This window comes from Trichococcus alkaliphilus, from assembly GCF_003008695.1.
Lineage (GTDB): Bacteria > Bacillota > Bacilli > Lactobacillales > Aerococcaceae > Trichococcus > Trichococcus alkaliphilus.
Window position 1 is genome coordinate 1 of record NZ_PXZT01000012.1, and the last position, 57,671, is coordinate 57,671.

Annotated in this window: 48 protein-coding genes (1 of these 48 running past the window's edge); 36 read left to right on the forward strand and 12 right to left on the reverse strand. The window is 46.9% G+C overall.

Annotated features, from left to right (window positions below):
* Nucleotides 1-9: 9 nt before the first annotated feature.
* From C7R73_RS10000 to C7R73_RS10010, 3 genes are all read right to left on the reverse strand, one after another.
* On the reverse strand, nt 10-702 hold the full coding sequence (locus tag C7R73_RS10000) for a helix-turn-helix domain-containing protein (protein WP_106450386.1): 693 nt from the start codon (nt 700-702) through the stop codon (nt 10-12).
* 82 nt (nt 703-784) lie between these two features.
* Nucleotides 785-2,125, reverse strand: coding sequence for an APC family permease (locus C7R73_RS10005; protein WP_106450387.1), 1,341 nt, complete (start codon nt 2,123-2,125; stop codon nt 785-787).
* Nucleotides 2,126-2,265: 140 nt separating this feature from the next.
* Nucleotides 2,266-3,138, reverse strand: a complete 873-nt coding sequence (locus tag C7R73_RS10010) for a cation diffusion facilitator family transporter (RefSeq protein WP_106450460.1) — start codon at nt 3,136-3,138, stop codon at nt 2,266-2,268.
* 254 nt (nt 3,139-3,392) lie between these two features.
* Between C7R73_RS10010 and C7R73_RS10015 the strand changes: the two genes are divergently transcribed.
* The 6 genes from C7R73_RS10015 to C7R73_RS10040 all read left to right on the forward strand — a co-directional run bounded on the left by C7R73_RS10015 (nt 3,393) and on the right by C7R73_RS10040 (nt 11,073).
* Nucleotides 3,393-4,847: an amidase gene (locus C7R73_RS10015; RefSeq protein WP_106450388.1), complete on the forward strand. Its 1,455-nt coding sequence runs from the start codon at nt 3,393-3,395 to the stop codon at nt 4,845-4,847.
* A gap of 198 nt (nt 4,848-5,045) precedes the next feature.
* Nucleotides 5,046-7,040, forward strand: a complete 1,995-nt coding sequence (locus tag C7R73_RS10020; RefSeq protein ID WP_106450461.1) for a KUP/HAK/KT family potassium transporter — start codon at nt 5,046-5,048, stop codon at nt 7,038-7,040.
* A gap of 416 nt (nt 7,041-7,456) precedes the next feature.
* The gene (locus tag C7R73_RS10025; protein WP_086628750.1) at nt 7,457-7,846 is read left to right on the forward strand and encodes a MerR family transcriptional regulator; all 390 of its coding nucleotides are present in this window, start codon (nt 7,457-7,459) and stop codon (nt 7,844-7,846) included.
* 40 nt (nt 7,847-7,886) lie between these two features.
* Nucleotides 7,887-9,227 carry a type I glutamate--ammonia ligase gene (gene glnA, locus C7R73_RS10030; RefSeq protein ID WP_414718269.1) on the forward strand — a complete coding sequence of 447 codons (1,341 nt, stop codon included), beginning with the start codon at nt 7,887-7,889 and terminating at the stop codon, nt 9,225-9,227.
* 141 nt (nt 9,228-9,368) lie between these two features.
* Nucleotides 9,369-10,259 carry an ABC transporter ATP-binding protein gene (locus C7R73_RS10035; protein WP_106450389.1) on the forward strand — a complete coding sequence of 297 codons (891 nt, stop codon included), beginning with the start codon at nt 9,369-9,371 and terminating at the stop codon, nt 10,257-10,259.
* Nucleotides 10,252-11,073, forward strand: a complete 822-nt coding sequence (locus C7R73_RS10040; RefSeq protein WP_106450390.1) for an ABC transporter permease subunit — start codon at nt 10,252-10,254, stop codon at nt 11,071-11,073. Before C7R73_RS10035 ends, C7R73_RS10040 begins: the two co-directional genes overlap by 8 nt.
* A 72-nt stretch (nt 11,074-11,145) precedes the next feature.
* Here C7R73_RS10040 and C7R73_RS13745 read toward each other — a convergent pair whose 3' ends face one another.
* The 4 genes from C7R73_RS13745 to C7R73_RS10055 all read right to left on the reverse strand — a co-directional run bounded on the left by C7R73_RS13745 (nt 11,146) and on the right by C7R73_RS10055 (nt 14,394).
* Nucleotides 11,146-11,319 (reverse strand): hypothetical protein, encoded by a 174-nt coding sequence (locus tag C7R73_RS13745; RefSeq protein WP_157080403.1) that lies wholly within the window; start codon nt 11,317-11,319, stop codon nt 11,146-11,148.
* A complete protein-coding gene (locus tag C7R73_RS10045; RefSeq protein WP_106450391.1) occupies nt 11,312-11,791 on the reverse strand; it encodes a GNAT family N-acetyltransferase in 480 nt (159 codons plus the stop codon). The genes C7R73_RS13745 and C7R73_RS10045 overlap by 8 nt, the downstream gene beginning before the upstream one ends.
* 169 nt (nt 11,792-11,960) lie before the next feature.
* Nucleotides 11,961-13,634 (reverse strand): ammonium transporter, encoded by a 1,674-nt coding sequence (locus C7R73_RS10050; RefSeq protein WP_106450392.1) that lies wholly within the window; start codon nt 13,632-13,634, stop codon nt 11,961-11,963.
* A gap of 400 nt (nt 13,635-14,034) precedes the next feature.
* Nucleotides 14,035-14,394, reverse strand: coding sequence for a hypothetical protein (locus C7R73_RS10055; protein WP_153060389.1), 360 nt, complete (start codon nt 14,392-14,394; stop codon nt 14,035-14,037).
* A 576-nt stretch (nt 14,395-14,970) separates the two neighbouring features.
* Between C7R73_RS10055 and nrdD the strand changes: the two genes are divergently transcribed.
* The 4 genes from nrdD (at nt 14,971) to C7R73_RS10075 (ending at nt 20,339) form a co-directional block, all read left to right on the forward strand.
* Nucleotides 14,971-17,193 (forward strand): anaerobic ribonucleoside-triphosphate reductase, encoded by a 2,223-nt coding sequence (gene nrdD, locus C7R73_RS10060; protein WP_106450394.1) that lies wholly within the window; start codon nt 14,971-14,973, stop codon nt 17,191-17,193.
* A 23-nt stretch (nt 17,194-17,216) separates the two neighbouring features.
* A complete protein-coding gene (nrdG, locus tag C7R73_RS10065; RefSeq protein WP_106450395.1) occupies nt 17,217-17,777 on the forward strand; it encodes an anaerobic ribonucleoside-triphosphate reductase activating protein in 561 nt (186 codons plus the stop codon).
* 375 nt (nt 17,778-18,152) lie between these two features.
* Nucleotides 18,153-19,085, forward strand: coding sequence for a nuclease-related domain-containing protein (locus C7R73_RS10070; protein WP_161525924.1), 933 nt, complete (start codon nt 18,153-18,155; stop codon nt 19,083-19,085).
* A 330-nt stretch (nt 19,086-19,415) separates the two neighbouring features.
* Complete coding sequence (locus C7R73_RS10075; RefSeq protein ID WP_106450397.1) at nt 19,416-20,339, forward strand: aldo/keto reductase; 924 nt, start codon at nt 19,416-19,418, stop codon at nt 20,337-20,339.
* Nucleotides 20,340-20,462: 123 nt separating this feature from the next.
* Here the strand turns inward: C7R73_RS10075 and C7R73_RS10080 are convergent, their stop codons facing one another.
* Nucleotides 20,463-21,227 carry a DUF6612 family protein gene (locus tag C7R73_RS10080; protein WP_161525925.1) on the reverse strand — a complete coding sequence of 255 codons (765 nt, stop codon included), beginning with the start codon at nt 21,225-21,227 and terminating at the stop codon, nt 20,463-20,465.
* A gap of 229 nt (nt 21,228-21,456) precedes the next feature.
* Here C7R73_RS10080 and C7R73_RS10085 point away from each other — a divergent pair, with 229 nt between their 5' ends.
* From C7R73_RS10085 to C7R73_RS10110, 6 genes are all read left to right on the forward strand, one after another.
* Nucleotides 21,457-22,293, forward strand: coding sequence for an AraC family transcriptional regulator (locus C7R73_RS10085; RefSeq protein WP_161525926.1), 837 nt, complete (start codon nt 21,457-21,459; stop codon nt 22,291-22,293).
* A gap of 326 nt (nt 22,294-22,619) precedes the next feature.
* A complete protein-coding gene (locus C7R73_RS10090; RefSeq protein WP_106450400.1) occupies nt 22,620-23,894 on the forward strand; it encodes an ABC transporter substrate-binding protein in 1,275 nt (424 codons plus the stop codon).
* Between the two features lie 140 nt (nt 23,895-24,034).
* Entirely contained in the window at nt 24,035-24,901 is an 867-nt protein-coding gene (locus tag C7R73_RS10095; RefSeq protein WP_205076511.1) for a carbohydrate ABC transporter permease, read from the forward strand.
* Between the two features lie 12 nt (nt 24,902-24,913).
* Nucleotides 24,914-25,738: a carbohydrate ABC transporter permease gene (locus C7R73_RS10100; protein ID WP_106450402.1), complete on the forward strand. Its 825-nt coding sequence runs from the start codon at nt 24,914-24,916 to the stop codon at nt 25,736-25,738.
* A gap of 56 nt (nt 25,739-25,794) precedes the next feature.
* A complete protein-coding gene (gene gtfA, locus C7R73_RS10105) occupies nt 25,795-27,234 on the forward strand; it encodes a sucrose phosphorylase (RefSeq protein WP_106450403.1) in 1,440 nt (479 codons plus the stop codon).
* Nucleotides 27,235-27,265: 31 nt separating this feature from the next.
* Nucleotides 27,266-29,467, forward strand: a complete 2,202-nt coding sequence (locus C7R73_RS10110; RefSeq protein WP_192875261.1) for an alpha-galactosidase — start codon at nt 27,266-27,268, stop codon at nt 29,465-29,467.
* A gap of 54 nt (nt 29,468-29,521) precedes the next feature.
* Here the strand turns inward: C7R73_RS10110 and C7R73_RS10115 are convergent, their stop codons facing one another.
* The gene (locus C7R73_RS10115; RefSeq protein WP_106450405.1) at nt 29,522-30,511 is read right to left on the reverse strand and encodes a VOC family protein; all 990 of its coding nucleotides are present in this window, start codon (nt 30,509-30,511) and stop codon (nt 29,522-29,524) included.
* A gap of 267 nt (nt 30,512-30,778) precedes the next feature.
* Here C7R73_RS10115 and C7R73_RS10120 point away from each other — a divergent pair, with 267 nt between their 5' ends.
* Nucleotides 30,779-32,278: an alpha-amylase gene (locus C7R73_RS10120; RefSeq protein ID WP_106450406.1), complete on the forward strand. Its 1,500-nt coding sequence runs from the start codon at nt 30,779-30,781 to the stop codon at nt 32,276-32,278.
* Nucleotides 32,279-32,658: 380 nt separating this feature from the next.
* Here C7R73_RS10120 and C7R73_RS10125 read toward each other — a convergent pair whose 3' ends face one another.
* Nucleotides 32,659-33,768 (reverse strand): ABC transporter ATP-binding protein, encoded by a 1,110-nt coding sequence (locus C7R73_RS10125; RefSeq protein WP_106450407.1) that lies wholly within the window; start codon nt 33,766-33,768, stop codon nt 32,659-32,661.
* Nucleotides 33,769-34,117: 349 nt separating this feature from the next.
* Between C7R73_RS10125 and C7R73_RS10135 the strand changes: the two genes are divergently transcribed.
* The 11 genes from C7R73_RS10135 to C7R73_RS10190 all read left to right on the forward strand — a co-directional run bounded on the left by C7R73_RS10135 (nt 34,118) and on the right by C7R73_RS10190 (nt 43,610).
* Nucleotides 34,118-34,663, forward strand: a complete 546-nt coding sequence (locus C7R73_RS10135) for a dCTP deaminase/dUTPase family protein (RefSeq protein WP_106450409.1) — start codon at nt 34,118-34,120, stop codon at nt 34,661-34,663.
* A 103-nt stretch (nt 34,664-34,766) separates the two neighbouring features.
* Nucleotides 34,767-36,149: a DNA repair protein RadA gene (gene radA, locus C7R73_RS10140; RefSeq protein WP_106450410.1), complete on the forward strand. Its 1,383-nt coding sequence runs from the start codon at nt 34,767-34,769 to the stop codon at nt 36,147-36,149.
* Between the two features lie 26 nt (nt 36,150-36,175).
* A complete protein-coding gene (locus C7R73_RS10145; protein WP_106450462.1) occupies nt 36,176-37,270 on the forward strand; it encodes a PIN/TRAM domain-containing protein in 1,095 nt (364 codons plus the stop codon).
* 48 nt (nt 37,271-37,318) lie between these two features.
* A complete protein-coding gene (gene gltX, locus C7R73_RS10150; RefSeq protein ID WP_106450411.1) occupies nt 37,319-38,788 on the forward strand; it encodes a glutamate--tRNA ligase in 1,470 nt (489 codons plus the stop codon).
* Nucleotides 38,789-38,865: 77 nt separating this feature from the next.
* Nucleotides 38,866-39,411 (forward strand): serine O-acetyltransferase EpsC, encoded by a 546-nt coding sequence (gene epsC, locus C7R73_RS10155; RefSeq protein ID WP_106450412.1) that lies wholly within the window; start codon nt 38,866-38,868, stop codon nt 39,409-39,411.
* A gap of 55 nt (nt 39,412-39,466) precedes the next feature.
* On the forward strand, nt 39,467-40,879 hold the full coding sequence (gene cysS / locus C7R73_RS10160; RefSeq protein ID WP_106450413.1) for a cysteine--tRNA ligase: 1,413 nt from the start codon (nt 39,467-39,469) through the stop codon (nt 40,877-40,879).
* On the forward strand, nt 40,864-41,289 hold the full coding sequence (locus C7R73_RS10165) for a Mini-ribonuclease 3 (protein ID WP_106450414.1): 426 nt from the start codon (nt 40,864-40,866) through the stop codon (nt 41,287-41,289). Before cysS ends, C7R73_RS10165 begins: the two co-directional genes overlap by 16 nt.
* Before the next feature lie 109 nt (nt 41,290-41,398).
* Nucleotides 41,399-42,115: a 23S rRNA (guanosine(2251)-2'-O)-methyltransferase RlmB gene (gene rlmB, locus C7R73_RS10170; RefSeq protein ID WP_239992621.1), complete on the forward strand. Its 717-nt coding sequence runs from the start codon at nt 41,399-41,401 to the stop codon at nt 42,113-42,115.
* Between the two features lie 43 nt (nt 42,116-42,158).
* Entirely contained in the window at nt 42,159-42,674 is a 516-nt protein-coding gene (locus tag C7R73_RS10175; RefSeq protein ID WP_106450463.1) for a YacP-like NYN domain-containing protein, read from the forward strand.
* A gap of 410 nt (nt 42,675-43,084) precedes the next feature.
* Complete coding sequence (locus C7R73_RS10185; protein ID WP_153060391.1) at nt 43,085-43,318, forward strand: hypothetical protein; 234 nt, start codon at nt 43,085-43,087, stop codon at nt 43,316-43,318.
* Nucleotides 43,299-43,610, forward strand: a complete 312-nt coding sequence (locus C7R73_RS10190; RefSeq protein WP_106450418.1) for a YbjQ family protein — start codon at nt 43,299-43,301, stop codon at nt 43,608-43,610. Before C7R73_RS10185 ends, C7R73_RS10190 begins: the two co-directional genes overlap by 20 nt.
* A 111-nt stretch (nt 43,611-43,721) precedes the next feature.
* On the opposite strand, the gene C7R73_RS10195 is transcribed toward C7R73_RS10190, so the two are convergent.
* On the reverse strand, nt 43,722-44,936 hold the full coding sequence (locus C7R73_RS10195; RefSeq protein WP_106450419.1) for a helix-turn-helix domain-containing protein: 1,215 nt from the start codon (nt 44,934-44,936) through the stop codon (nt 43,722-43,724).
* Nucleotides 44,937-45,110: 174 nt separating this feature from the next.
* Here C7R73_RS10195 and C7R73_RS10200 point away from each other — a divergent pair, with 174 nt between their 5' ends.
* From C7R73_RS10200 to C7R73_RS10225, 6 genes are all read left to right on the forward strand, one after another.
* A complete protein-coding gene (locus C7R73_RS10200) occupies nt 45,111-46,850 on the forward strand; it encodes a glycoside hydrolase family 3 protein (protein WP_106450420.1) in 1,740 nt (579 codons plus the stop codon).
* 21 nt (nt 46,851-46,871) lie between these two features.
* On the forward strand, nt 46,872-48,374 hold the full coding sequence (locus C7R73_RS10205; protein ID WP_106450421.1) for a sugar ABC transporter ATP-binding protein: 1,503 nt from the start codon (nt 46,872-46,874) through the stop codon (nt 48,372-48,374).
* A gap of 34 nt (nt 48,375-48,408) precedes the next feature.
* On the forward strand, nt 48,409-49,413 hold the full coding sequence (locus C7R73_RS10210; RefSeq protein WP_106450422.1) for an ABC transporter permease: 1,005 nt from the start codon (nt 48,409-48,411) through the stop codon (nt 49,411-49,413).
* A gap of 58 nt (nt 49,414-49,471) precedes the next feature.
* Nucleotides 49,472-50,638 carry a sugar ABC transporter substrate-binding protein gene (locus C7R73_RS10215; RefSeq protein WP_161525927.1) on the forward strand — a complete coding sequence of 389 codons (1,167 nt, stop codon included), beginning with the start codon at nt 49,472-49,474 and terminating at the stop codon, nt 50,636-50,638.
* Between the two features lie 45 nt (nt 50,639-50,683).
* On the forward strand, nt 50,684-51,679 hold the full coding sequence (locus tag C7R73_RS10220; protein WP_153060392.1) for an ABC transporter permease: 996 nt from the start codon (nt 50,684-50,686) through the stop codon (nt 51,677-51,679).
* Between the two features lie 142 nt (nt 51,680-51,821).
* A complete protein-coding gene (locus tag C7R73_RS10225; protein ID WP_106450425.1) occupies nt 51,822-54,035 on the forward strand; it encodes a glycoside hydrolase family 2 protein in 2,214 nt (737 codons plus the stop codon).
* Between the two features lie 116 nt (nt 54,036-54,151).
* Here C7R73_RS10225 and C7R73_RS10230 read toward each other — a convergent pair whose 3' ends face one another.
* The gene (locus C7R73_RS10230) at nt 54,152-55,303 is read right to left on the reverse strand and encodes an MFS transporter (RefSeq protein ID WP_106450426.1); all 1,152 of its coding nucleotides are present in this window, start codon (nt 55,301-55,303) and stop codon (nt 54,152-54,154) included.
* A gap of 411 nt (nt 55,304-55,714) precedes the next feature.
* Between C7R73_RS10230 and C7R73_RS10235 the strand changes: the two genes are divergently transcribed.
* Together C7R73_RS10235 and C7R73_RS10240 are read left to right on the forward strand one after the other, a co-directional pair.
* On the forward strand, nt 55,715-57,061 hold the full coding sequence (locus C7R73_RS10235; protein WP_106450427.1) for a PTS sugar transporter subunit IIC: 1,347 nt from the start codon (nt 55,715-55,717) through the stop codon (nt 57,059-57,061).
* A 45-nt stretch (nt 57,062-57,106) separates the two neighbouring features.
* Nucleotides 57,107-57,671, forward strand: partial view of an alpha/beta hydrolase gene (locus C7R73_RS10240; protein ID WP_106450428.1) — the 5' portion only. The gene runs 170 nt beyond the window's last position; the window shows 565 of its 735 coding nt (coding positions 1-565); the start codon lies at nt 57,107-57,109; its stop codon lies off the right edge, out of view.

Consider the following 57,671-nt stretch of genomic DNA (forward strand, 5'->3'; position numbering starts at 1 on the left):
CTTGTTTTCTTACTTCCGCCAACGATTCCTCCTTTCTAATTCCTGGAATTTTTTTGTTACATCAAGTTCCATTTGTAGCCGTTGGTTTTCGCGTTTTAAACGTGCTAATTCGTCTTGTAGTGATTCCTCGGGAGTCCGGCTGGGCATTGTTCCTTTTCTGCGCCCACGGCGGTCTTCCAACCCAGCTTCTCCTAATTCCTCATATCTCTTTACCCATTGATAGATGTTTTGATAGGACACGTGGTGTTTTATAGCCATAGCACCATAATCTTTCCCATTTTCTAAACAGTCCAACACGATTTTTAAACGCTCATCTGCGGTTGTCATCCGACCTTTGCTCATAGTACTTCCTCCACTGGTTGTTTTGAAGTCTTTATGAGTATTATAATCCTTTAGCCAGTTCTGCAGTGGCGTTTTGCTCCGCAAACCATATTTTTTGGCGATTTCAATCATACTGCCCAGGCCGTTCAGATAGTCCGTGACGGCTGCCAACTTTAACTCCTTGGAGTAATGACTGTTCTTCTTTACCGATAAAAGGGCCGATGGACCGCCGTTTTCATAAAGTCTAATCCAATTGCGAATGGTCTCTTGAGATACTCCAGCGTTCTGTGCTGCCCTTGATATACCGATTTCATTTCTCACATATTGCTCGACAATGTGGACTCTGTTTTCGACAGATAATTTCATAGCTCTTTTAGACATAAAAAAACCCCCATATAAGACTTGAAATAATTCAATGTCCTATATAGAGGTAGCATATCACAAGGAGACAGCCCTTCTTTGATTATGCCGTAATTTTTTTCTCGTAGTATTTATAGCCGATGAAGCAAACCGCGAAGCAGAACAGGATGAAAATCGGCACATAAGTCGGATTGGACACGATGCCGCCGATCAGAATGATGGCAGAGCCCATGATCGCGAATACCGGGGTGATCGAACCGAAGAAAGAGCTGGTGATGACACCTTCTTTTTTCATGTTGATGACTTTCAGATAAAGGATGACATAAGTCATATAACTGAAGACAATCGCGATTTCGCTGACATCTCCGCCACCCAGAATCCCGGATTTTTGGGTCAAATAGTGCAACAACATCCACACAAAGGATACCGCAAAGGCAATTTGTGCGGCTGCGGGGGACAGTTGGCTCTTTGGATCGATCTGTTTTACCTTAGCGCTGTTCGGCAGCATGTTTTTTTCTGCCAGTGCTTGCGGCAAACGCAGGATACCCATGATTACGCCGTTCGTTACGCCCAGGATAGCGATCAATACAAAGGAAAGAATGATGCTGCCGCCACGTTCTCCCAGCAAGGAAATGCCGATGGTTGTGGTGGCCTCATCGCCCACCGCCAAGATGTACTCGGAGCCGGCGATGGAGACCAAGCCGCTGAAATAGGTCAAATAGATGGCCAGCACTACCAATGGTCCGATGGTCAATGCTAAAGGCATCGTCCGTTTGGGATTCTTTACTTCATGCGTGATGTTTGTCGCGATTGTCCAACCATCGTAGGAGAAGGCCATCGGCGCCAGTGCAGCCAGCCAGCCCCAGCCTACGTTTGTGATCGGAACCGCCAATTCAGGAGGAACGATCGGAGCCGGTTGTTTCCAAAAAATCCCGACAATAGCGACGGCAATCAGCGGAATCAGCTTCATGATGGTGGCGAGGTTCTGGAAATAGCCGCCCAATCTGAGCGAAAAATAATTCAATAAGAAGAAGAATGCCATGTAGCCCGTCCCGATCAGTGTCTGTGTTTCCAATGTGTTCGGCAAGCCCAACAGCATGCAGGTGTAGATGCCGGATACCCAACTCACTACGACGATGATCGTCGGCAGGTAAACGAACAATTGGAACCAGCCGAACGCGCTCGCTGCTTTATCGGAGATGAATTCCTCGAAATAAGCGACGACGCCGCCGGTTCTTTCGGTCCGGTTAGCTAGTTGCGTCAAGGTGATGCTTCCGAAAATGATGCTGAATGCGCCGATACAGAAAACCAAAATCCCTAGTGCTACGTTTCCTCCGGTCGCTCCCAAAATGTCATCGGCTTTGAAAAAGATCCCTGATCCGACGCAGATGCCGACGATCATGGATACTGCAGTGAATAAGCCGTAATGTTTCTCTTCTTTCATAAATCCTCCCAATAGATGTATTTTTTCCAAAAAAAAAGACGGACAGATCTTGATGACAGCTACGTCCGCCAAAATAATCTGTATAAATCCGTCTGCTATTATACCATCAAAATGACGTCCGGCCTATAAATCTTATAACATCAGTGCGTCAGAGGTTCTACGTGGACATCTGTTTCGAAAACATTGAATGCCGTACGCAAGCGCTCCTCGACCTCTTCCGTGATTTCGTGGCTGCGCAGCACTGTCAGCTCCGCTTCCAGCAGAATGGTCACATCAACATAGACATTTGCGCCGTAGCTGCGTGCAGCGATGGTCGTCACTTGCTGGACGTCAGGAATGTCGAGGATGGCTTGCCGGTATTCAGCCAAATAATTCGTTTCGAAACCATCGGACAGGGAGAAAGCACTCTCGCGGAAGATATCAATCGCGGTCTTGATGATGACGATACCCACTATGACAGCCATGACACCGTCCAACCAGTACAGCCCGAAAATGGAGCCAAAAATGGCGATCGCTGCGGCAAAGCTGGTCAAGGCATCGCTCAGGTTGTCTTTGGCGGAAGCGGCCAAGCCAATGCTGTTGATCCGGTTTGCAAGGCGGTTGTTGAATATGTAGACTCCTATCATGATGAATCCGGCAATCAAGGCGGTAACGCCGGACAGCACATCAGGGGTGGTGAACTCTCCGCCTGTTAGTTTCGAAAAGCTTGAGAAGAGCACCTGCAGGCCGACCAAAAGCATGATGAAGGAAGTCGAGAGGCTCGCTATCGTTTCCGCTTTCCAGTGGCCATAAGGATGATCTTCGTCAGCTGGACGGCGGGCGATCCGCAAGCCGATCATGACAGCGACGGTGGAAATGACATCCGTGAAATTGTTCAGTCCATCGGCACTCAGCGCGGCCGATCCGAAGGCATTCCCGATGAAGAGTTTTGCGAAAGAGAGAGTGACATAGGCAACCATGCTGAGTCGTGCGCCCTGTTCCGCCAATTTTAAGTCCTTATATCTTTCGTTCATCGTGTCCTGCTCCATTTCCTATGAATTCTCATCTAATCCGTCTGTTTTTGCACATTTCCCAAAATTGGTACAATAGAAGGATTCTACTATATTTCAGTTTGGTTGTCATTAAAAACGATTTAAAAACATTGTCGTCAGCCTGCTGAACAGTGACGGAACTAGGAATGGGAATGCCCGCAACCGGCAAATTGTTGCCTTTTTGGGGCCGGCAACCTACAATTGAAGAAAATGTGAAATTGAGAAGGAGGCTTTTTATGGATCGCCAGAAAGATGCCCTGTACTTCACCGGACTTTTAAAAATGAAAAAGGTATCCCCGGAAGAATTGGTTGCGGATGCCTTCAAAAAGATAGAAGAAGAAAATCCCCGCTGCAATGCTGTTGTGCATACGCGGATGGAAAAAGCGCTGCATGAAGCCAGGGCCAGGGATTTCAGGAACACCTTATTCGGCGGCGTGCCGATACTGATCAAGGATCTGGGTCAGGACCTTGCCGGGGAGCCGTCGACATCAGGGTCGCGGTTGCTGAAGGATTATGTCGCTCCTCGCACCAGTCATTTTGTCGAAGCAATCGAGAAGGCCGGCTTCATCGTCATCGGTCAAACGAGCACACCCGAATTCGGGTTCAAGAACATCACGGATGCCGTTATCCATGGGCCAGCCAGAAACCCTTGCAATCGGGACTATTCTCCAGGAGGTTCCAGCGGTGGTGCGGCAGCGGCTGTCGCGTCGGAGATGGTGGCCATCGCCACCGCCAGCGATGGGGGCGGCTCAATCAGGATCCCGGCCTCCTTCACAGGCTTGGTGGGATTGAAACCGACAAGAGGAAGAACACCGGTAGGTCCGGGATCTTACCGCGGCTGGCAAGGCGCATCAATCAGCTTCGCCTTGACGAAGACGGTTAGGGATACGGCGATGATGCTGGACGCATTACAGACTGTCCAAGCGGCAGCGCCGTTCCAGACACCATTATTTCCCGGTAGCCATTTCCAGGAACATCAATCCGGAAAACGGCGCAAGTTCCGGATCGCCTATTCATTGGAATCGCCGGTGAAATCCATCGTCAGCGCGGACGCAAAGCGGGCTGTACTCCAAACCGTGGCAGCGCTGGAAGAGTTGGGCTACGAGGTGGAAGAAAAAACGCCTAATATCGACGGCATCCGTTTGATGGAGGCCTACTATGCAATGAATGGAGCCGAAACGGATGCCATGCTGAGGGGGTTTGCCACGAAACTGGGGCGCCCATTGACGGCCGATGACATGGAATTGGTTTCGTGGTCCCTCTATCAGTACGGGCGGACGATCTCCGGAGGCGACTACTCCTTGGCGTTGGGACTTTGGGACCAAGCTGCGGCCACGATGGATCAGTTCCATGGAACCTATGATCTGCTGCTACAACCGACCACAGCAGCGTGCGCTCCTCTGATCGATCATTCTTTCCAAAGCGAAGAACTGAAGGAGCGGATGCGCAACGCGAATCTGCTGTCGGCAGCGGACAGGAAAGAGATCGTTTGGACCATGTTTGAAGAGAGTCTGGGTGTGACCCCGTTTACGCAGCAAGCGAATTTGACGGGGCAGCCTGCCATCAGCCTGCCGGTGTACCGAACGGCTGCCGGATTGCCTTTTGGGGTGCAGTTCACGGCCCCAAAAGGGAAAGAAGCATGGCTGTTGGACATCGCCGCGGTGTTGGAAATGGAAGGGCTGTTCATATGATCGGGGACATTTTTTTCATCAATCCCAGACAGTAAGTCTTCAGTCGGATTTCCCGGATGGGAACGCTCTACAGCATGCCGATAAATTCTGCAAATTAATCTTTCTGCGGGCTCTTGACTGGCCCTTAAAAAAGACTATAATTAGGTAGTTTTCAAATAGAAAAGATGTCTAGGATATTGGAGGAGAAATAGATTGGAAATGCAGAAAGAAAAGCATCCGCAGATTCCCCTGAGCATGGCTGCGGTTGTTGTGGCATTGGGCGTCGTTTATGGGGATATCGGGACCTCACCGCTCTATGTCATGAAAGCTATTGTGGCCGGTAACGGCGGGCTTGCATCATTGTCGGATTCATTTATAATTGGTGCGCTGTCCTTGGTGGTGTGGACGGTCACGCTGCTGACCTCGATCAAGTATGTGCTGATCGCGATGCAGGCCGATAACCATGGAGAAGGCGGAATATTTTCGCTTTATACACTTGTGCATAAACGCGCAAAATGGCTGATTGTCCCGGCTATGGTGGGCGGTGCGGCTTTGTTGGCCGACGGTATTTTGACCCCAGCCGTAACGGTCACGACGGCTGTCGAAGGGTTGCGCAGCATCCCGTTCTTCGAGGGGTTCCTAGGTGAGGGGCAAGGGAAAATACTGGCCATCACGATGACGATCATCTCGGCCTTGTTCATGATCCAACGGCTCGGAACGAAAACGATAGGGAAAGCTTTTGGGCCTATCATGGCTTTTTGGTTTGCCTTTATCGGCGGATTGGGGCTATGGCAAGTGCTCAGCAATCCGACTGTACTGCTTGCATTCAATCCTATGCGCGGTATCGAACTGCTCCTGAGCGAACAGAACAATGCCGGATTTATGATTTTGGGCAGCATTTTCTTGGCTACGACCGGTGCGGAAGCCTTGTACTCGGATATGGGGCATGTCGGCAAGAAGAATATCTATGGCAGTTGGCCTTTTGTCAAAGCGGCTTTGTTGCTGAATTATTTCGGACAAGGGGCTTGGTTGATGCAGGCGAAATCGAACACAGCGCTTTACCATATCGAGGACTTCAATCCATTTTTTGAAATGTTGCCGGGCAGTTTGCGATTTTTTGCGGTTCTGTTGAGTACCTTAGCCGCGATCATCGCTTCGCAAGCGCTCATTACCGGGTCCTATACGCTTGTTTCGGAGGCGATCAGCCTGAATCTGTTGCCGCATCTGAAGATCCAATACCCTTCCCAAACTAAGGGCCAAATGTACATCCCTTTGGTGAACAACATCCTTTGGTTGTCATGTATGGGGGTTGTCTTTTACTTCAAGACATCGATCCGGATGGAAGCTGCCTACGGTCTGGCGATCACCATCACCATGCTGATGACGACGATGCTGATGTTTGAATTTCTGCGCATAAAGAATTTCAATATCATCGTTTCTCTGATCATGTTCGTGTTCTTCGGCACATTGGAGGCGACCTTCTTTATCTCCAGCGCAACCAAATTCTTCCATGGCGGCTATGTTGCGATCCTTATGGGCACCATTCTTTTCGCCATCATGTTCGTCTGGCATAAAGGGAGTAAGATTGAATCATTACAGCGATTGGAATACCCGATGACCGATTTCATAGGGCAGTTCAAAAAACTGAAGGAAGATGATTCGTTGCCTGTGTATGCGAATAACCTGGTCTTCCTGACAAGCAATCAAAATGCGGGCTCGGTTGATCGCGACATTCTCTACTCTATATTGGATAAGCGGCCGAAGCGTGCGGACGTGTATTGGTTCATCAACGTAGCCGTCACCGATGAACCGTATACGCAGGAATACAAAGTGGAGGATTACGGCACAGACTTCTGCTTCAAAGTGCAGTTGCGTTTGGGTTTCAAGATTGAGCAACGGATCAATGTATACTTGCGCCAAATCATCCAGGAAATGATGGAAGAGGGAAGAATCAAACCCCAAAAGCAGACGTACACAATCTATCATGATAAAGAAATCGGCGACTTCTGCTTTGTGTTGGTCCGCAAGGCCATTTCGCCAGAAAGCGATCTTTCTGTTTTCAGCCGCTTCATCTTGAGTTTGAAATATAACATCAAGGCGTGGACAGGATCTCCCGCAAGATGGTTTGGGTTGGAAAACACAAACCTGGTCATTGAACAGGTTCCCCTGTTCCTGAAGGCAAGGGAGGCCAGCCGGCTTACCCGAGTGGATTAGGATTATGGCGGGGAACGATAAATAATAACAGGCTGGAGGTCGGGACTTATGTTCCGGCCTCTTTTTATTGGAGTCTCTTGACTCACATTTTTTTTTAATATTTTTTTCATTAAAGGTCCCTTTTTTTATTTCCATGCGAGGAAATTGGCCTATCAAGGGGAGATGAAATGCCTTTCAAATGTTATTCTGACAAGGGTTTATGTATATGTAAGGAAATGTCACAAACGATGTTAAGGTAGCATTGACTTGTATGAGAATTTGGAGTATTCTTGTTGTATTAAATCACTCAATTAATTGCTAGGAAATACGATTAATTGCTGAAAAGAATTACCTTTTTCTCAACAGGCGCTAACTCCTGAAGAAAAAGTATACATCTGTGGTTCACTCAACTCAGAAGCTTCGATGGAGGGGTTGGTATGAAAGAAAAAGAGCTACGACGTTCGATGGCTGTTTTTACCATCGGAACGGTCATGCAGCTGACGGATCTGACAGCAAGACAGATCCGCTATTACGAAGAGCAAGACCTCGTTCATCCTAAGCGGACAGACACCAATCGCCGAATGTTTTCATTGAACGACGTCGATCGTTTGCTGGAAGTCAAAGACTATTTGGCTGAAGGGTTGAACATCACTGCAATCAAACGGATGTACAGTACCGAAAGACTGAAGAAGCAGCAAGAAGAGGAGCTTGAAAACAAGCACAAAAACTTGACAGACGAAGATGTCCGTCGCATCCTCTACAAAGAAATTCTTAACGCAAGTGGATTTAACCCTGGGGATTCAAGTAAACCTTGGGGAAGATTATAAAAAAACAAAAAAATACACAAAGCATAGTCAAGGAGAGGGAATACAAATGCCAAAATTTACTAGAGAAGAAATCATCGCATCAGCAAAGAATGATAACGTCCGTTACCTACGCTTAATGTTCACTGACATCTTAGGAACAATCAAAAACGTGGAAGTTCCTATCAGCCAGTTAGAAAAAGTATTAGACAACAAAATGATGTTCGACGGTTCTTCCATCGAAGGTTTTGTACGTATTGAAGAAAGTGATATGTACTTGTACCCAGATTTGGATACATGGTTAGTATTCCCATGGGGCACTGAACAAGGCAAAGTTGCACGTCTGATCTGTGATATCTACCAACCAAGCGGCGAACCATTTGCTGGAGACCCACGCAGCAACTTGAAGCGCGCTCTTAAAGAAATGAAAGAATTAGGCTTCACTGAATTCAACTTAGGACCTGAACCTGAATTCTTCCTGTTCAAATTGGATGAAAAAGGCAACCCTACCCTTAACTTGAACGACCAAGGTGGATACTTCGACTTGGCTCCTACTGACTTAGGCGAAAACTGCCGTCGTGACATTGTTTTGGAATTAGAAGCTTTAGGTTTCGAAATCGAAGCAAGCCACCACGAAGTTGCACCGGGACAACACGAAATCGACTGGAAATATGCAAATGCTGTTGAAGCTTGCGACAACATCCAAACGTTCAAACTGATCGTTAAGACTGTAGCCCGCAAACATGGCTTGCATGCAACATTCATGCCTAAACCAGTATTCGGAATCAACGGTTCCGGAATGCACTTCAACATGTCTTTATTCAACGAAAACGGCAATGCTTTCTACGACAAAAACGATGATCGTCAATTAAGCGAAACAGCTTACCAATTCATCGCTGGTCTGATCAAACACGCTCGCGGCTTTACAGCTGTCTGCAACCCAATCGTTAACTCTTACAAACGTTTGGTTCCTGGCTATGAAGCGCCTGTATACATCGCATGGAGCGGAAGAAACCGTTCACCGCTGATCCGTATCCCAGAATCACGCGGCATGTCCACTCGTGTTGAATTACGTAGCGTTGATCCAGCTGCTAACCCATACTTGGCTTTAGCTACATTATTGGCTGCAGGTCTTGACGGCGTGAAGAACAAATTGGAAGCTCCAGCTCCAATCGACCGCAACATCTACCAAATGTCAGCTGAAGACCGTTACGAAAACGGAATTTTGGACTTGCCTACAACATTGCAAGAAGCTCTTGAAGAGTTATCTAAAAATCCATTATTGGTTGGCGCATTAGGCGACCACATCAGCAACAACTTCATCGAATCAAAAGAAATCGAAGTAATGTCTTACATCCAACAAGTAACAGAGTGGGAAAGAGAACAATACTTGAACATGTACTAAGAGGACTAACGCAAAAGGCCGAGACAAATTTGTCTCGGTCTTTTGTCTCGTTCAGAGAAGAATAAACGTGCTGTTGCTGTAAACTTCAGCCGAGAAAACGTATAATGGATATATGTAAAGTTTTTCAGAGGAGGGGTTACCTTGGAAGCAATCGAAATGGAAGGTTTGACCAAAATTTACCGCAAGCGTGCAGCTTTGGACAATGTCCGCCTCACAGTGGAACAAGGCGAACGATTCGGGTTCATCGGGCCGAACGGAGCCGGGAAGTCAACAACCATCAAGCTATTGCTTGATTTCATCAAGCCTAGCAAGGGGAGTGCCAGAATTTTCGGACTGGATGCCCAGAAAGACTCCGAGAGCCTGAAACGCATCATCGGGTATGTTCCGAGCGATGTGCATTACTACAGCAACCTGACCGTGGAAGAAATCCTGATGATGACGGGAAAATTCCACCATATCCAGAACATAAAGGAAATGATGGCTTATTACGTGGAACGCTTCGCGTTGGAGCCGAAAAAGAAAATGAAGGACCTGTCGTTGGGGAATCGGAAAAAAGTTGCGATCGTGAACAGCCTGATCTTCAATCCGGAACTTTTGATACTTGACGAACCTACGAATGGGCTGGATCCTTTGATGCAGCATCGTTTGTTTGAAGAGCTGAACTACCACAACAAGGAAGGCGCGACCATATTCATTTCTACGCATAACCTTCCGGAAGTGGAAGCATTCTGCACGCGTACTGCCTTCATCCGTGAGGGGAAAATCATTTCCGTGGAAGATATGGCATCCGGTTATCAACCAGGAAAAGTGGTGACGCTAACCGGTTCAGCCATCGGAACGGAGGATTTCGAATCCAAAGGGTACCGTGTTCTTTCCAGGACAGACCGGGTCGTTTCGTTGTTGTACAAGGACAACGTGAAACAAATCCTGGCCGATATGGCACCTCTGGATTTGGAGGATATCGAAATCCGCAATCAGAATCTGGAGGAAAAATTCATGACCCTATACGGTGGAGGTGAATCCCATGAATAGTATCCGATTGGAGTGGAAACAAGAACGCGGCGGGTTATTCGTATGGCTGTTCTTTATGGTCCTGATTATGGGGATGATGATGGCTATGTTTCCCGTCATGGCTAATCAAGGGATGGAGGATATCTTGACGACCAAGCTCGATGCGATGCCGCCAGAGATGCTGGAGGCCTTTTCGCTCACGAATGGAGCGAGCTTATTGCAGGCTACCGGATTTTTTGCTTATATTTTTCAGTATCTTTTTTTGGCCGCCTGCATTTTTGCAACGATGAAAGGGGCGCAAGCGTTGATCAAGGAAGAGACGAACGGCACGATCGAGTATCTGTATGCACAGCCGATCAGCAGAAAAGCTATCGTCACAAGTAAATACATCGCTAACTTAGTGTTGCTTATGATCTTTTGGGTCGTCCTGTACGGAGCTGCCTTGGTGTTCATCTATCTGTTTAAGGAGGATGGGGCTGATTTTGTGGAAATCATAAAGGATATCACGCTGATTTTTGGCGCGGAGTCGTTGGTATTATTGTTCTTTTATTCGATCGGGTTCCTTTTCTCGACATTCATCGCGAGCAGCCGTTCAACAAGCGGAGTCGCGTTGTTGCTGGTGTTCGGTACGTACATGATTGGCCTTGTGTCGAAGATGGTTGAGGACTATGAATTCCTGCGTGTTTTGTCGCCGATCGAATACGCACATCCAGCGGCCTTGCTGGAAGATGGGATTTCCTGGGAGTACATGGTCATCTGCATCATCGGAAGCTTGCTGGTATTGGGTTTGAGCTATCTGATCTACAGCAGAAAAGATCTGCGGATCCAGGTATAGCGTTATAGGTCGTTTAGAGAGTACCGACTTTGCCAAAATAAAAAAGCCCGCGGTGGGCTTTTTTATTTTGGGTTAACCGAATGTCATGAACATTACTGCGGCGACGATCAGTGCGTAGGATAATTTCTCCAAGTTTTTCTTTGTGATCGGGTTCAGGCCTTTGTCGTAGCGTGTCTGATACATGATCCAGACGTTGATTCCGATGCTGATGATGCCTAGTATGCTGGCTGTAAGATATTTATTCACGGTGTTCCTCCTGTTGGTTTATGTTTTCCGTTGGGCTGTTCTGCGAATCAATGATCATATCGATGTGCGGGATATCATCCTCCAGGTAGATATCCGATACGGGCCGAAATCCGAAAGAGGCATAAAAATCCTGCAGATAGGCTTGCGCTTGCGCGTGGATTGGAAGTCCAGGGAAATGCGTCTTTGCATATTCCAGCACGACCTGCATCAATTCTTGGCCATAGCCATGGGTGCGTTCGCCTTGAGGGACAAGAACGCGTCCGATGCGCACATTATCCAGTTCCGGAATTAGCCTTGCGTAGGCCAGTAGCCGATCTTCCGCCTGCTTCCAGAAGTGGATGCTGACGAGGTCAGTGTCGTCCACCTCTTGATAGGGGCAATTCTGCTCCACAACGAAAACGGCGGTTCGTTCTTTGTAGACTAGGTGCAATTCCCTCGCCGTCATTTCTTCAAAAGGCTTGATGACCCACATGTATATTTTCCTCCTCATCGATTGGTGGAAAACCACCATCATAGTCCTTATTATAGCAAAGCGCAGGCAAACAAAAAACCGGGAAATAGCTTGCTCCAAATAAATAAAGCCCAGGAGCTTTCTCTTATAGAGACGGCTCCTGGGCTTCATTTGTTGTTTGTCGTTTGGTTTAATAATATTTCAGGGCTGCAGGGCCTGAATCGCTGTTGCTGATACGGAAGGCATCGGCAACCGGGGAAACGAAGACTTTACCGTCACCTACATGCCCAGTGTACAATGCTCGGCGGGCAGCACGGATGACTTCTTCGACAGGCACCTCACTGATGATCGTTTCGATGCGGATTTTCGGTAAAAGATTGCCCTCAGCTTTCGCACCACGATAGAAGGTTTGCTGTCCTTTTTGCAGCCCGTAACCATGGACGGATGTGACCGTCATGCCGGTTACGCCGATAGCGTTCAATTCAGCTTTCAGCCGCTCCAGTTTATCAGGATTGGCAATGATTTCCACTTTGTTCATCGTGAAGCCTGAATCAGCCAATTTGAAAGCTCCAACTTTACTCAGATCCACTTCTTGGACGGCAGGGACTGTTTGTTTGGCGTCCGTCACATAATCTTCGAATGCGGTCGTTGCGACAAAATCATGGTAGCTTGAAGTCAAGCCATGCTCAGCGACGTCCATACCGACGATTTCTTCTTCAGCAGTAACACGGAGACCCATCGTCTTTTGGATGACCTTGAAGACTATATACATGGAACCGGCTGTGTAGGCTGCTACAGAAGCTACACCCAAAGTTTGGATTCCCAGTAGGTTGAACCCGCCGCCATACAATAGACCGCCATCTGTTGCGAAAATACCGACTAAGATTGTTCCTAAGGCACCATTCACGCCGTGGACACTGAAAGCGCCGACGGGATCATCGATCTTCACTTTTTGATCGACGAATTCAACAGCGAGAACAATGGCAAACCCAGCGATGGTTCCGATTGCTATAGCGCCGAAAGGTGATACGACCGCACAGCCTGCAGTTACGGCAACAAGCCCAGCCAACGAACCGTTCAGCGTCATGGACACGTCAGGTTTACCATATTTTGCCCAAGTGAATAAAAGAGTGGCGAGGGTAGCGGAAACAGCAGATAGATTTGTATTCAAGAAGATAGTACCGATTAAGGCAAGCGTTTCGTCGCCGGTGGCAGATACGGTTGAAGCACCGTTGAATCCGAACCAAGCGAACCAAAGGATGAATACGCCAAGAGCGCCGATCGTCAGGTTATGTCCAGGAATGACTTGTGCTTTGCCATCTTTATATTTTCCGATACGCGGTCCGACGATAGCAGCACCGACGATAGCAGATATGCCTCCGACCATATGAACGGCAGTGGATCCGGCAAAATCAATGAAGCCCATTTGAGCTAACCATCCGCCGCCCCAGATCCAGTGACCCGAGATCGGATAGATGATTAAGGAGATGATGAAAGAATACACGAGATAAGAGCTGAATTTTGTACGTTCCGCAACAGAACCGGATACGATAGTGGCAGCAGTTGCCGCAAAAACGTTCTGGAACATGAAGTGAACGGATCCGGGAATGGTGGAATCAAGTCCATCCATGAATAGGCCAGGGGTTCCGATGATGCCGGCGATATCATCACCGAACATGATGCTGTATCCGATGAGAAAGAATCCCAACGATCCGAGCACAAAGTCCATAAGGTTTTTCATGATGATGTTCGCCGCGTTCTTGGCGCGAGTGAATCCCGTCTCAACCATCGCGAAACCGGCTTGCATAAAGAATACCAATACCGTTCCCACTAAGGTCCATAATGTATCTACTGATGAAAACATAATAATTCCTCCTTTTGTTTTAGTATAGCCTTAGTTTATAGAAATAATTTTATTGAGGCTATATCCTGCTTACCCTCCATGTTATATAATATGACAAAGCTTTTAAATCAACGTTTGCAAGCTTTAAAATGTGAAATAGATGAGAGTTTTAATGTTGAATCTCATCAAATTGCAGTAATGTTGGATGCGATTGTATTTTTTTGGTCAATATGATTAAAATAAATCTGACATGAGCGAGTAGGGAATATGACGGATGTCAGAATGAGTGACAAAGAGGAGGTGACGCAAGCCGGCCGGGAGAATAATCGGGGGGAATTTGAACATACACAGCAAAAAGCCGTAAGGGAAGCATGCAGAACATGTTTTCCTTACGGCTTTTTGTATTTGTTATCGGTATCTTCTAAAAGTTGATGATCCAGTCCATTTCCGATAATTCAATCAATGGCAACTCGATCGCTTCCTCTTTTAGTGCCTTCTCGAACCCTTCTATGGAAAAAGGGCCTTTTACAGATTCAATTCTTCTATCGACAATAAAATATTCGAATGCTTCATTATGTTCTTTTTCAAGAATGATAAATTCATCGGTCCAATTCAATCGTGTAATGTAGCCCTGGATGCTTCCAGTCGGGTAGCGATAAGATGAAGGCAGATGGAAAAGGTTTTGCCAAGAAGCGCACTGTCTCAAAAATAGGTCTTCTCCGACCGGTATTCTAAATTTAGCAATTTTGGATATTTCAGGCAACATTCTATTTTTCCACACTAGCATTTCCCCCCTTTTTCTCTGCTCATTCTTTTGACATCCCTGCGGCATAAAACCGGATAATGGATCCGAAAAAAAGAATGAATCGCTTACATTTGTGACAAGTCATAGTATAACCGCTTTTTTTTCCAAAGTACAGCAGTTTCTATTGATTTTATGTACTTTATATGTTTTTTAACGTTTTTTTTAATATTAGGGTCATTGTTCGGGAAGCAAAACGGATTAGCTGGGTTTGTTTAGTTATTGTTTCCGTTCTGCCTATGTGAGTGGGAGTCTGATAAGGAAACAGCAAACAATTCATTTTCAGGGCATTTTCTTATTGACCAACAGACCGAAATGTGTCTGCATTCTCTAGATGGAATTTGGTTTGAAACACTATATATTGTGGTGGAAATTTGCGTGTGGATGATATATAGTATATACAGTGAATCGAAACAGAGACTACTTTAAGTGGAGGCATCCAACTTGAGAAGCGCGTCCCGCAAGGAAAGCTTGCTCATTTTGTAACGACCTCTTACTTTATATTAGCTTTTTTTGCATGTTCGGTTAATTTTTAACTAAGGAGTGGGAAAAAATATGGCTTCATTACCAACGGATTTCTTGAATGAAAGCACGAATCTTCAAGTCGATGACGCAGAGGTGAATATCCAAGTGTTGAAGGCGGATGGACGGGTTGTTCCTTTTCATGCCAAGAAAATATACAAAGCGATCAAGAAAGCAGAGCGTTTCTTGTCTGAACAGAACGAAGCGGCTGCAGATTACGATGTGGATGCTGTTGTGGCATTGGTCGTAGACAAACTGATTGCGTCAGAAACGGAAAGTGTTTCGACCGATGATATCCATGATCAAGTTGAAGCGACGCTTGCCGAAATGGGAAATCTGCCGTTAGCGGAAGCCTACAATACCTACAAATTGACGAAAAAAGTCAAAAAGCTGCAACAACAGGACATCGAGTTGCGCATCCAAAGCCTGATGAATGCCGATCAGAGCATCGTCAACGAAAATGCCAACAAGGACAGCCGCGTCTTCAATACGATCCGTGACTTGACGGCCGGGGTGGCTGCGAAAGCGATCGGCCTGAGAATGCTGCCGAAACATGTTTCCAACGCCCATATGAAAGGCGATATCCATTACCACGACCTGGATTACCAACCGTATTCGCCGATGACGAACTGTGTCCTGATTGATTTCCAGAACATGCTCCGTGAAGGCTTCAAAATCGGCAACGCCGAAGTGGACAGCCCGCGTTCGGTCAACACAGCGACTGCCCAAATGGCGCAGATTTTTGCGAATGTCGCCTCCAGCCAATACGGCGGCTGCAGCGCGGACCGGGTCGACGAAGTGCTGGCACCATACGCCCGCCTGAATTATGAGAAGCATCTGGAAACGGCTAAAGTTTGGGTGGATGGCGAAGCGAAACAAATCGCTTATGCTGAAGAAAAAACCCGCAAAGACATCTATGATGCTATGCAAAGCCTAGAGTACGAAATCAACACACTCTACACCTCAAACGGACAAACACCATTCACCACACTCGGATTCGGGTTGGGGACGGATTGGTTTGCTCGCGAAATCCAAAAAGCCGTCCTGCAAGTGCGCATCAAAGGATTGGGCAAAGAAAGACGGACAGCGATCTTCCCGAAATTGATTTTCGCTTTGAAAAAAGGCACGAACTTGGAGACACAGGATCCAAACTATGACATCAAACAATTGGCCATCACTTGCGCCACCAAACGGATGTATCCGGATGTGCTGATGTACGATAAAATCGTTGAATTGACAGGCAGTTTCAAGACACCGATGGGTTGCCGTTCCTTCCTGCAGGGATGGAAAGACGAAAACGGAAACGAAGTCAATTCCGGCAGGATGAATCTTGGGGTCGTGACGTTGAACATCCCGAGAATCGCCTTGGAATCGGAAGGGAATCCGGAAGCTTTCTGGAACATCTTCGAGGAACGCTTGGCCATCTGTAAGGATGCACTCGTTTACCGTGTGGAGCGCACGAAAGAAGCGACGCCTACGAACGCACCGATCCTGTATCAGCACGGGGCCTTCGGGAAACGTCTGGGCGAAACGGATCAGGTCGATGAATTATTCAAGAACAAACGCGCGACCGTCTCTTTGGGCTACATCGGGCTTTATGAAGCGGCGACGGTCTTTTACGGAGGAGATTGGGAAACGAATCCGGAAGCAAAAGCTTTCACTTTGGACATCGTTAAGAAGATGAAGGAAAAAACGGATGCTTGGGGCAACCAATACGGTTATCATTTCAGCGTCTATTCGACTCCGAGCGAAAGTTTGACAGATCGCTTCTGCAGCATGGACACAGAGAAATTCGGCATCATTTCCGATATCACGGATAAGGAATACTACACAAACAGCTTCCATTACGATGTCCGCAAGAATCCGAATCCTTTCGAGAAGATCGCTTTCGAAATGGAATATCCGCAATATTGCTCAGGCGGCTTTATCCATTATTGCGAATACCCGAACCTGCAGCAAAATCCGAAAGCGCTGGAAACAGTCTGGGATTTCGCCTATGACAAAGTCGGCTACTTGGGAACGAACACGCCGATCGACCACTGCTTGGAGTGCGGCTTCGAGGGGGACTTCAATCCGACCGAGCGCGGTTTCCAATGCCCGGAATGCGGCAATACCGATCCGCAGACATGCGACGTCGTAAAACGTACGTGCGGATATCTCGGCAACCCACAGATCCGTCCGATGGTGCGTGGCCGCCATAAAGAAATTTCGGCACGCGTCAAACATCTGCATGCGGATTGCAAGTCAGAACAGTAATCAAAACAGTTAGGTGATGTAAAGTGAAAAATCCGCAACCGCAAGAATGGTTGGCAGAAACATACAGCAAGGACAATGTGGCGGACTACAAAGCGTTCAACTTTGTGGATGGTGAAGGCGTGCGCTGCAGTATCTATCTCAGCGGCTGCCTGTTCGCCTGCGAAGGCTGCTACAACAAGATAGTCCAAAATTTCGACTACGGGATTGCCTACACCGACGAGTTGGAGGAACAGATCATGGCCGATCTGCGTCAGCCTTATGTGCAAGGCTTGACGCTTTTGGGTGGCGAACCGTTCCTCAACACGAAGGTCGCGTTGCGGCTTGCGCAGCGGATCCGGGCAGAGTTCGGCCGGACCAAGGACATCTGGGGCTGGACCGGTTACTACTGGGACGAATTGGCTTCAGAATCCGAGGATAAGCAGAAATTGCTGCGCTTGATGGATGTGCTTGTCGATGGCCGCTTCGAGCTGTCCAAACGCGATCTGACATTGAAATTCCGTGGCAGCTCCAACCAGACCATCATCGATGTGCAAAAATCGCTCGAGGCTGGCGAAAAAGTCCCTTGGGCGAATGGCTACGAATAAAACAGCGTGAAATAATCAAGAATTGGCTAGGACTTATTGCCAGCATTCAAAGACAGTTTTATTACTGAACTTTGGGGCTGGGCAAGTTCTAGCTTTTTTTATTGTGACGGCAGAATGGCGCCTGGCTGGAGGTGGCCAAAACCCGGTGAGGCGACCCTCGCCGGGAATCAGCGCCCGCAGCTGACCGAAAACCCGGTGAGGCGACTCTCGCCGGGAATCAGCGCCTCGCGGCCGATCGAAATCCCGGCGAGACAGCCCTCGCCGGGATTTTTTCTCCCAAAGAATTTTTAAGTCCAGGTATTTTGGCCTATTAATGAACAAAGATTGAAATAAATCTTCTCCTATAGCGCAATTGGCAACAAATTACGTATGTTTATGGTAGTAAATAAATATAATGGAGTGAGCGCTATCGCATACAAGGAACGCACGAAACCAAAGCTTCTCCGCATCTATGAGGTTCTGTCCAATCGCATGATCCTGAGCAGTGATGACCACTATTACCACCTTCATCTAGATAAAGGTTTCGATGGGGAATACGGGTTAGATGGACTTACGGAACCATTATCTTCGCACTGCTTGGTACTGAATGATTTGCAGTTGGAATTCAGAAAATCTTCTTTTCAAGTCGATACACTTTTGATTTGTACTGACAAAATACGACTGTATGAAGTTAAGAATTACGAGGGAGTTCATACATGGGCGGATGATAAATTACTTAAATCAACCGGTGTATATCTGGAAAATCCATGGGTACAATTGCAGCGGACTAAAGTGAAATTGGAATTGCTGCTTCAGTCCCTGTCGTGTCAAATGAAGGTGGAGGCGTATGTTGTCTATATCAATCCCGAATTCACTTTGTTGGAGGCGAAAGGTGATGGGAATTATCTTTTGCCTAGTCAGGTTCCCCTTCATTTTCGAAGTTTGCAAATGAAAGAGGCACCATCTTTTGAACAGCGACGGTTAGCTGAGCGATTGCTGCAGTTGCATAATCCGGATTATCCACCGCACATGAAACCAGTATATTGCTATGAAGACCTGCGTAAAGGGATTGGTTGTCCGGCATGCGGGACTGTTGCGGAAGCTTTCCATGGACACTTCATAAAGTGTCAGACATGTGGTGAAAGAATGAATGTCAAAAAAGCAATCAAAAAAAACATTGAGGATTTTCGTCTCTTGTTCCCTGATGAAAAATTGACTACCAATCGCATGCTGGATTGGTGCGGTTCAGGCGATAAGGACCGCATATATCGGATTCTCAGAGAAAGCTATCAGCCTAAAGGAAATGCGCATGGCCGCTATTATATCTGAAATTCTGGAGTCCTGATCCCAGCTGGTGCTGGCCGGGAACCAGCACACCGCGGACGACCGAAAACCCGGTGAGGTGGTCTTCACCGGGAAATAGCGCCCTGTGGCCGACCGAATACCCTGTGAAGCGGCCCTCGCCGGGAACCAGCACCCCGGAGCCGGCCGGAAACCCGGTGAGGCAGCTCTCACCGGAAAATTAAGCTCACTGGGGTTATCCGGGATATCCGGTAGACTTTTTTGATGCGCTTCAGTTCACGAATGGCCATCAAAAATGCTATACTGAATTTATTGAAACGTTTTCAAGAAAATCCGAAATGAAAGCTGGTATGACAATTGAAAAAAATAAACATCGGCAATTCAGGTCTTTTCGCATCAGAAATTTCGCTCGGCATCATGCGTATGAACGCTTTGACGCATGAAGAAGCGACAGCGGTCATCCGCACGGCAGTGGACAACGGGATCGACTATTTCGATCACGCAGATATTTACGGCAGAGGGACTTCGGAGGAAATTTTCGGAAAAGCCTTCAAGGAACTCGGCATCGCGAGGGACAGCGTGATGCTGCAGACGAAGTGTGGCATTATACCGGGTGTCATGTTCGATTTCTCCAAAGAACATATCATCGCTTCGGTGGAAGGCAGCCTGAAACGCCTGCAGACCGATTATGTGGATGCTTTGCTTTTGCACCGGCCGGATACTTTGATGGAACCGGAGGAAGTTGCGGAAGCCTTTGATGAGTTGCACAAATCAGGGAAAGTGCGCCACTTCGGCGTCAGCAACCAAAATCCGATGCAAGTCGAATTACTGAAGAAAGTCGTCACGCAGCCATTATTGATCAACCAATTGCAGCTCAGCCTGACGCATGCACCGATGATCGATGCAGGCTTCAACGTGAATATGATGAACAGTCCATCGTTCGTGCATGACGGTTCCGTTTTGGAGTATAGCCGCATCACGGACATGACGATCCAACCATGGTCGCCTTTCCAAGTCGGAAACGGGAAAAAGGGGCTGTTCTTCGATCATCCCGATTATGTGGAGTTGAATGAAAAAATCGAAGCGATGGCGGATGACAAGGGCGTATCCCGTGAAGCGATCGCAATCGCTTGGTTGCTGCGTCACCCTGCCAAAATGCAGCCGATTGTCGGCAGCATGAATCCGGAGCGCATCGCGGCCATCTGTAAAGCTTCCGATGTGGAGCTGAGCCGCACCGAGTGGTATGAGCTCTACAAGGCTGCAGGCAAAAAGTTACCTTAAACAAAAAGCACGCTATTTTGTAATGAAAAAAGACCGAGATTCCAAATGGAGTCTTGGTCTTTTTTCTTTAAATGAGCAGTACGAGGAGCAACAGACTGTATCATGGTCGAATGTAATTTTTGATCAAAAAGAAGAATCCGCTGTTTCGGCAGTCGTATCGGCTGGATCGAAGTCGGGAACAGTCTTCAATTTTTGCGCTTGATCGTACAGATCGAACTCGCCCGTCAGTTCCGTTGTAGCAATGGTTTTTTGATCAGTGTGCGTGACCGTGGAAAGATAGGAGAATGCTGTCATATAGAAGGTTTCGGCATCCAGACGGATAGCGATCTCGTAATCGGTCTGCTCGGATGGCAGGGTCTGGAACAGGTAGTTTATTTCTTTGTTCAGCGCATCATCGCTGCCGGAAAAGCTGAGCAAATACTCATCCCCTTCCAGTTCGAGGGTGCCGTATTCTTCAATGATTTGGCTCAGTTCGATAAACGTCTCCAGCGGATAAACCTGCAGACTTGCGAGCGGGACATCGGGCGTGGCATAAGCGGTCCAATCGCCATCGTCGGTCCGGATGTAACCCACTTCAGGCGTCACATAGAACTCGGATTTTGTTGCGGGATAGTCGCTGTTTTTGTCAATCCGCTTTCCATAACCGGTCTTTTCTTCTGGGAACAGCGTCGCATCAGCGGTTGTGTACTGCTCGTTCACCGCTGTAGCTCCATTCAGGTCTTCTTTTGTGGTCGTTGTGGTTAACGAGACGTATTGGTGATAGCTTTCAAGGTCGGCAGAACGGTTGATCAGGTTCTGCATGACTTCTTCCCCAGGTAGCGCAGTCGCGCAGGCGGAAAGCAGGAAGAGCGGAAGGAGCAGTAGCGCAGAAAGGATGATTTTTTTCAAGGGTGGTGCCTCCAAATCTATAGTAAAGGTTATGGGATTAGTCAGTTTGTTGGGGATCTGCCCGATTCGGGCAATCTTTTCTCATTGTACAAGAGAATCTGGGATTACGAAAGGGTTGAATTTCATATGGGAAGTGAGCCACAGAGAAAAACGCGGGTTTGCTATAGCAAGGAGACCATTCTATAATGAGAGCAACAGCTTTAAGAGGAATAAGACCGAGGTGATGAAAATGGATGAGGATTTTTTTAAAGAAGAAATCTATTATAGAGACCTTTATTACACAACCAAAGGAAAAGAGGAGTGTGCTCCCAACCATAGTTTCGGACCAACTGTCCGGGAATATTTTTTGATCCATATCATTATGAAGGGTAAGGGCTACTTCGAGATTGGCAACAGCCGGTTCAACCTGAAAGAAGGCCAATTTTTCATCATTTATCCGAACGTGATAACCTATTATCAAGCGGATGAAGAGGATCCTTGGGAATATTACTGGATCGGCATGCAAGGCGAGCAGTTGGAGGCCTTGCTGGAGGCCATCGGATTCCGGGTTTCGCATCCGGTGGGGAATGTGAAAAATTTCGGCCAAGTAAAAGAGATGATGCAGGAAATCATGGCGGCCAATCCATTCGATATCTTATCGCGGCTGCGGTTGCAAGGGCAATTGTACCTTCTGTTGAGCCTGTTGGGGCACGATCTGAACGGCACCGAAATCAAACAGATCGAGAAAATCAACAAAGGCGTCGAATATACAAAAAGGGCGCTTGAAATCATTAAAGACAGGTATCGGGATGTCGATTTTCAGATCGGTGACATCAGCCGGGAACTGTCTTTGAACGATTCCTACTTGACTTCGATTTTCCATAAAACGACAAACCGGACGCCCCATGAATATTTGATCGAGTTCCGTGTTTTCAAAAGCCGTGAATATCTGGAAACGACGGATCTCAGCATTGCCGAGATCGCTGAGAAGGTCGGCTACAAAAATCCTTTGAGCTTCACGCGTATCTTCAAAAGCAAGATGGAGATGTCTCCGAGGGCTTATGTAAAGAAAGTCAAAACGAAATAGTACAGCAAGGTAAACTGGACGACAAAGGTCGGGCCACTTGGCAACGCTGCAAAGCCGGTTCCGGGCAGGTCCGGCCTTTTTGCTTTAACAGCAATACCTTGAGGGCATACACGCTGATAATATTAAAATCAACAAAAAGGTATGTTTTTGTACGGCTGAATATCTATCGGACGCATCTTATATTTGGTATTATAAGGACATCAAAACAAGTAAACGTTTACAAATCGATTGTTTTTGAACAGTTCAGGTGCAATTTTTCTAGGGTCCAATAGTTTCTTTGTTTTAAACTATACAATTTTATAGATAAACGAAAAGGTGGAGAAGAGATGTTAAAGAATTGGAAGAAAGTATCATTGGCTACAGTATTGTTATCAGGACTTGTTTTAGGTGCGTGCGGAAACGGTTCCGAGGGTGGAAGCGATTCTGGTGAAGTGACGATCACTTACGGCATTTGGGACAAAATCCAACAACCGGGTATGGAAGCGATAGCGGAAGCTTTCGAAGCGGAAAATCCTGACATCCAGGTAAACGTTGAAGTGACACCTTGGGATCAATATTGGACCAAATTGGAAGCAGGCGCACAAGGCGGCAGCATGCCGGATGTATTCTGGATGCACTCCAATGAAATCGCGAAATACACGACTGGCGGCGTCCTGATGGATTTGTCGGAAACTTACGCAAACAGCGAATTGACTTCCTTGGATCATTTCCCGGAGGAATTGGTCGAACTGTATTCCGCTGATGATGCGCTCTACGGCATCCCGAAAGACTACGACACGATTGCGCTATGGTACAACAAAACGCTGTTCGACGCAGCTGGCGTTGCTTATCCGGATGAAACCTGGACTTGGGACACGATGTTGGCAGCCGCTCAAACGTTGAACGATCCCGACAACGGCGTATACGGCATTTTGGCTCCTTTGAACAGACAAGAAGGCTACCACAACTTCATCTTCCAGAACGGCGGCTACGTATTGTCCGATGACAAGACCGAATCCGGTTTCCGTTTGGACGAAACGATCGAAGCCGTGCAATGGTATGCGGATCTGAGCGTGAAACATGGCGTATCACCGACGCAAAGCCAATTTGCTGAAAATACGAACTTGTCCTTCTTCCAATCAGGACGTGGCGCGATGGGCTTCTTCGGCTCTTGGATGACAGGGGAAATGGCCAACAATGAATATACGGCTGCCAATGCTGATGTAGCGCCATTACCGCAAGGCAAACAAGCGGGAACAATATTCAATGGCTTGGCCAACTCCGTTGCGGCTTCAACTGAAAATGAAGAAGCAGCCCTGAAATTCGTCGAATTCCTGGGAACAGAGGAAGCGATGCGTCTGCAAGGCGAGAACGGCGCGGCTATCCCGGCTTATGAAGGAACAGAAGAAACATTCGTAAAAGCATACAGCCAATTCAATATGCAAGTCTATGTAGATCAAATGGAAAATGCCTACATCAAGCCTTACTCAGCAGAGACAGCCCGTTGGGAAGATGTCGAAAACAATGCTTTGATGCCTGTATTTGACGGTGCAACGACTGTTAAAGATGTGGCTGCAGACATCGTCTCCGGTGTTGAAGAAGTCTTGGCGAACGAAAAATAATAAAATAGAAGGCCGCTTATGGGGAACACTCCCATAAGTGGCTTTCAATATATATAGAGGTGAAAGTGATGAAATCGGATATAGCAATCCCTAAAGAAAAAACGCTCCGCACCGTGACCGCAAAGGAACGCAAAAGAAAAATGGCACTGTGGGGCTGGTTTTTTATCGCCCCAACATTTATCGGACTTTTGATCCTGAACGTCATCCCGTTATTCCAGTCGCTTTACATGAGTTTCCAGAATGTGAGTACATTCGGCACTTCAACCTTTGTCGGGATGGACAACTATCTGCAGATGCTGCAAGATCCTGAATTCTGGCAATCATTGAAAAATACCTTCTTCTACGCCGCTATCCAAGTGCCCATCACAATGATCCTGTCGCTGTTCTTTGCAGTACTGATGAACACGAAGATAAAAGCGGTCGGACTGTACCGTACCATCTTCTTCCTGCCGATGATCGCCGCTCCGGCAGCCGTGGCCATGGTTTGGCGCTGGTTGTTCAATTCGGAATACGGCTTGCTTAATGCGGTGCTGGATAAACTTGGCTATTCCGGATCCATTATGTGGATCACCGATCCTGATGTGGCAATCTGGTCCATCATCATCGTCGGAATCTGGACGAATGTCGGCTACAACATGATCCTGCTGTTGGCGGGTCTGAAGGAAATACCCAAAGAATATTATGAAGCAGCTGTTGTGGATGGCGCCGGACCGTTGAAGCAATTCTTCGCGATCACGCTGCCGTTGCTTTCGCCGCAACTGTTCTTCGTTTCCGTAACAAGTGTCATCAGTGCCCTGCAGGTGTTCGATGTCATCTTCATGATGTTCGACCGCACGAACTTGGCGCTGAAGAGCACGCAATCGCTCGTGTACATGTTCTTCAATGAATCATTCGTGCTCAATGACAAAGGCTTCGGTTCGGCTGTCGCCATCTCATTAGTATTGATCATCATGGCGATCACCGGCATCCAGCTGTTGGCGCAGAAAAAATGGGTCACCTACGATTAGGAGTGAATAGATATGCAGACAAAAATGAATAAAACGACGGCACTGATCCACATCGTGCTGATCATCGGATCCTTGCTGATGGTCGTGCCGTTCTTATGGATGGTCCTGACTTCGGGAAAAACAATCAGCGAATCCACGCAGATACCGCCGCAAATTTTCCCGGAAGCATTCCAGATTGAGAACTATAAAGCAGTATGGAATTCCTTGCCGTTCGTAAGCTTCTACCTAAATACAGGGTTGATGATTGCCATCAGGGTATTGACCTCGACAATCTTCAGCGCGATGGCGGCCTTCGCGGTTGCGAAACTGTCGTTCCCAGGAAAAAACCTGTTTTTCGTAATCGTCCTGACGCAGATGATGATCCCTTCGCAGATCTATCTGACGCCGCAATATTTGCTGGTCCAGAATCTGGGGCTGCTGAACACAATCTCAGCCTTGGTCATCCCGGGCATCGTCTCCGCTTTCGGGACCTTCCTGCTTCGCCAATTCTTCATGAAGCTGCCTGATGAATTGATGGAAGCCGCCACGATCGATGGCGCATCGATCTGGCAAGTGTTCTTCCGCATCTACATGCCGCTGGCGCGTTCCGGCTTGGTGGCCTTGGGGATCTTCACGTCGCTCTTTGCCTTCAAGGACTTGATGTGGCCGTTGGTCGTCAACATGTCCCAGGACAAAATGACGCTGTCGGCTGGATTGGCCAGCCTGCAAGGGCAATTCACGACCAATTATCCGCAGCTGATGGCCGGTTCGGTCATCGCGATCATTCCGATGATCATCCTTTACATCATATTCCAAAAACAATTCATCGAAGGCATCGCTACAACCGGTGGGAAATAAATAAAAGCTGAGCGGGTTCGTTCAGCTTAACGATATTTGAGAATGAGGTAACTGTAATGAAGATAAAAAACGAAGCGATGCTGATCACTTATCCGGACAGTCTGGGCAATAACCTGAAGGATCTGGAACACGTGCTGGACACCCATCTGAAAGGGGTCGTCGGCGGCGTACACATCCTGCCGTTCTTCCCATCATCAGGCGACCGCGGCTTTTCGCCGATGGACTACACCAAAGTGGATGAGCAGTTCGGCGATTGGGATGATATCAAACGCATCAGCGAAAAATACTACATGATGTACGAATTCATGCTCAACCACATTTCCGCACAATCACCCTATTATTTGGACTTTCTGGAGAAGAAAGAGGAGTCGCCATACAAGGACTTCTTCATCCGCTACAACGACTATTGGCCGGAGAACAGACCGACTGAAGCGGACATCGACCTGATCTACAAACGCAAACCCAAAGCGCCTTTCGTGGACGCCCATTTCAAGGACGGCACGACGGAAAAAGTTTGGTGCACGTTCTCGGAAGAGCAGATCGATCTGAACGTGAAGACCGAAGCGACGCGCCAATTCATCAAGGATACCTTGAGTTTTCTGGCGGACAAAGGGGCTTCGATCATCCGCTTGGACGCATTCGCCTACGCCATCAAGGAATTGGATACGAATTGCTTCTTTGTGGAACCCGAAATCTGGGAGATGCTGGAATACGCAGTGGAAATCCTGAAACCCTATGATGTGACGGTCCTTCCCGAAATCCATGAGCACTACACAATCCAGCAAAAAATCGCCGAAAAAGGCTTTCCGGTCTATGATTTCGCCTTGCCGATGCTCGTACTGCACGCACTATACAGCGGCAAAGCGGCGAAACTGCTGCATTGGCTGGAGATCTGCCCGCGCGACCAGTTCACGACCTTGGACACGCATGACGGCATCGGTGTCGTCGACGTGAAGGATCTGATGACCCAAGCAGAAGTGGACTTCACAGTGGAATCCCTCTACGAAAAAGGCGCCAACCTGAAGCGGATCTACAGCTCGGAAGCCTACAACAATTTGGACATCTACCAGATCAACTGCACGTACTATTCAGCTTTAGGAAACAACGATGCCGCCTACCTGTTAGCGCGGGCAATCCAGTGCTTCACTCCCGGGATTCCGCAGATCTATTACGTAGGCTTGTTGGCTGGCGAAAACGATCTGGAGCTGCTGGAGAACAGCAAGGAAGGCCGCAACATCAACCGTCACTACTATAGCTTGGACGAAATCGGACAAGAAATCGAGCGGCCGGTCGTAAAAGACCTCTTCCGCTTGCTGTCTTTCCGCAATACGGCCAAAGCTTTTGACGGAAATTTAGAGATAACCAAGATAAACGACGGCGCCTTCACTTTAACGTGGGTCCTTGGCGAAGAGGCGGCCAGCCTGACGGTTAACCTGCCTACAAATACATTCTCGATCCTTCACCGGACTGCATCAGGGGAAGAACAAATATTTTAGCCAAAATGAATAGAGCCAAGGAGTGATGACTGTGACGATAACATTTGATGAAAGAAAAAAATATTTCCATCTGCAGAACGAAACAGTGAGCTATGTGATTGCACTGGAAGAAGAAAAATATGTATCCCATCAGTATTGGGGAAAGAAACTCAACAGTTTTTCCCAAGTGGCTGACTATCCGCGCCAAGACAATGCCTTTGCACCCAATCCGTCCGAGGTCCCTGGCCGTGTGTTTTCGTTGGCGACCTTGCCGCAGGAATTCCCGGGCAACGGCAGCGGCGATTTCCGGGAATCGGCATTCGAATGCCTGTATCCCGATCAAACGACCGTCAGCCTGCTGACTTACAAGAGCCATGAAATAGTGGCGGGCAAGCAGCCGCTGCAAGGCTTACCGCAGACCTATGAAACAACGGAAGAACCGGCGGAAACGTTGTTGCTTACCTTGGAAGACACCGTCACAAAGGTGGAAGTCGTTTTGAGCTACACCCTGTTCCGCGACTATCCGGTGCTGACGCGCTCGGCCAGTTTCCGCAACAACGGGGCTGGAGATATCCATCTGAACAAAGCCCTGAGCATGTCCATCGATTTCCCCGATGATGCTTTCGATATGATCCAATTGCCTGGTGCCTGGGGAAGGGAACGCCAAGTCGTGCGCACGCCGCTTGTCCGCGGCATCCATACGCTCGACAGCAAGCGCGGAACCACGAGCCATGCCTATCAGCCGTTCGTGGCTCTGGCGGAGAAAACGGCGACGGAAGACCAAGGAGCGGTCTACGGTTTCCATTTCGTCTACAGCGGCGAATTCAGGGCCAATGTCGAAGTCGACACCTACGCGCAGACCCGTGTCCAGATGGGAATCAATCCGGCCCACTTCCAATGGCGTTTGCCTGTCGGAGAGACGTTCCAGACGCCGGAAGTCGTGTTGGCTTATAGCGAAAATGGCCTGAATGGCCTGTCGCAGACACTGCATCCCTTCTACCAGAAGCATCTCGTGCGGGGTGAGCATCAATTTGCGGAGCGCCCAGTTCTCATTAACAACTGGGAAGGCACCTACTTCGATTTCACAGCCGAGAAGATCGAGGCCATGGCCGATGAAGCGGCTGCTTTGGGAGTCGAATTGTTCGTACTGGACGATGGCTGGTTCGGCAAGCGGGATGATGATTATTCCTCGCTGGGGGATTGGCATGTCCACACCGCGAAATTGCCGGCTGGATTGAAGCAACTCGCAGAAAACATCAAAGCGAAGGGCTTGCTGTTCGGGCTGTGGTTCGAACCGGAAATGATCTCCGAAGACAGCGACCTCTACCGAGCCCATCCGGATTGGTGCATCCATACGCCAGGACGGGAAAAATCGCTGGGCCGCAGCCAATACGTGGTCGATTTCAGCCGCAAGGAGGTCCGCGACAATATCCTGGCGCAGATGATGCAGATTCTGGATGAAGTGCCGATCGATTACATCAAATGGGACTACAACCGCAACATGACCGAAATCGGGACTGCTGCTCCAGGCGCGTTGCCGGGGGAAGTGTTGCACAAATATATGTTGGGACTTTATGAAGTGATGGAGGCGTTGGTTACGAAATATCCGCACATCCTCTTCGAAAGCTGCTCAGGCGGCGGCGGACGCTACGATCCGGGTATCCTCTACTATATGCCACAGACTTGGACCAGCGACAACACCGATGCGGTGGCGCGTCTGGAAATCCAGTACGGCACCAGCCTCGTCATGCCGATTTCGAGCATGGGTTCGCACGTATCAGCCATTCCGAATCACCAAGTGTACCGTATGACTTCGATGAAGATGCGCGGGGATGTGGCGATGGCCGGCAATCTGGGCTACGAACTGGATGTCACGACGCTTTCCGAAGCAGAGAAACAAGAGATGAAGGAGCAGATCAGCTTCTACAAGGAACACCGCGGACTTGTCCAATATGGTGTCTTCCACCGCATCCTCAGTCCTTTCGAAACGCAAAACGAGGCCGCTTGGATCTTTGTGGGTCCTGATAAAGACGAGGCGCTTTATTTCTACTACCGGGTTCTCGACCGGGCCAACCTGAAGAAGAAAAAAGTGATGTTCAAAGGCTTGGATTCCGCTAAATTCTACACCGTCAGCGGGTATGAAGGGGTTATCGGCGGCGATGAGCTGATGAACCGGGGGCTCTATCTGAAGGATGCCCTGCACGGCGATTACCAAAGCGTTTGTTTGGTGCTGAAGGAAACACAATCAGTTTAAAATGCAAAAAAAGCAGAAGGCTGTCTCGAAAATGAGATAGCCTCTGCTTTTTTGTTAGTCCAAATATTCTTTTTCGAAAGTCTTCGTGCTGCGCACGGTATCGAATTGACGGACCAAGCCTTCTATTTCTTCGCGGGAATCACGGAATTTAGGCGGCAAGGCCAATCGTTCGCCCAACGTCTCGTAAGGCTCTTCATCATCGATGAACCCCGGGCCTTCCGTCGCAAATTCGAAGAGGATGCCCTGCGCGATATTGGCGTAGAGCGATTGGAAGTAGAAACGGTCGACATAGCCGGAGATCGGGAAACGGTAAGCGCTCATATGTTCGATCCATTCTTCCAAATCTTTGCGGTCCTTCACGCGGAAAGCCATGTGGTGGACGCTGCCGAAACCTTGCTGCGCTTGACCCAGCACCTCATTGTGCTCCACGATCATGCGGCCGCCGTTTCCGCCTTCGCCCACTTCGAAGAGATGGATGTCGCCATCGGAAGCGGCATGGCGGAAGCCCAGGACAGACTCCACTACTTGCTTGTAGAAATTGAAATCAGCGATGCGGACGAAAATCGGTCCCAAACCGCGGATGCCGTATTCATTCGGAACAGGGCCTTTTTGCCATGGAATCCCGGGAGCCACGCCGGCATCCGACTCATCCGAAACCAACTGGTAGAGCTGCTCATCGAAATCCTGGAAGTCGAGCACCCGACGGCCGAATTGCTCATAAATGTCGGAATGCGTAACGTTATATTTATCGAAACGTTTCACCCAGTAGGCCAGGGCTTCATCTGAAGGGACGCGCAGGCCGGTCTTGAAGATTTCATTGGTCCCTCTGACGGCTTTCGGAATCCCTGGGAAATCGAAGAAAGTCATGTCGGTGCCGGCGCTGCCGCGATCATCGGCGAAGAAAAGGTGATAAGTCTGGATGTCGTCCTGGTTGACGGTTTTTTTGACCAAGCGCATGCCCAGGATGTTCGTGAAGAAGGCATAGTTCTTTTCGGCGCTGCTTGTGATGGCGGTGACGTGGTGGATTCCTCTTAATGTGTTCATGGATCGTTTCCTCATTTCGTTATGTATTCTGTTTCGTATATTCCTAATTCGAGATATATAGACAAAAAAAGAAATCAGCAATCAGCTAACTTAATGTCAGTATAACGGCGACCGATTCAAGATGCAAGCATTTCGTCCCGCAAGGAAGAAAGCGGCGCTCAGGAGGTGTCACAAAAGGCAAATGTAGGAGAAGCGTGTATAATGAGAAGAGCGAAAAGCATTTTGTAGACTACAACAAATCTAGAATGAACGAGAGGCAGTGAGCGAATGGCAGGAAATGGATTGATAATGCAATATTTTGAATGGTATTTGGATGATGATGGTCAATTATGGAATCGCCTGAAGGAGGATGCAAAACATCTGAAGGAACTGGGCATTACGGCTGTCTGGACTCCTCCGGCCTATAAAGCGACAGGGACGAACGATACAGGCTACGGCGTCTACGATCTCTATGATTTAGGTGAATTCGACCAAAAAGGGGCCGTCCGCACAAAATACGGAACCAAGGAAGAGTACTTGGCTGCGATCGAAGCACTGCATGCGGAAGGAATCGCCGTCTATGCCGACGTTGTCCTGAACCATAAAGCCGGCGCTGATGAAACGGAACGCTTCCTTGCTTATGAAGTGGATCCCGACAACCGTCAGGAAAAGCAGACAAAAGCATACGAAATCGAAGGCTGGACGAAATTCACGTTCCCGGGTCGCGGCGACAAATATTCCGACTTCAAATGGTCCTGGGAGCATTTCACCGGAACGGACTTCAATAACGAGAACGGCAAAGAAGCCATCTACATGATCAAGGGCTTCGAAAAAGGCTGGACGGAAAACGAGAGTGTCGACAGCGAATACGGCAATTATGATTATTTGATGTATGCCGATATCGACTACGGCCATCCCGCGGTCGTCGAAGAAGTCAAAAAATGGGCGGACTGGTACATCAAGGAAACCGGCGTCGATGGCTTCCGCTTGGATGCCATCAAACACATCAATGACCATTTTGTGCAGGAGTTCGTTGAGACGATCCGCGCGCAGCATGGCGATGATTTTTATGTGGTCGGCGAATATTGGAAGTACCGTTATGGAACAATCAAGGAATACTTGGAAGCGACCGACTTCTCTTTGGATCTGTTCGATGTCCCCTTGCACCAGAATTTCCACGTCGCATCCCAGCAAGGCAAGGATTACGATCTGCGTGAATTGTTCAAGGAAACGCTGGTGGCCAAAAACCCGACCCATGCGGTCACGTTTGTCGACAACCACGATTCGCAACCGGGTCAAGCCTTGCAGTCCTTTGTCGAGCCTTGGTTCAAACCGTTGGCTTACGGCGTGACGCTTTTGCGCGAACAAGGATTTCCGTGCCTGTTCTACGGCGATTACTACGGCATAAAAGGTGCGAATCCAATCGACGGCCAACAAACGTTCCTGGATAAACTGCTTTATCTGCGCGCGAACCATGCTTACGGCGAACAGCGTGACTACTTCGACCATAGCAACTGCGTCGGCTGGACCCGTTTGGGCAATGAAGAGCATCCGTACGGTTTGGCGGCAGTCATTTCCAACAGTGAAGAAGGATTCAAGGATATGTACGTGGGCGAACAGTATGCCGGCCAGACATTCGCTGACTACACAGGCAACCGCGAAGACAGAGTCGAAATCGCTGAGGACGGCAATGGGCGTTTCCCTGTCAAAGCCGGTACGATTTCGGTCTGGGTGAAGGACGGCATCTCACCAGCGGAAGCATTCGATGCGGATGCGGTGGAAGAATAACTTTTTACCGAACAACTGCGGGCGAATAGATTGAAGCGAAAACAATAGCCACATAAATGAAGGAGGTGTCTCATGGAGGCACCTCCTTCATTATTGGTCGAGAGCGCTCTTCTCCCGTGAAGGGAGGCTTCGCCGAAGTTCGGCCCACATTCTGCTGGTGTCCTCCGATGAAGGCTGCTTCGTCGTAGTTGAATGCGATCATTGTCGGCGTGCTCCGGTCGGAAGGTCCTTCACCGGAGCTGCGCACTCCTCCAGCCAAAACACGCAAATACATGCATAAGAAAAAGGCTGTCCTCAAAATGAGCGACAGCCTTTTTCTATGGGGGGAGGGTAGGTTAGAACTGGTAAGCGTCATTAAGGTGATGCCGGCCATCCTCTGGTTAAGGGATGGTGATCACATCTTGGGATTGCTTGTCGAAGAAGTGGGACTTGTTCATGTTGAAGGCCAAATCAATGACCTCGCCTGGCGAATGGAAATCGCGCGCGTCCACACGGGAAATGAATTCTGTTGCGCCGACTTTACTATAAAGCATGGTTTCAGCACCCAATAATTCGGATACGACCACTTCCGCTTTGACAGCCCAAGTCGGGTTGGTTTCAAGAACGATCTGCTCACTTTGGATATCTTCCGGACGGATGCCGAAGATCAATTCTTTGCCGTTGTAGCCTTTTTCTTCCAAGACTCTGCGTTTTCCGGCCGGTAAAGCCAATTTAAGCCCTTCGCCGTTCGTGATGACGCCATCCTGCAAAGTTACGTTGAAGAAGTTCATGGCAGGCGATCCGATGAATCCAGCTACGAACACATTTACTGGTGTATCGTAGACTTCTTTCGGGCTGCCGATTTGTTGCACAAAGCCGTCCTTCATGATGACGATGCGATCCGCCATGGTCATCGCTTCGGTTTGGTCATGGGTTACGTAGATGGTTGTCGTGTTCAGGCGACGGTGCAATTTTGCGATTTCAGCACGCATGGCCACACGCAATTTTGCATCCAAGTTTGATAAAGGCTCATCCATCAGGAAGACTTTTGCGTCACGCACGATTGCGCGACCCAAGGCGACACGCTGTCTTTGACCACCGGATAAAGCTGCCGGTTTGCGGTCCAAGTATTCCGTCAACCCCAGGATGTCAGCTGCATTATCAACACGTTTTTTGATTTCATCTTTGCTGTACTTTCTCAGTTTCAGACCGAACGCCATGTTGTCGAATACGGTCATATGCGGGTATAGTGCATAGTTCTGGAACACCATTGCGATATCACGGTCTTTCGGTGCAACGTCGTTCATGACGGTATCGCCGATGACCAATTCGCCTTCCGAAATATCTTCCAGACCGGCGATCATGCGCAGTGTCGTTGACTTTCCGCAACCGGAAGGACCGACAAAGACGATGAATTCGCGATCTTTGATTTGTAAGTTGAAATCTGTCACTGAGTAATTAGGGGAATTGTCATATTTTTTATGGATGCTGTTCAACTGGATCTCTACCATTTTATTTGTACCTGCCTTTTGATTTTTTTTTGGTTTTCTTTTATGTCCTTATCTTATTTGAAAGCGGATTCCATAACCACGGGAAACTGCCCAAAAAAAGTGACAGGTTTTTGTGCACTATGCCGAAGGCGCTTTCTTGGCGCCGGAAGCTTTTAGAAAAACCTCAGGAATTGTTCAAGGAAAAGTCTCAATTCATTGTTATAGTTTACACAGCGCTCGCCCCGAAAGCATTAAGAAAAGGCAAGCACACAAGTAAACCGTGAAAAACCGCCGTTGTTTTGGTAAAATGGTTCTTTGATGCAGGACAGATCGATAAAACGATACTAGAGAGAAAAAGGGGTTTTGATTGATGAGCAAAAGAGGGTTTGAAGTCATCAGCAGTTATGCCGATAAAAACATCCAATTACCCAAGCGTGCAACGAAACACGCAGCAGGATATGATTTTGAAGCAGCCGAAGAAATCGTCTTGCCGGCTATCTGGAAGACGGTCGTGCAAAGCGCGGGATCGCACCTTACGGAACTATTCAACAGCGATAAAGATGAGGCGCTCGAAAAGAAAGAGCAGCTTTTGCGTCCGCTTTTGGTGCCTACTGGGATCAAAGCCTACATGCAGGAAGACGAATACTTGCAATTGACGAACCGTTCCAGCAATCCACTGAAAAATTTCATCGTGCTGCCGAACGGTGTGGGGATTGTCGATGCGGATTATTACAATAACGAGGGCAACGAAGGTCACATCTACTTCCAGTTCCTGAATTTCGGCTTGCGCGACAAAGTGATCAGCAAGGGCGACCGCATCGGCCAGGGCATCTTCCTGAAGTTCCTGAAAGCCGACCAGGATGAAGCAGAAGGAACAGAACGCACAGGCGGTTTCGGCTCGTCAGGACAGGCCTAAAAAGAAAAGCCAAATCGGCGGGTATTTGCGGATTGTTATACGTAGAATAGGCTTTTTGTGATAAAATAAGATAAGTTGGTTCATACTTGAAGGAGAGATTCATTTGGCAAAAAAAAATGCAGTGAAATACGTTTGTCAGGCTTGCGGGTACGAGTCGCCGAAATGGCTGGGACGTTGCCCGAACTGCAACACTTGGAACCAAATGGAGGAAGAACGGGAAGCGACGAAAGCAGTAAAGCAACAGCAGCGTTCCAATTTCAGCGGGAACGTACCTGAAGCGATCGCCATCCAGGACATTAAGACCGAGAATCTGCCGCGCGTCAAAACGCAGATGGAAGAAGTCAACCATGTGCTGGGCGGAGGCATCGTGCCCGGTTCGCTGATTCTGATCGGCGGCGACCCCGGCATCGGTAAGTCCACTTTGCTACTGCAGGTTTCGGCGCAGATCAACCAAGGCGGTCACCGCGTTCTTTACATCTCCGGAGAGGAAAGCGCTAGTCAGATCAAATTGCGGGCGGAACGGCTAGGGGTCAAGGGCACCGACTTCTACATCTACCCGGAAACGGATGTCGACGCGATCCGCAGCACGATTGAGCGGATCAAGCCGGAATTCGTCATCGTAGACTCGATCCAGACGATGATCCATCCAGACATCACGAGCACGGCCGGCAGCGTAACGCAAGTGCGCGAATGCACCGCCGAATTCATGCGGATTGCGAAGAGCAACGACATCGCGATTTTCCTCGTCGGACACGTGACGAAGGAAGGCGCCATCGCCGGACCGCGGATGCTGGAGCATATGGTGGATACAGTGCTGTATTTTGAAGGCGATCGTCATCATGCTTTCCGGATCCTGCGTGCCGTCAAAAACCGTTTTGGATCGACCGACGAAATCGGCGTTTTCGAGATGATCGAGGGCGGCTTGCGCGAGGTGAGGAACCCTTCCGAACTGTTCCTGGAAGAGCGGCTCGCCGGAGCATCCGGATCTGCAGTCGTTGCCTCACTCGAGGGCACGCGCCCGATATTGGCGGAAATCCAGTGTCTGATCACCCCGACAGTCTTCGGGAATGCCCGCCGGACCGCGAGCGGATTGGATTACAACCGGGTTTCCTTGATCATGGCCGTTCTGGAAAAACGGGCGGGCTTGCTGCTGCAGAACCAGGATGCCTACTTCAAATCGACAGGGGGCGTGAAGCTGGATGAGCCTGCCATCGACTTGGCAGTGGCGGTCAGCATCGCTTCAAGTTATTGGGACAGCGAGACTTCCGCGACAGAGTGCTTTATCGGCGAAATCGGCCTGACCGGTGAAATCCGCAGGGTGAGCCGGATTGAGCAACGCGTCAACGAAGCCCAAAAGTTGGGCTTCACGAAGGTGTATCTGCCGAAGAACAATATGGCTGGCTGGAAGCACCCGGAAGGGATCGAGATCATTCCTGTCGCAACGCTTCAAGAAACGCTGCGCAAAGTATTTCCGAATAAAAATTGATGACAGAAGGAAAGAGAGGGAAGCCTTTGAAACGGAAAATCATTACGGCCGTCTTCCTGATGGTGGGCGGCAGCGCTGGTATTACAGCACTGCCTTACCTGTGGGAATTAGCGGGCATACGAAACAATCTTTTCAATAATGTTTTTGTTAATTTTGGGGTTGGAGCACTTATATTTTATTTATTGTCATTTTTATTGATGAAATTGATTTTGGACATCATGCAAAAGATAGAAAATTATTTCAGCACCTTATCGGTAAGCTACATGCTGTTCGGTTCGATCGGAACGATCATCGGGCTTGTGTTGGCTTGGTTGATCGGCATCCCGTTGACATCACTGCGGATTCCGGTCATCAACGATGTGCTGCCGGCGATCCTGTCCTTGATCCTGGCCTACCTGGGATTCCGCGTGGGAACTACCCGGATCGAAGAATTCCGTAAACTGTTCGCAGCAAAACCGAAAAAACAGGAAGAAACACAGATGCTTGACCGCAAAGCGGATGACACTTTCCGCAAATACAAGATTTTGGATACGAGCGTCATCATCGACGGGCGCATCTACGATATCGCCAAAACCGGCTTCCTGGAAGGCGTCATCGTCATCCCGAACTTCGTGTTGCGTGAACTGCAGTATATCGCGGATTCCTCCGACAGCCTGAAGCGCGTCAGGGGCAGACGGGGATTGGACATCCTGAACAAACTCCAAAAAGAAGAGGATATCGTCGTGGAAAGTTACGACGGTGAATTCGAAGAGATTCCCGAAGTCGACAGCAAGCTGATCCGTTTGGCGAAACTGATCGACGGCATCGTCATCACGAACGACTACAACCTGAACAAAGTCTGCGAGTTCCAGAATGTTCCGGTATTGAACATCAATGCCTTGGCAAATGCCGTGAAGCCGGTCGTCATACCCGGTGAATACATGGTCGTCACCGTCATCAAAGTCGGAACGGAACGCAATCAAGGGGTGGCCTATCTGGATGACGGCACGATGATCGTCGTCGAAGAGGGACAGCATTACATGAACGAGACAATCGAAGTCGTCGTCACGAGTGCCTTGCAGACAGCTGCCGGCCGCATGATCTTCGCGAAGCCTGCGCATTCACAAAAAGGCATCAAATAGAAAATCCAGCACGACATAACCAGCTCCACAGAAAAGGGGATACTTCATATGACAAAGAAAATCCGCGTACGTTATGCACCAAGCCCAACCGGTAACCTGCATATCGGAAACGCCCGTACCGCATTGTTCAACTATCTGTTTGCCCGCCATAACGACGGTGAATTCATCATCCGCACCGAAGATACGGACCAAAAACGCAACCTTGAACACGGCGAAGAAAGCCAACTGCAAAACTTGGCATGGTTAGGGATGGACTGGGATGAAGGTCCGGACAAACCAGGTAAATACGGCCCGTACCGTCAATCCGAAAGACAGCATATCTACGATCCGTTGGTCGATCAACTGCTTCTTTCCAACCGCGCCTACAAGTGCTACTGCAATGAGGAAGAGTTGGAAACGGAGCGCGAACAGCAAAGAGCACGCGGGGAAATGCCACATTACGGCGGCAAATGCGCAAACTTGACGCCTTCCCAACAAGCTGAAAAAGAAGCACAAGGCATCACACCGGTCATCCGATTCCGTGTGCCAATCGAAAATACCTACACTTTTGACGACATCGTTAAAGGACCGATTACATTCGAAGCCAGCAGCGTCGGCGGAGACTACATCATCCGCAAACGCGACGGCTTCCCGACCTATAATTTTGCGGTTGCCGTGGACGACCACATGATGGCCATCACCCATGTCCTGCGCGGGGATGACCACATCGCCAATACACCGAAACAAATGATGATTTATGAAGCTTTCGATTGGAAAATACCTACTTTCGGACACATGACGTTGATCATCAACAGCGAAACAGGCAAAAAATTGAGCAAACGCGATGAAACGATCCTTCAGTTCATCGAACAATACAAAGACTTGGGCTACCTGCCGGAAGCGATGTTCAACTTCATCACGCTGTTGGGCTGGTCACCTGTCGGAGAAGACGAAATCTTCTCGAAAGACGATCTGATCAAGATGTTCGATCCGGAACGCCTTAGCAAATCGCCTGCCGCCTTCGACCAGAAGAAACTGGAATGGATCAACAACCAGTACATGAAGAGCGCCGACCTGGACACAATCGTAACTTTGGCCGCGCCTCACTTGGTGGCTGCCGGCAAATTGCCGGAAAAACCTACTGAATCGGACAGCGAATATGCGAAAAAGCTGATCAGTCTGTACCACGAGCAAATGAGCTATGCCGCTGAAATCGTTGCCCTATCGGAAATGTTCTTCGCCGATGAACTCAACCTGGACGCAGAAGCGCAAGAAATCCTGGCTGCCGAAACAGCGCCGACCGTACTTGCCGCCTTCAAAGAACAACTGCTTGCCATCGAGCCGTTCGAAGAAGCTGAAATCCTGGGCGCCATCAAAGCAGTCCAAAAAGAAACCAAGATCAAAGGCAAGAACCTTTACATGGCCATCCGTGTCGCCGTCAGCGGCCAAATGCACGGGCCTGAAATCGGCAAGACCATCGAAGTGCTGGGCAGAGAGAAGAGCTTGGCTCACCTGAACAGCGTATTGGATAAAATGTAGGACCGACAAAAAAGTATAGCAAAAGTGAGCTTATTCTATATAATAGATGGATAATCCAAAAAGGAGCATGAAATGACTTGAATAGATTACGCGAAACAATTCAAACCATAAAAGATCATGATCCGGCTGCAAGGAGTACGTTGGAAGTCGTTCTGACGTACCCGGGGTTACATGCCATTCTTATATATGATATTGCTCATTTTTTTTATAAGCGAAAATGGTACACCTTCAGCCGGGTGATTTCGCATCTAGGGCGTTTCTTGACCGGAATCGAAATCCATCCGGGAGCGACAATCGGCCGGCGTCTGTTCATCGACCATGGCATGGGGATTGTCATCGGGGAAACAGCCGAAGTCGGCGACGATGTCATGATCTACCATGGCGTGACCCTGGGAGGCACCGGAAAAGACACCGGCAAGCGCCATCCCACAGTCGGGAATAACGTGCTGTTGTCCGCCCACGTGCAGGTGTTGGGGCCGATCAAGATCGGCGACAATGCCAAAATCGGGGCATCCGCAGTCGTCGTCAGCGAAATTCCGCCTGATGTCACAGCGGTCGGCATACCCGCAAAGATCGTCCGTTACCATAACCATAAGCTGAAAGAAGACAAAACAATCGAATGATTAGCAAACGAAAAAGGGCGTCAGCCCTTTTTTCGAAGCTGGAAAGGAGTGCGCAATGTTAAAAATCTACAACACCCTGACGCGCGAAAAAGAAGAGTTCCAACCGATCCAAAAGAATAAGGTGGGCATGTACGTCTGCGGCCCAACCGTCTACAACTACATCCACATCGGCAACGCGCGCAGCACAGTGGCTTTCGATACCGTCCGCCGCTATCTGGAATACCGCGGCTATGACGTGAATTTCGTCTCGAACTTCACCGACGTGGACGACAAGATCATCCGCGCCGCAAAAGAAATGGGCATTTCCGCGAAGGAAGTCGCCGAAAAGTTCATCGCGGCCTTCTATGAAGACACTGCGGCGCTGCATGTCGAAAAAGCGACGCTGAACCCGCGTGTGATGGAAAACATCCCGGAAATCATCGCCTTCATCGGCGAATTGATCGAAAAAGACTATGCCTATGCGGCTGACGGGGACGTCTATTACCGCACCGGCAAGTTCAAGGACTACGGCAAACTGAGCGATCAATCGATCAAGGATCTGATCGTCGGCGCCAGCGAACGCTTGGATGCGGAAGAGAACATTAAGAAAGAAGATCAGCTCGATTTCGCGCTTTGGAAAGAAGCGAAGCCGGATGAAGTCTCCTGGGAATCGCCTTGGGGTCCGGGACGCCCGGGCTGGCACATCGAATGCTCCGTGATGGCGACCAAATACTTGGGCGACACCATCGATATCCATGGCGGCGGCCATGACCTGACTTTCCCGCATCACGAGAACGAAATCGCGCAAAGCGAAGCCAAAACCGGCAAAACTTTCGCGAACTACTGGATGCACAACGGCTTCGTCACGATCGGCGAAGATGCTGAGAAGATGAGCAAGTCGCTCGGGAACTTCGTGACGGTGCATGATATCCTGAAAGAAGTCGATCCGCAAGTCTTGCGTTTCTTCCTCGGAACAGCGCATTACCGCCGTCCTGTCAAGTACAGCGACAAGGCCATCGAAGAAGCCAAAATCAATCTGGATAAGGTCAAAATTGCCTATCAGAACGCCAACTACCGCCTGAAGGATGCCGTTTCAGCACTGCCTGAAGATGCCGAAAAACTGGTTTTGTTCCAGAATCTGCAGGAACAGTTCGTTACCGAAATGGACGACGATTTTCAGGCGGACAACGCCATGACGATCGTTTACCAGTTCGCGAAGGAATTAAACATCTACGCAGAGGGCGAAGCCGTTTCCGAAGCGGTCATCACCAAAGCACTTGCATTGTATAAAGCGATGGTCGGCGTCTTCGGCGTCGTGCTGGAGGAAGAGGCTTTGTTGGATGATGACATCCAAACGCTGATCGATGAACGGACACAAGCCCGTACAGACAAAAATTTCGCCCGCAGTGATGAAATCCGTGATTACCTGAAGGATCAGGGCATCATCCTGGATGACACTTCGCAGGGTACCAGATGGAGAAGAGTATAGTGACAGAACACAATTGGAGCTTATTGAATGGTCTTGCCTTGGCCTATGTCGGCGATGCCGCTTATGAGACCTATATCAGAACACATTTATTAGAAAAAGGGCACACCAAACCCAACCAGCTCCACCGTCGTGCGACTTTTTTCGTTTCGGCTAAAGCCCAAGCGAAGCTGATGCACGCGATGCTTGCCAAAGATGGCTTCCTGAGCGAAGAAGAAATGGACATGTACCGTCGCGGCCGCAACAGCAAGAGCCATACGATCGCCAAAAATGCGGACGTAACGACATACCGCATCGCGACCGGATTCGAGTCGTTGATGGGTTATCTGCATCTTTCTGGACAAGTGGCGCGACTGGAAGAGTTGATCCTTTGGTGTATCCAAGAAGTCGAGGAAAATAATTATGAAAAATAAACCGAACCGCGCGTTCAAGGACACCCGCAATGCACCGAAAAAGGGCAGACCGGAACCAAAACGACGCGATGATGCAGAAAAAGAAATACCCGAAAACGAAGACTTCGTGATGGGACGCCATCCGGTACTGGAATTGCTGCGCTCCGATCGCGATGTCAACAAACTGTTCATCCAAGACGGATTGGGCGGAGAAAAATTGGGCGACATCATCAAGCTGGCGAAGGACCGCAAGATCCAGATCCAAGCGGTGCCGAAGTCCAAGCTGGATACTTTGTCCGACAATGCCGTCCATCAGGGCATCATCGCCGCTACGGCCGCTTTCCAATATGCCGTGCTCGATGATCTGTTCGAAGCGGCTGCCGCCAAGAACGAAGATCCGTTCTTCATCATCCTCGATGGTGTCGAGGATCCGCATAACCTGGGTTCCGTGCTGCGTACCGCGGATGCCTGCGGTGCCCACGGAGTCATCATTCCGAAGCGCCGCGCAGTCGGCTTGACGGCGACCGTCGCCAAAGCATCGACAGGCGCCATCGAACATGTGCCGGTCGTGCGCGTCACGAACCTGCACCGCACCGTCGAAGAACTGAAGGAACGCGGTGTCTGGATCTACGCCACCGACATGTCGGGGCAGGATTACCGCCAGTGGGATACAACCTTGCCGTTGGCCATGATCATCGGCAACGAAGGCAAAGGCATCTCCCGCCTGTTGAAGGAATCCGCGGATGGTCTGTTGACCATCCCGATGGTCGGCCATGTCCAAAGTCTGAACGCCGGCGTTGCAGCCGGACTGATGATGTACGAAGTTTTCCGCAAACGCCACGTTTGATCTGCAGCGTCTGCGTACCCGAAGAAGCGAGGTGAAGGCCATGTTGAAGAAAGAAATCCTGATAGTGGACGGCTACAATATGATCGGCGCCTGGCCGGAACTGGTGAAGCTGAAGAACCAGGACCTCATCGAAGAGGCCCGGGACCAACTGCTGCAGGCGCTGTCCGATTACCAAAGCTATGAAGGGAATGAAGTCTGGTGCGTCTTCGACGCCCAACTCGTTCCCGGCCTCACGAAAGAATATTCCAAATACCGGGTGAAGGTCATCTTCACCGCACAGGGAGAGACTGCCGACACCTACATCGAAGGCGTCGTCAAAAAACTGCGCAACGTGCTGACCGAAGTCTACGTCGCCACTAGCGACCTGGCCGAACAGCAGCTCGTCTTCTCGAAAGGCGCCCAGCGCATCTCCGCCATCGAACTCTACAAAGACATCAAGCGCTCCAAAAAAGCCTTGGAGGGCGAAAGCCACCGCTTCCGTGACCAACGCCAGCGCGGCACCTGGTCGGATGACCAACTGGAGACCCTGCGGGAGATCTATAAGGATATGCTAGATTGAAGTACCCTGATAATATGAACACAAAGAAGAGGTCGTCTCGTTTTGAGGCGACCTCTTCTTTGTGGAATTGAGTTTACAATAGCGGCCCCGAAATCCGTCCTCAACTCCGGAGAAGGGACCGCCCACCGGAGTCAGTACCCCACAATAAGCCTTAACTTCTTTGAAGGCTATATCATCGGAGTATACAAGCAAAATATGGGCCAAACTCCGGCCACAACGTGGGAAATTCTATTTGGCATAGTCGTATGTCTGGGAAAGGGGAAATGAGAGGTACGCATGCAGAATTACAGGAACTGCTGACGACACACTTTAACAGAAGCGGCATATGTTGGATATGTTCGCTTTGGGTAAGGTATACTGTATAGAGGATTTAAATAATTTTTCGAAGATGCAGAAAGTGGGTAATGCTATTGAAAAAACAAACGAAAAAAATGATTGCCCCAATAGTGATTACAGTTTTAGTTATTTCCTATTTTATGTTCTACATGTGGCTGGGATTTGCTGAGTCTGGGGACATCCCTTTGCTGATGAAAATACTACTGATCGTTGTCCCCAGCGGATTAATTGTGTTGATGGTGTACCTGTTAATTGAAAGAGTGAATGAAATCAAGGAGGATGATGACGATGATCTTAGTAAATACTGATTATATAAGCGGAAAAGAATTTGAAATGTTAGGACTAGTTAAGGGGAGTACGATTCAGTCCAAAAACTTAGGGCGCGATATTTCACAAGGGCTTAAAACGCTAATCGGCGGAGAGCTCAAAGCCTACAACGAAATGATGAATGAGGCCAGGGCCATAGCAACAAAGCGGATGGTTGACGAAGCGACTGCGTTAGAGGCGGATGCAGTTGTAAACATTCGGTATGCTTCCTCTGCAATCATGCAAGGCGCAGCTGAAGTAATCGCATATGGAACCGCTGTTAAATTTAAATAAAACAGCATAAGAACACAAAGAAGAGGTCGTCTCATTTTTTCGAGGCGGCCTCTTCTTTGCGCTTATCGCAGGCTTTTTGGACGGAAAATCCGCCATCCGCTCGAAAACAGGCTACTTGGCAATGTCTTTCCGATAGTCGCTAGGCGTTACGCCCATCTCTTTTTTGAACACCTTCGTGAAGTAATTATAGTCAGGGATGCCTACATATGCGGCAATATCTTGAATGCTCATAGAACTGGAGTCAAGTAATTTTATGGCGTCATTGATGCGTAATTGGTTAATGTATCGGATCACAGTAGTCCCTACTTCTTTTTTGAACTGGCTGGAAATGTAGGGAGCGGATAAGTTGAATTTTTCTGAAATGCTCTTCAGAGTCAAGGGCATATTAAGATTGAATTCAATGTAATCCAATATTTTCCTTACTGATAGAGAGTACATGTTTCTGGATTTATTTTGGACAAGCAAGCAATACTCCCGGATCATTTGTTCATATAATTTATTTAACGCACTTTCTGAGTTGGTAAGTTCAATCATATGGAGAAACTTACTTGATATTTCATGTAAGTACACAGGATGTATTTCATTTCCTTCGACAGCCTTACGAAATAAGGTATTTGCTGAAGTCAAGTGGGATTTTTGATCTCTGAGTGTGTTTTTTAGGCGAGGTTCAATAGGCGAACTCATGAACCGCTCTGCTTCAACTAAGGCTTTTTCCCAATCTCCATTACGAATGTGGCTAAGAAGCTCTTTTTCTATCTTATAGCGATCGAATACAGCATCGAAATAAGCTTCAAAATTATCTTTAGGAGTATAAATATAATGATCTTTACTGGAAGTGGAAAAATCATGATATTTGATGGAGAACGGAGTGATGTCCTCTTTATTAATATAGGAGACGATATTTGAAATGATTGAAATAAGATGTAAGTTATTGTCTATCTGAGGAATCCCGAACAGGAATCCTTTTATATTTTGGATATCTGTTGCAGTCAGGTGATTGTTTTCAGTGATTTCATTCCAATAATCATCATTAATCGGGTTGTTGAAATAAGGACCTATGGCAACGATATCCTGTTTATCCACGAACGGAAAGAAAAAAATATAGCTGATTGAATAATTATCCGTTACAAAATAGAAAGTGTTTTTTTCCAGAGTCAACAGAAGGTCCTGCACTTGTTTGTACAATGTTTCAGAATCTTCAAGACTTTCTCGGAGAGATTGGTCAAAAGCGGATATATTAGGGTATGGAGCTATGAAATAATGAAAATTTAAATGCAGTGTATCCGAGAGAAGCTTTGTAATAAAATCGATCGTTGATGAATTCATTTCATTTCTCCTTAAAATCAAACTGTAACAGTAGTTTACTCCAGAATAGGGAATAAATAAACAAAAAAGGAAAATCACCTTAAAAACGTGCTAATTGAAACCGTTTTATTCTAATTGCATAGAAAATAACGTGCTATAGTATGGGAAATAAATGAATAATAGGTGATTAGATAAATGTTAACGAATCTCAAAGGAATGCCTTATGGATTATCGGATAAAGACATTGAGTGGGTAGAAGAAACAATAAACAATATGTCGATTGAAGAGAAAATTGGACAACTTTTCATTGTTTTAGGGAAAAGCAGTAATGAAGAATACATCAGAAACTTGGTGGAGAAATACCACATAGGGGGAGCTCGATACACTGAAAGGGATCCTCTTAAAGTCTTGCATCAAAATCGAGCGTTCCAGAAGTACAGTAAAACACCTATGTTTATTGCAGCGAATTGCGAGGATGGCGGCAGCAGTCTTTGCCAAAACGGCACGCAAGTTGCGACGCAAGCGCAATGTGGAGCGACTGCTACTCCGGAAGCTGCATACCGAATGGGAAATATCGGTGGAATAGAGGCTACCGCCTTGGGGTGTAACTGGACCTTTTCTCCGATTGTGGATATCCTCTTTAATTGGCGTAACACGATCGTTAATACCAGAGCATTCGGGAATGAAGCGGATCAAGTCTTGGAATTGGCAAAAGCAAACATTAAAGGCTTAAAAAACAGCAATATACTGACAAGTGCTAAACATTTCCCGGGCGATGGCGTTGAAGAAAGAGATCAACACCTGGTGATGGGGATCAACGATCTGACATGTGAAGAATGGGATGCCAGTTTTGGCAAGGTCTATCGGTCACTCATAGAAGATGGACTGGAAACGATTATGATTGGCCACATTGCACTTCCTGCATACAGCAGAAAGTTACGGCCAGGCATCCTGGATGAAGAGATTATGCCAGCTACATTAGCGCCTGAAATCACAACTGATTTATTGAGAAAACAATTAGGTTTCCAAGGGCTTGTAGTAACCGACGCTTCTCATATGGGCGGCTTGCTGAGTGCTAAACCAAGAAATGAACAGCTTCCATATGCGATTGCAGCGGGATGCGACATGTTTTTGTTCATGCACGATGAAGAAGAGGATTTCCAATACATGCTGGATGGATATGAAAAAGGCATCATTTCTGAAGAGAGATTACAGGAAGCCCTTGAACATATCCTAGGGATGAAGGCAAAGCTAGGATTGCACAAAATGAAAGCGGAGTCTCTGGAAGAGGCGACGACGAAATTGACGCAAATCGGCAGTGCAGAGCACTTAGCGGTGGCAAAAGAAATTGCGGATGAAAGCATTACGCTTGTCAAGGATACACAAGGATTGCTGCCGATCGATGTACGTGAGAAAAAAAGAGCTATGCTGTATTTTCTTGAAAGTGCCCCCGTTTCTTATGCTGACGGGACAGACAAAGCCAAGAAAATCGTGATTGAAGAACTGGAAAAAGCTGGATTTCAGGTTGACGTGAATGATTCGTTTTATGATCTTGAGCAAAGAGAACGCTCACCATTCAATAAATTTAAAATTATGGCTATGCCCACAGTCGAATCTTTCAAAAAGCAATACGATGTCGTCTTTGTGTTTGTCCATATGAAAGGCTATGCCCAAGAAAATAATGTACGGGTGAAATATTCAGCGCCACATTCTAATGAATTACCTTGGTGGATCAACGAAGTTCCTACGGTTTGTGTTTCCTTAAGCTATACAAATCATTTGTATGATTTACCCATGATGAAAACATTCATAAATGCTTATGGACCAACCAGAGCATGCATTCGAGCCACAGTCGAGAAGATAACTGGTCAGTCGGAATTTAAGGGCAAATTTAATGAAACCGTGTGGTGCAACAGCTGGGACACCAGATATTGATACAGAAAGGAAGTTGCAGAAATGTCTAAACAAGGAAAAACATTGCTTGAAGTAAAAAATATGTTTAAAAGCTTTGGGCCTACGATTGCCTTAAAAGATGTGAATCTGACTATAAAAAGAGGCCAAATCCATGGTCTGGTCGGCGAAAACGGAAGCGGTAAGAGTACCGTGACCAGTATTGCATCCGGATTGCAGGATTGCGATAGCGGGGAAATGATTTACCTAGGGAAAGCATGGCATCCGGAAAGCATGATCCATGCACGGGAGCAAGGCATGAGCATGATCCTTCAGGAAGCAAATACGATCAGTGATGTAACCGTAGCAGAGAATCTCTTTGCTGGAAAAGAAGCGGAATTCACTAACTTGGGTATGATATCCAAAAAGAAAATGGTTCAAGCAGCTGATGAACTCTTGCAAACATTTGATATCGAGCACATCAAGGGAGGTGACAGCATAAACAGCTACAGCTTTGAAGACCGAAAACTGATTGAAATCTGCCGTGCAGTAACGGATGAAACACAGCTGTTAGTTGTTGATGAAACAACTACAGCCTTAAGCCATATCGGGAGAGCATTGATCTACAAGCTCATCAACAAAATGGCGGCTGAAGGAAAAGCTGTCATATTCATCAGTCACGACATGGATGAAATCATTGAAGTTTGCAATATCTTGACAGTATTGAGGGATGGAAGCATCATAGGGACGCTGGAAAAAGAAGAAATGGATCCAAAGAAGATCCGTTACATGATGGTAGGACGTGAGATTGGAGAAGCTTACTACAGAGAAGATTACGATCCATCCCACTCCGGTGAAGTTGTATTGGAATTTAAGAATGCATCCTTTAATGAAATAAAAAACTTTAATCTAAAATTGCATAAGGGTCAAATCTTAGGCCTGGGCGGATTATCAGGTAGCGGCATGCGGGATGTAGGGAGAGCGGCTTTTGGATTGGAACGACTGAAAGAAGGCGCAATCGAATGTAAAGGAAACCCCATCGAGGGCATTATGTCCGCGATCGACAACAACATGGGCTACATCTCAAAAAATCGCGATCGGGAAGCGCTGATTGGAGAAGGCTCAATTCGAGACAACATCATTATGCCAAGCATTCGAGGACTGTCCGGAAAGATGATGTATTTATCAAAAAAAGCATCCACAAAAGTGGCCCAGCACCAAATTGATGCTTTCAGCATAAAATGCAACAACGAGAACCAATACGTTTCAACGTTATCTGGCGGCAACAAGCAAAAGGTTTCCTTCGCAAAATGGATGGCAAAAGACAGCGACATCTTCATCATGGATTGCCCGACTCGCGGAGTGGATATTGGCGTTAAACAATTTATGTATCAATTGATCAGCCAAATGAAAGCGGATAATAAGGCGATATTGATGATCAGTGAAGAATTGCCGGAACTGATCGGAATGTGCGATCAGATAATTATTATGAAAGACAATGAAGTCAGCGCCAACATTACACGGGACAAGGATCTGAAACAGACCGACATCATTGAATACATCATTTAATGGCGTCTTTTGGGAATTACGAAAGGAGATAATTATGGAAAAACCAGCAAATAAATCGAGTGGAGAAAATCATATCGAATCGGCGGACTTTCTTGGTCTAATGAAAAAAATCAAAAAGTGGGATTGGCTAAGTATTGTTCCTTACTTAGGCTTAGTGTTAATCCTAATCGTTTTTAGCTTTACGTCCAACGGGAACCTATTTGGAGCTTATAATGTCAGCATTGTGGTGCAACAAACGGTCGCTTTGGCTATTGTTTGTTTGGGAGGGGTATTTGTATACTCAATGGGAAATTTGGACATCTCGATTGGAGCCACAATCGGTCTCTGCACACTGATTCAAGCGATAATTTTAAATGCCACAGGAAATCTTTTCCTGGCGTTTATGGCCGCCTTGCTCTTAGCCCTGTTTTTTGGATTAATAAATGGAGCGGTGAGTTCTTGGTTAGGTCTCCCTTCTGTCATCACTAGTTTGTTCCTGATGTTTATCGGAACGGGCGTTCAAACGATCATAACTCTGCAAACCAATACAATCAGGACCAGCTTTGATTTTTCATTCTGGAAGAACATGTATGTTCAAATCGGAGCATTGGCAATCATGTTCGCTGTCGTGTACTACTTATTCAATTACACGCGTCTAGGAAAATACACGAGCAGTATTGGTGCAAATATAGAATTTGCCAAACAAAGTGGTGTGAATGTATTCAGAAACAAAATATATGCGTATCTCATCATGGGAACCTGCGTAGCGATAGCTAGCCTGTTCATTTTAGCACGGTCGGGAAGCTCTTCCCGTGTCACGGGTGCAGGGTATCATATGGATGTTATGGTGGCGTTGATCCTCGGCGGAATGCCTTTGTCAGGAGGGATGAAGAGTAAAGTGAGTGCTGCTCTGATCGGTTCATTTTCCTATATTCTTTTGACAAATGGGCTTACCCTATCCGGTGTTGCTGCAAATAATGTTCCGCTGGTGAAGGCATTGATCTTTGCTGTCATCGTGATCATAACCAGCCGCAAGAAGGGAGTCGTGTTACCTAGATAACTTTCTTCTATTAAAAGTTCGGAACTTTTCAAAAAAATTATATCAGGAGATGATCAGGATGAAAAAAATGATAAAACTACTTATGAGTGCAACAGTGTTATTAGGCTTGGCAGCATGTGGTGGAGCAGAAGAACAACAAGGATCCGACTCGACTTCGGCAGGCAACAGTACAGCTGAGGAAGCTTCATTTGATTATGCGGATGTAAAGATTGGCGTGCTCGGTCATATGCAGAGTGGAGAGACGCTCGATGCACTGACCGTGTATATGGACGCTCTGTCAGAGGAAGTCGGTTTCTCATATGAGTATGTCGTAGGAAGCAGCTACGATGAGCAGACCAACATAACAGCCGTGCAGAATTTGATTGCATCTGGAGTGGACGGGATTGTTTTGGCGATAGACAGCGGAACACCGGCAATTTTGCAGGAGTGTGAGGCTGCAGGTGTATTCCTATCTGCATTCATCACAGACATGGACAGCAGTTTTGATGAGTTAAAGTCAAGTGACTATTATTTGGGAAATGTGAATGATGGCCTGTACGATACTTCCTCAATTGGAGAAAAAGCTGCCGAGTTAGTAATCAAAGATGGTAATACGAACGTAGGCATCGTAACCTTCCCATTACTATACTTCCCACAAAAAAATGCGGCAATCCAAGCGTTTACGAAAACAATTGCAAGCCATAATGACACTGCAACCGAACCTATTGAAATCTATGAGACTCAGGAGTTAAGTTTTAGTGCATTGGAAGATACATATTTTAATAATTATCCTGAATTAGACTCTATTTTTAGTTTAGCGAGTGGTTTTGTGCATCCTACGATGGTAAGCGCGGATAAGACAGATGTTGATTTGTATACCACGGGATTTAAAAAAGATGATTTAGACGCATTTGAAAATGGCGAAATGAGAATGATGACGTTATCGAATGTCGAAGCTGTAGCTCTTCCTGTTGCTATGATCCTTAATGCTGTGGCAGAGAAACCATTTGCTGATCAACCTGAAGAAGCAGAGCGTATCGATACTTCATTGGTTTTTGTAACCAACGATGAAGAGTTAACAGCTCTGGAGGAAAAATGTTTCTACTTCACCGCAGATATAGACCAAGCTTTCATTTCTCCGGAAGATTTCACGCAATATCTTACTGCATATAATCCAGATGCAAGTTATGAGGAGTTCAAAGAAGTACTCATGAACATGTCCATGGAAGACTTGATGGCCAAATGAGAATAGTAAGACTATTAGGCACAAGGAAATACTGGGGTGAAATTTATGAACAGTAAAACAATGGTTAGGAATATATTGATAACAATATGCTTGCCCGTTCTGATGTTCTTGGTTATGTACACCATCACGAAATCGAATGGAATAGACTATTATGGGCAATCGGCCATGTGGAAAGCTATTTTCAGGAATTTGGGGATGGCTGTCACGATGGGCTGCGGGTTAGCCATGCAATTGCGTCATGGTAGATTTGATTTTTCGGGTGGGGCTACTATGGTGTTGGCTGGAATTCTAGGTGTCTATTATACGCAACAGTTTAATGGTGGACCGATGATGCTACTGACACTATGTGTCGTTTTCTCAGTAATGATCAGTATGATTACTGCCACAGTCTATGTCACATCAAAATTGCCAATCATCATTTGTACCATTATGTTAGCGTTAGTTTATGAAGCATTGACCCTTGTTCTTGCAGGAGGCAATGGTGTAAATATTATGGCGAATGTGGGCTTGAATATTTTTGGGAGAGAACCCTACACAATATATATTATGGTGTTCGCCATGATTTTGTATCAAATTATTCTATCGCTTACACCTTTTGGGTATAGAGCAAAACTATTGAGACATGGTCAGCATGTCTCGGTAAACATTGGAATCAACGAGAGAAAAAATGTTATTACAGCCTATGTTTTTTCTGGTATTTTATTTGGGCTCGCGGCAACTATCTTTGTATCTCAAAATAAAGTAGAAACATTATCCAATTTATCCTCTACAGGGATTTTGTTCAGTTACATAGCTTCTGTCTACATAGGGATGTTCCTGGGGAAACTTACACTGGAGATTGTTGGACTTACCATTGGAGCATTAACTATCCAGTTGATGAATTATGGTTTGGGAGCAATGGGTTATGATAGCGGTGGCTGGAATAACATATTCTTCGGTATATTTATGATGACATTCTGGGTAATAACCAGTAAGGCTGGTCAGATTGAGATTTTTCTATCAAACCTATCCAAGAAGAAAGAAATTGGACAGAAGATTTAATTTTTTAGCATAATACCAACCATAGGCCTGAGCATTACTCATTTTGTAGTATGCAAAGGCCTATAAGTATGTATAAACCATGATATTTCTGCGACAATGAAGCGTATTTGAGTTATAAATTAAAAAGGTTGGAGGTTTACAAATGCGGAACACTTATTCATTAAATGAGGGCTGGATATTTAAAAAAAGAGATTTCAGCTTAGAAAAAATAAAACCCAAATCTACATCGGAAGAGCTGATAAATTTACCTCATACATGGAACAATGAGGTAAATAATAACAGAGAAGAGTTTTCTTATCAGAGAACAATCACTATCTCAGAAAATCATAGAGACGATAATCTGTATTTAGAATTTTTAGGTGCGAATAGTGTATGCAAAGTCTATTTGAATGACCTGTTTGTAGGAGAACATCGCGGGGGGTATTCGGCCTTTCGATTTGATATTACGGAATTGTATGATTGGGATAAGGAAAATGTAGTCACTGTGTTTGTGGATAATAGCCAAACAAAGGATGTGTCCCCTCTTAATGGAGATTTTACAATATACGGGGGCCTGTACAGACCTGTAAATCTGATTTGCGTGGATAAAGATCATTTCTCTTTAGATTTTTGGGGAACAGATGGAATCATCATCAGGATTGAAGTCAAAGAGGACAAATCAGGTGTCGTTAATTTAGAAGTACATACAGTTTGCGCATCAGATGCTACAGTAAACATAAAGATACTGGATGAAGGAGATCGTATCCTTTATTCGGAAACGATCCCCTCAGACCAAAAAAATGTTGTCATTGAGCTGGATGAACCGAATCTTTGGGAAGGTCAAGAAAGTCCGTATTTATATACTTTAGAAGCGACCTTGCAGAAGAATGGAACGGCTGTCGATCAAATCAAGAAAACATTCGGCTTCAGAAGTTGCAGCTTAACCCCTGATCGTGGCTTCTTTTTGAATGATAAACACTTGCGGATAAATGGCGTTGCCAAACATCAAGATTTTGAAGATGTCGGGAATGCCGTTAAGAACGAACACATCGAAAAGGATTTTGAGATCATAAGGGAGATTGGCGCCAATGCAATCCGACTTTCTCATTATCAGCATAGTCAATCTGTTTATGATTTTTGTGATAAAGAAGGATATGTTGTTTGGGCTGAGATACCGATGATGTCTCTGCCTGAAAGGGAAGGCGTATTGGAGAATGCGACGGATCAATTAACAGAACTGATCTTGCAAAACTGCCACCATCCATCCATTTGTTTTTGGGGCGTTCAAAATGAAATTGCAATGGATGGTGAATCCATTGCGATGTACCAATCAGTAAATACTTTGAATGATTTGGTGCAGGAATTACTGCCTACTGCCTTGACAGCCAGTGCCAATATGTATGAAGTTAAAAACAACAGCCAATTAAACTTTATCAGTGACATGGTGGGCTATAATTTATATTTTGGTTGGTATTATGACAGCATGCAAGATTTGAATGAGTGGATTGAAAATTTCCACACAGAAAATCCGCATGTTTCGTTGGGTATTTCTGAATATGGTGCCGATTCTAATCTGGGTTTCCATTCTGACACTCCAAAAGTGAAGGATTACAGTGAAGAGTTTCAAGCAATCTATCATGAACAAACCTATCCCATCATCAAGACAAAGTCCTATATGTGGGGAAGTTTTGTTTGGAACATGTTTGATTTTGGAAGTAGCGTCAGAAACGAAGGCGGCACGAAAGGGAAAAACTGTAAGGGATTAGTTACCTTTGATCGTAGTACTAAGAAAGACGCCTTTTACTATTACAAAGCCAACTGGTCTCAGGAACCCTTTATTCATATATGCGAAAAACGTTTTGTTAATAGAGACAAAAATGTCGTTGATATTAAAATATATTCGAATCTAAAACAGGTTTCTTTAAAGATGAATGGATTAGATATTGGAACCGTTGAGGGTGAGACCGTATTTTTATTTGAAAATGTACTTTTACAGCCAGGAGAGAACAAGGTTAGAGCATATTCCGATAGTTACGAAGACACTGCCGTCTTCAGGAAAGTTGACGCTCCAGATCAATCTTATATTTTTGTAGATCCGAATCCTGAGATAAATGTCAAAAACTGGTTTACACAAGAACGCGGCGAAGTTGACCTTTTCCCGAGTAATGCTTATTCGGTTCTGGACACATTAGGGACTTTAATGGAAAATGAGGAAGCATGGAATGTAGTTAAAGAATCAGCACCAGACATCGCAGATCGATCCGTGCCTGGCGCACCTGTTACATTGCTATGGGTTGCGAATAAGATGAAAAATTACTTCTCTGAAGAAGCGGTTAAAGAGATCAATAATAAATTGATAAAAATTACTAAAAGCTGACACCTTTTACGCAAAGGACATCTCCGGATAATCAGTTAACAGCAAAAGGCAGGAACTCACCCGATTGCGGGAAGTTCCTGCCTTTTGCTTGTCCTTACGATATTTTCAAATCAATCTCAAGGATATTTTTTCATCGAAACCATTTGGATCAGGACGAGCATCAGACTGGTCAGGAGGGCAATAAAGGCAATACTTTGGATACCGCTAAGGTTGATGACGATGGCGGCCAAGCTGGCGCCGAACGCACCGCCCAGCTGGATCAAGGAGCTGTTGATGCTGAGCATGAAGCTGGATTTGTTTTCGGTCACCTGGGCGATGCCGGTGTTGAGCTGCAGCCCGGTGAACCAGGCGCTCATCAGCCACACGATAATGAAGAGCACACTCAGCCATTTCGACGGTTGGAAAACAAGGATCAGCAGCATCGCTGCCGTTTGGAGTACCGCCCCGAGCATCAGTGACTTGGCGTATCCGATGGCATCCGATACATGGCCGCCGATCAGATTGCCCGTGAAACTGGCGAGGCCAAGCGCAACCAATATCAGGCTCATCAGCGGTTCGATGGAAGGGAAAAGCAGCAACAAGTACGGCGTAGCATAGGTATAGAACGCATTGTACCCCATGAACATGGCAAACGTATAGGCAAGCAGCAGCAACGTTTTTCCGTCCTTAAAGAACTGCAGCTCGTTCTTCAAATCCAGTTTTGTGGCCTCGTGGTCCGCTTTCGGCAAATATTTCAGGAAATAAGCGAGGGACAACAGCATCATGGCATTCAATATCCAAAAAATGCTGCGCCAATCCAGCATGGAGGATAAGGCGCGCGTCAATGGGATGCCGATAACGAGCGCTAAGGAACTGCCCATGATGTAGAAAGCCAAGGAACGCCCTTGTCTATCTTTGGGAGAGAGCGCCAAAATCGTCGAAATGGCCAGCACACCATAACTGTTGGCGGAAATCCCCATCAGGAGCCGGACAATGAGCAGTTGCACAAAACTTTGGGCATAGATGAGCGCGAATGTCGTCAAAATCGTCGCAAACAGCATCAGCTTCAGCATCCTGCTGCGTTCGACCTTCCGGAACAGGATCAAAGTGATTGGTACCCCGAACGCGGCCCCATAGGAGTACATCGTATTCAACAATCCGGACTCGGCCACCGAGATGCCCAGCGAAACGGCCACCTTGTCCAAGATGCCGCTGAAGACAAACGCCGTCATGGCAAGGACAAAGCTCATCAAACTGAAGACCAGTAACATAATATTTGGTTTTTTCATTTTATTCTCCTTTAGGCAGGGATTTCTATCCCCTGGTTTGATTACGGTTACAAAAGGCCGCGCCCGGATTATCCGTTCAGCTTTTCCGCATATAAAACCAGTATACAGGTTAAACTGAACTTCAAGTCAAGGAGATTCGTGAAAATTTCTTTTACGGCAACAGGAAGGTGGAGGATGCCGGGAAAATTGTAAAATTGAATTTTCAAAAACAAGAAGAGAATGTGCTGATCTTATTCGAAGTAAAAACTGATCCGGATGAACAGATAGTACTATCTATGTTAAAAAAAGAACATAAATTAGCGGAAAATGGTCAATTGATAAGATGAGCTGAGTGCTATACTGAATAAGTGTTAAAGAAAGCGCTTAACAGCCGGCGTAAGCGTGAAAAATAGAAATTTGGAGGTTGTTCAAATGAGTTTCTTTGATAAATTTCAGACAGGTTTAGAAAAAATTGTTGGACCCATTGCGACAAAAGTCGGAGAAAACAAGTTTATCATTGCATTAACTGAAGGTTTCATGCTTACGATGCCAATTACTTTAGGGGTTGCACTGATCGCAGTATTAACAAATTTCCCAATACCAGCTTGGGTAAGTTTTTTACAAAATGCGGGATTGTATGATGTAGGGAACCAAATAATCACATTAACATTATCCTTATTAGCAGTTTACGTAGTAGGAGCTATTGGTTATCGATACACAGTCAATGAAGGCGAGCATGGTATGACCGGGGCGTTATTATCTTTGGCATCATTTATTGCGCTTATGCCAGTTGAAAACCTTACTAAAGCTGATGGATCCCCAATAACTGCAATAGCAACTGAAAAAATGGGAAGCCAAGGGATCCTTGTTGCAATTCTGATTGGCTTGTTCATTCCGTGGTTGTATGTGAGATTAACAAGAAAGAAACTTGTATTAAAATTACCTGAATCCGTACCACCAAATGTAAGTCAATCCATGGCACCAACTTTTGTGGCAATGATCATCTTTTCATTGATATTCTTTATTAAATATGTAACGGGGCTAACACCTTACGGCAATGTTTTTACAATGATCACAACTATTGTTGCTGAACCGATTTCTGCTTTTGGTGCAACCCCAATTGCCTTGATCGTAGTATTTACACTAATGAATCTCTTCTGGTTCTTTGGGGTCCACCCAAATACAATCTTAATGGTTTATATGCCTATCTTAATGATGGCTGGTATTTCGAATCAAGAAGCATTCCTTGCAGGAAAAGAATTGCCATTTTATGCATTTGCCATTGTGGGGTCTGCCGTTCAAATCGGGGGAGCTGGAAATACATTAGGTTTATGTATTGCTACACTGTTTGGTAAATCAGAAAAATATAAAGCAATGAGAAAATTAGTGATTCCAGCCAACATTTTCAATATCAATGAACCGATTATTTTTGGTTTTCCTTTGATGCTGAATCCGCTCTATTTTGTTCCGATGGTGTTGTCTCCTTTAGTTTCAGGTTTGTTTGCAATGTTTTATATGAACCTTCTTGATATTAATGTGAACCCAACCGTTTCAATGCCTTGGGTAACGCCAGGTTTCGTGACGACATTTTTCACAGGAGGATTTTCATTAGCTCTATTGTGGTTCTTATGCCTATTTATCCATTTTGTAATGTATCTGCCTTTCTTCTTGATGGATGACAGAAGAGCAATCCAAGAAGAACGCGAACAAACCCAATCCCAAACCCAATCTCAAGACCAAACCCAAAGCCAAAATCAAACCCAAACCCAAGCAGTCTAAGCTGAAAAGGTTTGAAGACAGAATGATAAATGGAGATGAAGCTTTATGGCAAAAATTCAATGTAATGTGATCTCGTATGTGCTTAAAAGAACAGTGGACGTAACCATAATTTTACCGACTATTTCTATACCAGAAGCTATTCAAAATAAAGGTGAGCTGCATCATGAATATCCATTGAAATATCCAGTTCTCTATCTACTGCATGGTTATGGAAATAATCATGCGCAATGGACAGGATATTCTAATGTTGAATTATATGCAGAGGAAAGAAAAATTGCAGTGGTGATGTTTTCAGGAGAAAATAAAGCCTATCTTTCGAATGAAAACGATGATTTTGAGAAATTTATTGAAGACGAGCTTCCAGAGTTCATCACAAATACGTTCCCTATTTCCAAACGGAAAGAGGACACTTATATTGCAGGCTTATCCATGGGTGGATTTGGTGCCTTATACAATGGACTGAAGCGACCCGATTTATATCAAGCCATCGGTGCATTCTCACCGGCACTGCGCATGCAGGGCGTGGCGGTTGATTTATTTGATATTGTGGAAAATCTGGATGCTGCGCAACCCATTTACCTTGCGTGTGGCGAAAATGACTTTTTATATG

Coding starts and splice junctions, on each gene's coding strand:
- C7R73_RS10000 (WP_106450386.1), bottom strand. CDS start 702: ATGTCTAAAAGAGCTATGAAATTATCTGTCGAAAACAGAGTCCACATT.
- C7R73_RS10005 (WP_106450387.1), bottom strand. CDS start 2,125: ATGAAAGAAGAGAAACATTACGGCTTATTCACTGCAGTATCCATGATC.
- C7R73_RS10010 (WP_106450460.1), bottom strand. CDS start 3,138: ATGAACGAAAGATATAAGGACTTAAAATTGGCGGAACAGGGCGCACGA.
- C7R73_RS10015 (WP_106450388.1), top strand. CDS start 3,393: ATGGATCGCCAGAAAGATGCCCTGTACTTCACCGGACTTTTAAAAATG.
- C7R73_RS10020 (WP_106450461.1), top strand. CDS start 5,046: ATGCAGAAAGAAAAGCATCCGCAGATTCCCCTGAGCATGGCTGCGGTT.
- C7R73_RS10025 (WP_086628750.1), top strand. CDS start 7,457: ATGAAAGAAAAAGAGCTACGACGTTCGATGGCTGTTTTTACCATCGGA.
- C7R73_RS10040 (WP_106450390.1), top strand. CDS start 10,252: ATGAATAGTATCCGATTGGAGTGGAAACAAGAACGCGGCGGGTTATTC.
- C7R73_RS10045 (WP_106450391.1), bottom strand. CDS start 11,791: ATGTGGGTCATCAAGCCTTTTGAAGAAATGACGGCGAGGGAATTGCAC.
- C7R73_RS10050 (WP_106450392.1), bottom strand. CDS start 13,634: ATGTTTTCATCAGTAGATACATTATGGACCTTAGTGGGAACGGTATTG.
- nrdD (WP_106450394.1), top strand. CDS start 14,971: ATGGCTTCATTACCAACGGATTTCTTGAATGAAAGCACGAATCTTCAA.
- C7R73_RS10070 (WP_161525924.1), top strand. CDS start 18,153: ATGGTAGTAAATAAATATAATGGAGTGAGCGCTATCGCATACAAGGAA.
- C7R73_RS10085 (WP_161525926.1), top strand. CDS start 21,457: ATGGATGAGGATTTTTTTAAAGAAGAAATCTATTATAGAGACCTTTAT.
- C7R73_RS10090 (WP_106450400.1), top strand. CDS start 22,620: ATGTTAAAGAATTGGAAGAAAGTATCATTGGCTACAGTATTGTTATCA.
- C7R73_RS10095 (WP_205076511.1), top strand. CDS start 24,035: ATGGCACTGTGGGGCTGGTTTTTTATCGCCCCAACATTTATCGGACTT.
- C7R73_RS10100 (WP_106450402.1), top strand. CDS start 24,914: ATGCAGACAAAAATGAATAAAACGACGGCACTGATCCACATCGTGCTG.
- gtfA (WP_106450403.1), top strand. CDS start 25,795: ATGAAGATAAAAAACGAAGCGATGCTGATCACTTATCCGGACAGTCTG.
- C7R73_RS10115 (WP_106450405.1), bottom strand. CDS start 30,511: ATGAACACATTAAGAGGAATCCACCACGTCACCGCCATCACAAGCAGC.
- C7R73_RS10120 (WP_106450406.1), top strand. CDS start 30,779: ATGGCAGGAAATGGATTGATAATGCAATATTTTGAATGGTATTTGGAT.
- C7R73_RS10125 (WP_106450407.1), bottom strand. CDS start 33,768: ATGGTAGAGATCCAGTTGAACAGCATCCATAAAAAATATGACAATTCC.
- C7R73_RS10135 (WP_106450409.1), top strand. CDS start 34,118: ATGAGCAAAAGAGGGTTTGAAGTCATCAGCAGTTATGCCGATAAAAAC.
- gltX (WP_106450411.1), top strand. CDS start 37,319: ATGACAAAGAAAATCCGCGTACGTTATGCACCAAGCCCAACCGGTAAC.
- cysS (WP_106450413.1), top strand. CDS start 39,467: ATGTTAAAAATCTACAACACCCTGACGCGCGAAAAAGAAGAGTTCCAA.
- C7R73_RS10165 (WP_106450414.1), top strand. CDS start 40,864: ATGGAGAAGAGTATAGTGACAGAACACAATTGGAGCTTATTGAATGGT.
- rlmB (WP_239992621.1), top strand. CDS start 41,399: ATGGGACGCCATCCGGTACTGGAATTGCTGCGCTCCGATCGCGATGTC.
- C7R73_RS10190 (WP_106450418.1), top strand. CDS start 43,299: ATGATCTTAGTAAATACTGATTATATAAGCGGAAAAGAATTTGAAATG.
- C7R73_RS10195 (WP_106450419.1), bottom strand. CDS start 44,936: ATGAATTCATCAACGATCGATTTTATTACAAAGCTTCTCTCGGATACA.
- C7R73_RS10200 (WP_106450420.1), top strand. CDS start 45,111: ATGTTAACGAATCTCAAAGGAATGCCTTATGGATTATCGGATAAAGAC.
- C7R73_RS10205 (WP_106450421.1), top strand. CDS start 46,872: ATGTCTAAACAAGGAAAAACATTGCTTGAAGTAAAAAATATGTTTAAA.
- C7R73_RS10210 (WP_106450422.1), top strand. CDS start 48,409: ATGGAAAAACCAGCAAATAAATCGAGTGGAGAAAATCATATCGAATCG.
- C7R73_RS10215 (WP_161525927.1), top strand. CDS start 49,472: ATGAAAAAAATGATAAAACTACTTATGAGTGCAACAGTGTTATTAGGC.
- C7R73_RS10220 (WP_153060392.1), top strand. CDS start 50,684: ATGAACAGTAAAACAATGGTTAGGAATATATTGATAACAATATGCTTG.
- C7R73_RS10225 (WP_106450425.1), top strand. CDS start 51,822: ATGCGGAACACTTATTCATTAAATGAGGGCTGGATATTTAAAAAAAGA.
- C7R73_RS10230 (WP_106450426.1), bottom strand. CDS start 55,303: ATGAAAAAACCAAATATTATGTTACTGGTCTTCAGTTTGATGAGCTTT.
- C7R73_RS10235 (WP_106450427.1), top strand. CDS start 55,715: ATGAGTTTCTTTGATAAATTTCAGACAGGTTTAGAAAAAATTGTTGGA.